At 39.8% G+C, this 57,671-nt stretch carries 46 protein-coding genes (2 of these 46 running past the window's edge); 34 read left to right on the forward strand and 12 right to left on the reverse strand.

Going from position 1 to position 57,671, the window contains the following annotated elements; genetic code table 11:
* From PUND_RS09290 to PUND_RS09340, 11 genes are all read left to right on the forward strand, one after another.
* A protein-coding gene (locus tag PUND_RS09290; RefSeq protein ID WP_010390153.1) for a DUF1302 domain-containing protein crosses the window boundary here: on the forward strand, window positions 1-1,641 show its 3' portion. The gene continues 456 nt to the left of window position 1, outside the view; only the last 1,641 of its 2,097 coding nucleotides appear in the window; its start codon lies off the left edge, out of view; its stop codon occupies window positions 1,639-1,641.
* Between the two features lie 13 nt (window positions 1,642-1,654).
* Window positions 1,655-3,019 (forward strand): DUF1329 domain-containing protein, encoded by a 1,365-nt coding sequence (locus PUND_RS09295; protein WP_010390152.1) that lies wholly within the window; start codon window positions 1,655-1,657, stop codon window positions 3,017-3,019.
* Window positions 3,020-3,143: 124 nt separating this feature from the next.
* Window positions 3,144-4,139, forward strand: coding sequence for a WD40/YVTN/BNR-like repeat-containing protein (locus PUND_RS09300; protein WP_010390151.1), 996 nt, complete (start codon window positions 3,144-3,146; stop codon window positions 4,137-4,139).
* Window positions 4,139-6,460, forward strand: coding sequence for an efflux RND transporter permease subunit (locus PUND_RS09305; RefSeq protein ID WP_010390150.1), 2,322 nt, complete (start codon window positions 4,139-4,141; stop codon window positions 6,458-6,460). The genes PUND_RS09300 and PUND_RS09305 overlap by 1 nt, the downstream gene beginning before the upstream one ends.
* Before the next feature lie 210 nt (window positions 6,461-6,670).
* The gene (locus PUND_RS09310) at window positions 6,671-11,512 is read left to right on the forward strand and encodes an NAD-glutamate dehydrogenase (RefSeq protein WP_010390148.1); all 4,842 of its coding nucleotides are present in this window, start codon (window positions 6,671-6,673) and stop codon (window positions 11,510-11,512) included.
* Between the two features lie 105 nt (window positions 11,513-11,617).
* Window positions 11,618-12,628 (forward strand): quinone-dependent dihydroorotate dehydrogenase, encoded by a 1,011-nt coding sequence (pyrD, locus tag PUND_RS09315; protein ID WP_010390146.1) that lies wholly within the window; start codon window positions 11,618-11,620, stop codon window positions 12,626-12,628.
* A 130-nt stretch (window positions 12,629-12,758) separates the two neighbouring features.
* Window positions 12,759-13,289 carry a cell division protein ZapC gene (locus PUND_RS09320; RefSeq protein WP_010390145.1) on the forward strand — a complete coding sequence of 177 codons (531 nt, stop codon included), beginning with the start codon at window positions 12,759-12,761 and terminating at the stop codon, window positions 13,287-13,289.
* 90 nt (window positions 13,290-13,379) lie between these two features.
* Complete coding sequence (rlmKL, locus tag PUND_RS09325; protein WP_010390144.1) at window positions 13,380-15,497, forward strand: bifunctional 23S rRNA (guanine(2069)-N(7))-methyltransferase RlmK/23S rRNA (guanine(2445)-N(2))-methyltransferase RlmL; 2,118 nt, start codon at window positions 13,380-13,382, stop codon at window positions 15,495-15,497.
* Window positions 15,490-15,729 carry a glutaredoxin family protein gene (locus PUND_RS09330; protein WP_008112065.1) on the forward strand — a complete coding sequence of 80 codons (240 nt, stop codon included), beginning with the start codon at window positions 15,490-15,492 and terminating at the stop codon, window positions 15,727-15,729. The genes rlmKL and PUND_RS09330 overlap by 8 nt, the downstream gene beginning before the upstream one ends.
* 15 nt (window positions 15,730-15,744) lie before the next feature.
* Window positions 15,745-17,658 carry an ATP-binding cassette ATPase Uup gene (gene uup / locus PUND_RS09335; protein WP_010390143.1) on the forward strand — a complete coding sequence of 638 codons (1,914 nt, stop codon included), beginning with the start codon at window positions 15,745-15,747 and terminating at the stop codon, window positions 17,656-17,658.
* Window positions 17,659-17,669: 11 nt separating this feature from the next.
* Entirely contained in the window at window positions 17,670-19,409 is a 1,740-nt protein-coding gene (locus PUND_RS09340; protein WP_010390142.1) for a DUF3466 family protein, read from the forward strand.
* 93 nt (window positions 19,410-19,502) lie between these two features.
* Here PUND_RS09340 and PUND_RS09345 read toward each other — a convergent pair whose 3' ends face one another.
* Window positions 19,503-20,009 carry a DUF2062 domain-containing protein gene (locus PUND_RS09345; protein WP_010390140.1) on the reverse strand — a complete coding sequence of 169 codons (507 nt, stop codon included), beginning with the start codon at window positions 20,007-20,009 and terminating at the stop codon, window positions 19,503-19,505.
* On the opposite strand from PUND_RS09345, the gene PUND_RS09350 reads away from it, so the two are divergent.
* From PUND_RS09350 to tcdA, 7 genes are read left to right on the forward strand one after another with little or no spacing between them, the layout of a single operon-like run.
* Window positions 19,989-22,256 (forward strand): DNA internalization-related competence protein ComEC/Rec2, encoded by a 2,268-nt coding sequence (locus PUND_RS09350; RefSeq protein WP_010390137.1) that lies wholly within the window; start codon window positions 19,989-19,991, stop codon window positions 22,254-22,256. The genes PUND_RS09345 and PUND_RS09350 overlap by 21 nt on opposite strands.
* Before the next feature lie 60 nt (window positions 22,257-22,316).
* A complete protein-coding gene (msbA, locus tag PUND_RS09355) occupies window positions 22,317-24,062 on the forward strand; it encodes a lipid A export permease/ATP-binding protein MsbA (protein ID WP_041709516.1) in 1,746 nt (581 codons plus the stop codon).
* The gene (gene lpxK, locus PUND_RS09360; RefSeq protein ID WP_010390134.1) at window positions 24,059-25,039 is read left to right on the forward strand and encodes a tetraacyldisaccharide 4'-kinase; all 981 of its coding nucleotides are present in this window, start codon (window positions 24,059-24,061) and stop codon (window positions 25,037-25,039) included. Before msbA ends, lpxK begins: the two co-directional genes overlap by 4 nt.
* Window positions 25,029-25,226 carry a Trm112 family protein gene (locus PUND_RS09365; RefSeq protein ID WP_010390133.1) on the forward strand — a complete coding sequence of 66 codons (198 nt, stop codon included), beginning with the start codon at window positions 25,029-25,031 and terminating at the stop codon, window positions 25,224-25,226. The genes lpxK and PUND_RS09365 overlap by 11 nt, the downstream gene beginning before the upstream one ends.
* Window positions 25,214-25,975, forward strand: a complete 762-nt coding sequence (kdsB, locus tag PUND_RS09370) for a 3-deoxy-manno-octulosonate cytidylyltransferase (RefSeq protein WP_010390132.1) — start codon at window positions 25,214-25,216, stop codon at window positions 25,973-25,975. Before PUND_RS09365 ends, kdsB begins: the two co-directional genes overlap by 13 nt.
* A complete protein-coding gene (locus PUND_RS09375; RefSeq protein WP_010390131.1) occupies window positions 25,972-26,652 on the forward strand; it encodes a TIGR01621 family pseudouridine synthase in 681 nt (226 codons plus the stop codon). The genes kdsB and PUND_RS09375 overlap by 4 nt, the downstream gene beginning before the upstream one ends.
* Entirely contained in the window at window positions 26,653-27,450 is a 798-nt protein-coding gene (gene tcdA / locus PUND_RS09380; RefSeq protein ID WP_010390130.1) for a tRNA cyclic N6-threonylcarbamoyladenosine(37) synthase TcdA, read from the forward strand. It abuts the gene before it with no gap.
* Window positions 27,451-27,484: 34 nt separating this feature from the next.
* On the opposite strand, the gene PUND_RS09385 is transcribed toward tcdA, so the two are convergent.
* The 3 genes from PUND_RS09385 to PUND_RS09395 form a co-directional block, all read right to left on the reverse strand.
* Window positions 27,485-27,901, reverse strand: coding sequence for a SufE family protein (locus tag PUND_RS09385; RefSeq protein ID WP_010390129.1), 417 nt, complete (start codon window positions 27,899-27,901; stop codon window positions 27,485-27,487).
* Between the two features lie 12 nt (window positions 27,902-27,913).
* Window positions 27,914-29,140, reverse strand: a complete 1,227-nt coding sequence (locus PUND_RS09390; protein ID WP_041709513.1) for an aminotransferase class V-fold PLP-dependent enzyme — start codon at window positions 29,138-29,140, stop codon at window positions 27,914-27,916.
* A 114-nt stretch (window positions 29,141-29,254) separates the two neighbouring features.
* Window positions 29,255-30,541 carry a citrate synthase gene (locus PUND_RS09395; protein WP_010390127.1) on the reverse strand — a complete coding sequence of 429 codons (1,287 nt, stop codon included), beginning with the start codon at window positions 30,539-30,541 and terminating at the stop codon, window positions 29,255-29,257.
* A 406-nt stretch (window positions 30,542-30,947) separates the two neighbouring features.
* Here PUND_RS09395 and sdhC point away from each other — a divergent pair, with 406 nt between their 5' ends.
* The 8 genes from sdhC to sucD all read left to right on the forward strand — a co-directional run bounded on the left by sdhC (window position 30,948) and on the right by sucD (window position 40,805).
* Entirely contained in the window at window positions 30,948-31,325 is a 378-nt protein-coding gene (gene sdhC, locus PUND_RS09400) for a succinate dehydrogenase, cytochrome b556 subunit (RefSeq protein ID WP_010390126.1), read from the forward strand.
* A complete protein-coding gene (sdhD, locus tag PUND_RS09405) occupies window positions 31,316-31,663 on the forward strand; it encodes a succinate dehydrogenase, hydrophobic membrane anchor protein (RefSeq protein ID WP_010390124.1) in 348 nt (115 codons plus the stop codon). Before sdhC ends, sdhD begins: the two co-directional genes overlap by 10 nt.
* On the forward strand, window positions 31,664-33,436 hold the full coding sequence (sdhA, locus tag PUND_RS09410; RefSeq protein WP_008112088.1) for a succinate dehydrogenase flavoprotein subunit: 1,773 nt from the start codon (window positions 31,664-31,666) through the stop codon (window positions 33,434-33,436).
* A gap of 10 nt (window positions 33,437-33,446) precedes the next feature.
* Window positions 33,447-34,163 (forward strand): succinate dehydrogenase iron-sulfur subunit, encoded by a 717-nt coding sequence (locus PUND_RS09415; protein WP_010390121.1) that lies wholly within the window; start codon window positions 33,447-33,449, stop codon window positions 34,161-34,163.
* Window positions 34,164-34,249: 86 nt separating this feature from the next.
* A complete protein-coding gene (gene sucA, locus PUND_RS09420) occupies window positions 34,250-37,069 on the forward strand; it encodes a 2-oxoglutarate dehydrogenase E1 component (RefSeq protein ID WP_010390120.1) in 2,820 nt (939 codons plus the stop codon).
* A 3-nt stretch (window positions 37,070-37,072) separates the two neighbouring features.
* Complete coding sequence (gene odhB, locus PUND_RS09425) at window positions 37,073-38,590, forward strand: 2-oxoglutarate dehydrogenase complex dihydrolipoyllysine-residue succinyltransferase (RefSeq protein WP_010390119.1); 1,518 nt, start codon at window positions 37,073-37,075, stop codon at window positions 38,588-38,590.
* A gap of 176 nt (window positions 38,591-38,766) precedes the next feature.
* Window positions 38,767-39,933, forward strand: a complete 1,167-nt coding sequence (sucC, locus tag PUND_RS09430; protein ID WP_008464053.1) for an ADP-forming succinate--CoA ligase subunit beta — start codon at window positions 38,767-38,769, stop codon at window positions 39,931-39,933.
* Window positions 39,933-40,805 carry a succinate--CoA ligase subunit alpha gene (sucD, locus tag PUND_RS09435; protein ID WP_010390118.1) on the forward strand — a complete coding sequence of 291 codons (873 nt, stop codon included), beginning with the start codon at window positions 39,933-39,935 and terminating at the stop codon, window positions 40,803-40,805. The genes sucC and sucD overlap by 1 nt, the downstream gene beginning before the upstream one ends.
* A gap of 89 nt (window positions 40,806-40,894) precedes the next feature.
* Here the strand turns inward: sucD and PUND_RS09440 are convergent, their stop codons facing one another.
* Window positions 40,895-41,965: a DUF3083 family protein gene (locus tag PUND_RS09440; RefSeq protein ID WP_010390116.1), complete on the reverse strand. Its 1,071-nt coding sequence runs from the start codon at window positions 41,963-41,965 to the stop codon at window positions 40,895-40,897.
* 216 nt (window positions 41,966-42,181) lie between these two features.
* Between PUND_RS09440 and glnS the strand changes: the two genes are divergently transcribed.
* Complete coding sequence (glnS, locus tag PUND_RS09445; RefSeq protein ID WP_010390115.1) at window positions 42,182-43,846, forward strand: glutamine--tRNA ligase; 1,665 nt, start codon at window positions 42,182-42,184, stop codon at window positions 43,844-43,846.
* 65 nt (window positions 43,847-43,911) lie between these two features.
* Here glnS and fur read toward each other — a convergent pair whose 3' ends face one another.
* The 5 genes from fur to PUND_RS09470 all read right to left on the reverse strand — a co-directional run bounded on the left by fur (window position 43,912) and on the right by PUND_RS09470 (window position 46,443).
* Window positions 43,912-44,355, reverse strand: coding sequence for a ferric iron uptake transcriptional regulator (gene fur, locus PUND_RS09450; RefSeq protein ID WP_010390113.1), 444 nt, complete (start codon window positions 44,353-44,355; stop codon window positions 43,912-43,914).
* A 181-nt stretch (window positions 44,356-44,536) separates the two neighbouring features.
* Window positions 44,537-45,064: a flavodoxin FldA gene (gene fldA, locus PUND_RS09455; RefSeq protein WP_010390112.1), complete on the reverse strand. Its 528-nt coding sequence runs from the start codon at window positions 45,062-45,064 to the stop codon at window positions 44,537-44,539.
* Between the two features lie 13 nt (window positions 45,065-45,077).
* Window positions 45,078-45,356 carry a LexA regulated protein gene (gene ybfE / locus PUND_RS09460; RefSeq protein ID WP_008113775.1) on the reverse strand — a complete coding sequence of 93 codons (279 nt, stop codon included), beginning with the start codon at window positions 45,354-45,356 and terminating at the stop codon, window positions 45,078-45,080.
* A gap of 2 nt (window positions 45,357-45,358) precedes the next feature.
* Window positions 45,359-45,580 carry a DUF2788 domain-containing protein gene (locus PUND_RS09465; protein ID WP_008113777.1) on the reverse strand — a complete coding sequence of 74 codons (222 nt, stop codon included), beginning with the start codon at window positions 45,578-45,580 and terminating at the stop codon, window positions 45,359-45,361.
* Between the two features lie 95 nt (window positions 45,581-45,675).
* Window positions 45,676-46,443 (reverse strand): alpha/beta fold hydrolase, encoded by a 768-nt coding sequence (locus PUND_RS09470; protein ID WP_010390111.1) that lies wholly within the window; start codon window positions 46,441-46,443, stop codon window positions 45,676-45,678.
* Between the two features lie 484 nt (window positions 46,444-46,927).
* Between PUND_RS09470 and seqA the strand changes: the two genes are divergently transcribed.
* The 7 genes from seqA (at window position 46,928) to PUND_RS09505 (ending at window position 54,851) form a co-directional block, all read left to right on the forward strand.
* Window positions 46,928-47,512: a replication initiation negative regulator SeqA gene (gene seqA, locus PUND_RS09475; protein WP_010390110.1), complete on the forward strand. Its 585-nt coding sequence runs from the start codon at window positions 46,928-46,930 to the stop codon at window positions 47,510-47,512.
* A 9-nt stretch (window positions 47,513-47,521) separates the two neighbouring features.
* Window positions 47,522-49,159 (forward strand): phosphoglucomutase (alpha-D-glucose-1,6-bisphosphate-dependent), encoded by a 1,638-nt coding sequence (gene pgm, locus PUND_RS09480; protein ID WP_010390109.1) that lies wholly within the window; start codon window positions 47,522-47,524, stop codon window positions 49,157-49,159.
* 82 nt (window positions 49,160-49,241) lie between these two features.
* On the forward strand, window positions 49,242-50,294 hold the full coding sequence (gene astE / locus PUND_RS09485) for a succinylglutamate desuccinylase (RefSeq protein ID WP_010390108.1): 1,053 nt from the start codon (window positions 49,242-49,244) through the stop codon (window positions 50,292-50,294).
* 265 nt (window positions 50,295-50,559) lie between these two features.
* Window positions 50,560-51,774 carry a thiamine pyrophosphate-dependent dehydrogenase E1 component subunit alpha gene (locus tag PUND_RS09490; RefSeq protein ID WP_008466734.1) on the forward strand — a complete coding sequence of 405 codons (1,215 nt, stop codon included), beginning with the start codon at window positions 50,560-50,562 and terminating at the stop codon, window positions 51,772-51,774.
* On the forward strand, window positions 51,774-52,751 hold the full coding sequence (locus tag PUND_RS09495) for an alpha-ketoacid dehydrogenase subunit beta (RefSeq protein ID WP_010390106.1): 978 nt from the start codon (window positions 51,774-51,776) through the stop codon (window positions 52,749-52,751). The genes PUND_RS09490 and PUND_RS09495 overlap by 1 nt, the downstream gene beginning before the upstream one ends.
* Window positions 52,752-52,759: 8 nt before the next feature.
* Entirely contained in the window at window positions 52,760-54,334 is a 1,575-nt protein-coding gene (locus PUND_RS09500; protein WP_010390105.1) for a dihydrolipoyllysine-residue acetyltransferase, read from the forward strand.
* 157 nt (window positions 54,335-54,491) lie between these two features.
* Window positions 54,492-54,851, forward strand: coding sequence for a DUF805 domain-containing protein (locus PUND_RS09505; RefSeq protein WP_010390103.1), 360 nt, complete (start codon window positions 54,492-54,494; stop codon window positions 54,849-54,851).
* A 57-nt stretch (window positions 54,852-54,908) separates the two neighbouring features.
* Here the strand turns inward: PUND_RS09505 and PUND_RS09510 are convergent, their stop codons facing one another.
* Window positions 54,909-56,081, reverse strand: a complete 1,173-nt coding sequence (locus PUND_RS09510) for a putative manganese transporter (RefSeq protein ID WP_010390102.1) — start codon at window positions 56,079-56,081, stop codon at window positions 54,909-54,911.
* A gap of 88 nt (window positions 56,082-56,169) precedes the next feature.
* Window positions 56,170-57,671, reverse strand: partial view of a M28 family metallopeptidase gene (locus tag PUND_RS09515; protein ID WP_010390101.1) — the 3' portion only. The gene runs 124 nt beyond the window's last position; 1,502 of the gene's 1,626 nt are visible here — the last part of the coding sequence; its start codon lies off the right edge, out of view; its stop codon occupies window positions 56,170-56,172.

Raw genomic sequence — 57,671 nt, forward strand, 5'->3', positions numbered from 1 at the left:
CCAACATCAGGGCAAGGCGTAGATCCTTGTGACGACGATGATACTAAAGAGCAAAGTTGTGCAGACCTTCGTTTACTTGATGCCTACGTATGGGCGAACTTTGATTTAAACGATGGTTATAATCCACTGTCAATTCGCTTGGGTCAACAAGTAGTAAACTGGGGTGAAAGTACGTTAATTTCTCATGGTATTAACGTAAACCCGGTTGATATTGACCGTTTGAAAGCTCCAGGTGCTGAACTAAAAGAAGCGTTTATTCCAGTTGGTATGTTATGGGCATCGCTAGGGCTTACTGAAAATGTTACCTTAGAAGGTTTTTATCAGTATCAATGGCATGAAACCCGCCTACCAGCAGCAGGGACTTATTTTTCTACCAATGATTTTGCTGCAGAAAACGGTTACCAACAAAACGTACAGCTAGGCTTTACCTCAAACCCTGATATCGATTTAGCGTTTTTAACAGATAACTTAAATAACCTGATGGCAACTTATGGCCAAGTGGCTGCGAGCCAAGGTATTGACCCATCAAGCGCAGCTGGCCAACAGTTATTGGCAAATATGTACTTAGCGTACCCGACCAAGGTCGCGCTAAAAGGCAAAGGCTACGATGGCAAAACTGAGCCAGATGATGGGGGCCAATATGGTTTACGCTTAGGCATGTTCTTACCCGAGTGGAACGATACAGAAGTGGCACTTTACCATGTAAATTACCATAGCCGTCGTCCACTTATTTCAGGTCGCGTATCTAACTTCACGCAAGCATCAATTCAACAAGATTTAGCGATGATTGCTACCACAGAAATTACCTCTGATAACGTATCTGATTTAAAAGCATTTGCTAAAGCAACTAACGAGTACCCTGAAGATATTAAACTTTACGGTTTAAGCTTTAACACTTCACTTGGTGAAACAGCGTTTGCTGGTGAGTTTACTTTTCGTGAAGACGAACCGCTACAAATCGATGACGTAGAATTACTTTATGCAGCAATGCCTGAACAGTTAGCTATTGCGGGTTTACGTCCTGAGTTTGCAGGTATTTCGCAAATGAGTAAAGGTGATGCTGCAAGTGTTGTCGGCCCTGGTGAATTAGCCAAAGGTTATATTGAGCGCAATACATCACAATTACAGTTTACGGCAACGCATTTATTTGGCCCGTCATTAGGTGCTGATAGTTGGGCTGTGGTGGGTGAAATTGGTGGTGTTCGTATCAACAATATGCCTGAATACGATGAAATGCGCTTGAATGTGTCTGGTACTGGTCGAAGCGGTATTATGCAAGGCCCTGGTAGTTCAGATTACTCTGCATTACACATGGCGTTATCAAATGGCCCTGAGCAAAAATCGTTTGCTACGGCTTCATCGTGGGGCTATCGCCTAATTGCTAAAGGTGACTACTTTAACCTTTACAACGGTATTAACTTTTCACCACGTTTTGTATTTTCGCATGATGTAAATGGTAATACGCCGGATCCAATGTTCTTATTCATTGAAGATCGTAAGTCGCTAGGTGCTACCATGAGCTTTAATTACCAAAATGCATGGTCTTTGGATGTAAGTTACAACTCATTTTGGGGTGGTGGCGACACCAACACTTTCTCTGACCGAGATTACGTTTCTTTTAACTTAAAATATTCTATCTAGGGGTAACATTATTATGATTAAAAAACCTACCCTCATTGCTACAGCGTTTTGTAGTTTGTTTGCAAGCCACGCAGCGCTGGCTAAAATTAGCCCAGAAGAAGCTGCGCGCCTTGGTAAAGACTTAAGTCCAATTGGTGCGGAAAAAGCAGCGAATGCTGATGGCTCAATCCCAGCATGGAATGGCGGTATTACTGCTGCTCCCGCAGGTTATGAACCGGGTATGCACCACTTGGACCCTTATGCAACCGATAAAGTATTATTCACTATTGATAAAAGTAATATTGATAAATACAAAGAAAACTTAAGCCCAGGACAAATCGCGTTATTTGAAGCGTACCCAGATACGTTTAAAATGCCAGTGTATGAAACCCGTCGTTCTGCGTCTTTTCCACAATTTGTGTACGATGCAACCAAAAAGTTTGCAACGTCTGCTGAATTAGTTGAAGGCGGAAATGGTATTAAAAGTACAGCTATTGGTATTCCATTTCCAATCCCTAAAACGGGTTTAGAAGCAATTTGGAACCATTTACTGCGTTATCGTGGTCAGTCTATTGAGCGTTTTGGTGGTCAGGCAGCACCGACGGCATCGGGTTCATATAACTATGTTGGTTTTGATGAGCAGTTATTAGTTAAGTATTCAGATCCAAGTGCTACTCCGGCTGAACTACAAGATTCTAATATTTTGTTTAAGTTTAAACAGCAAGTGACAGAGCCAGCCCGTTTGGCAGGGACCGCGTTATTGGTGCATGAAACTATGGACCAAATTTTAACGCCGCGCCAAGCGTGGACGTACAATTCAGGTCAACGCCGTGTGCGTCGTGCACCTAATGTAGCATACGATGCACCGGGTACAGCAGCAGATAGCTTACGTACAACTGATGATTTTGATATGTTCAACGGCTCGCCAAATCGTTATAACTGGACGCTAAAAGGTAAGCAAGAGCTTTACATCCCATATAATAGCTACAAGCTTCACAGCGACAAGCTAACTTATGATGATATTTTAAAGCCTGGTCATATCAACCCTGAGCATACTCGTTACGAAAAACACCGTGTATGGGTTGTTGAAGCAAACTTAAAAGATGACACCCGTCATATTTACAAAAAACGTGTTTTCTACATTGACGAAGACAGTTGGCAAGTTCATGTTACCGATATTTACGATAATCGTGACCAACTTTATCGTGTAGCAATGGCTTATGGTCTTAACTACTATGAAGTACCGACACAGTGGAGTACGCTTGAGGTATACCACGATCTTAATTCACGTCGCTACTTAGCCATTGGTCTAGATAACCAAGAAAAGATGTATGACTTTTCTCAGTCATTTAATGACAATGAGTTTACATCGAGCGCTTTACGTCGCGCTGGCAGATAGTATAAAAGCAGGCACCTAGTTTCCTAGGTGCCTTTTTTCTTTCACATCGCGTTTGTCTATTAACGCACAGGTTTTCCTCTTTATAACAGACAAACAAATCCTCAGTTCAAGGCGAATTTAATTTATGAAGTATTTGGTCTATGCCAGCCTGATCCTAAGCGGTGCGAGTTTTGCACAAGACGCACCTCAAAGTGCGATTAGCGCAATTAATGCAGATAAAACACTCCTTACCGATATTACCCAAACTTCAGCAGGGCTTATTGCTGTAGGTAAACATGGTACGGTCATTAAAAGTATTGATGGTAGCGATTGGCAACAAGCAAAATTGGTACCTACACAAGTATTACTAACAGCGGTTGAATTTACTAATGATTCTAATGGCTGGGCATGTGGACATGACGCCACAATTATTAATACCACCGATGGTGGTGAAAACTGGCAGTTACAACAAGCAAAACCAAGCTTAGATAAACCCTGTTTAGATATTTATTTTAAAGATGACTTAAATGGCTATGCGGTTGGCGCTTACGGTATGTTTTATCAAACAAGTAATGGCGGAAAACATTGGCAAAAACGCTTTTTAGATTCGCTGTTATTTAGTGAAGATAGAGATTATTTAAATGATTTAAAACAAACCGATCCTGAGGGTTACGAAATAGAAACCTCGTCTATATTACCTCACTTTAATCGCATTGAACCGACTAGTTCGGGTTTAATGCTGGTCGGTGAGATGGGCTTAATGGCAAAAAGTGATGACGATGGCCAAACATGGCAACGTTTAGATGAAATTTACCCTGGTTCATTTTTTGGATTTGCTTCAGATCCATCGCAACAAATTGTTGCGGGGTTACGTGGTAATATTTTCCTAAATAAAACCGACAGTCAGCACTGGCAGCACTTAGACAATGATAAAACAGCTACTGTAAATAGCATCATTAATTATAACAATAAACAATGGCTATTATTGGCTAATAGCGGTGTTATTTTTCACCTTAAAGATGATGTGTTGTCGTACGAGCAGTTGGCTGATGGTAAAGCGATTCTTGATGGCGTGATTGTTAAAGATAAACTGATCATGGCAACAGAAAACGGCATTAAAGTGAAGGAGTTGACCCCTTAATGCAAGCAATTTTAGATTTTTTAGAAAAAGCGATTTTTAGACACCGCTTAGTGGTGCTCATAAGTTTTGTGTTGATCACCTGTTTATTGGTTTTTAAAGCAACGCAGATTCAGCTTGATGCGTCATTTAATAAAAATATTCCGCTTAACCATGATTATATGAAGGTGTACACCAAACATGAAAAACAGTTTGGTGGCGCTAATAGTATTTTAATTTCAGTATGTGATGACAGTGGTGATATTTTTAACCCTGAATTTTTTACTCAATTAAAAGCTGTGCATGACCAACTTTACTTTATTCCAGGAGTAAATCGTCCCTTAGTAAATTCAATTTTTTCACCTAGTGCTCGCTTTGTTGAAGTCGTTGAAGATGGCTTTGCTGGCGGGCCTATTATACCAGCCAACTTTAAAGCCGATAAGCAAGGCTTAGGAATTGTTAAAGAGAACATTGAAAAGGCCAAAGTAGTGGGTCGTATGATAGCAAGCGATTATTCGTGTGCCATGGTCACCGCCCAACTGTTAGAGACTGATCCGCAAACACAAGAAAAATTAGACACTCTCGCTTTTGCAAAAAAATTAGAAAGCGAAATTCGTGAGCCTCTAAGTACCGAAAAGATCAGTATTCATATTATTGGTTTTGCAAAAATGGCCGGCGATATAGCCGAGGGCGCAAAAGGGGTTGTATTATTTTTTGCCATTGCAATTGCGTTTACTTTTGTCATGGTATGGCTATTTTGTGGCAGCTTAAAACTTACTATCTTACCGATTGTGTGTTCAATTATTGCGGTAATTTGGCAGTTAGGATTGCTTTCTAGCTTAGGCTTCGGTCTTGATCCTATGTCTATCTTAGTGCCATTTTTAGTCTTCGCTATTGGCGTAAGCCACGGTGTGCAGATGATTAATGCCATTGGTAAAAAGGTTGCTGAAGGTAAGTCTACAGCAATATGTTGCCAATCAAGCTTTAGGGCTTTACTTGTGCCTGGCGGGATTGCGTTGTTATCTGATACGGTTGGCTTTTTAACCCTATTAACCATTGATATCGGTATTATTCGTGAACTTGCTATTACTGCGAGTTTAGGTGTGGCAGTGATTATATTTACTAATCTGATTTTGTTGCCAGTGTGGGCGTCGTATATGCGCTTTGAAAACAGCATCCATATTCAATCAGGTGATGCTAATAAACCGAACATACTCGATGCAATGCGCGATTTGTTGGTTAAAGCAACCGACCCAAAAACAGCAAAAATCATTATTGGTTTCACTCTGGTTTTATTTGCACTGGGCTATTGGCAAGCAGACAAAATGCGTATTGGTGATTTACATGCTGGGGCACCATCATTGCACCAAGATGCACGTTACAACCAAGATACTTTCTTAATATCGGACAAATACACTATTTCTTCGGATATTTTAAAAGTCATTGTGGAAGCATATCCTGCTGCGTGTACCGAGCATGACGTCATGGAGCGTATATCGCGCTTTCAGTATAAGGTTGAAAATTTAGCTGGTGTACAATCAGCGGTCAGCCTAAGCTCAGTGGCACAATCAGTTAATGCCGGTTATAACGAGGGTAATTTAAAGTGGCAAAGTTTGCCGCGCAATTCTGCCAGTTTAGTGCAGTCAACCTCTCGCGTTGAAACCAGCACAGGGTTATTAAACGGTGATTGTTCAGTAATGCCCGTGATTATATTTTTAGATGATCACAAAGCACAAACTATTGATAACGTGATTGCAAAGGTAAAACAATTTGCTGTTGAAGAGGGCACAGACAAGCTTGCTTTCAAATTGGCATCAGGCCCTGTAGGTGTGATGGCTGCAACGAATGAATCTGTTTCAGCTGCACAAATCCCTATGATGCTCTATGTTTATGGTGCGGTCATTATTTTATGCTTACTTAGCTTTAAGAGCGTAAAAGCGACTATTGCAGTGGTATTACCCTTGTACATAGTCTCCACTCTTGCGCAAGCACTTATGGTTCAGCTTGAGATTGGTCTAACTGTTTCAACCTTACCAGTAATTGCTTTGGGCGTAGGTATTGGTGTTGATTACGGTATTTATATTTTGTCATCGATGATGGGGCAGTTAAAACAAAACGTGCCATTGAGTATTGCTTATCGTAATGCATTAGTTGAACGTGGTAGTGCGGTGTTATTTACTGGTATTACATTAGCAATTGGTGTTAGTACGTGGATTTTTTCTGATTTGAAGTTCCAAGTTGATATGGGAATTCTGCTTACCTTCATGTTTTTAGTAAATATGTTGGGTGCTGTATTACTTTTACCTGCAATTGGTAGCTTGCTCTGGACTGACCAGAAAAAATAAGGTGAATAAATTTGCTCCAAAATGGCCAGTAATGGCCATTTATATCTATATTTTGTGAATAGATGACCAAATAGCTGAAATGCTTAAAATGTTTTCATCGAAAAGGCTGTTTATTAGTTTTAAAAGGGTTAGAATTTAACTGACTCCACGCTAATAAATGGCTGTACAAATATTCTGCTAAACTAGCAGTGATAGATTAAGGAACATACAATGACACGAAATGAAGGCCAAGCCTCGGTTATTTTAGATAACGTCTGTAAGCTTATCCAGAAAAAAGTTCGCGCTGATAATGTGTTACTCGTTGAGAAATTCGCCAAAGCCTTGTACAGCAATATGTCTAAAGAGGATTTGGCAAATCGCAACGACAGTGACTTATATGGTGCTGCACTCAGCCTTTGGAATTCGCTAGAAAAAAATACATCAGATGACGCAGTTATTCGCGTTTTCAACCCTGAAGTGGCAAAAGATGGCTGGCAGTCATCACATACCATTGTAGAGATCATTGCTAAAGACATGCCGTTTTTAGTTGACTCTGTACGTATGGCCATGACACGAGAAAACATTGCCTCTCACTTACTTCTTCATAGTCCACTGAAAATTCAACGTGATAAAAACGAAAAAATATCTGGGTTATCAAGCTTAAAAGCAGAGCAAGAATCAACATCAACAAAAACTGTATTCTTTATAGAAATTGACCGTCAAACAGATGCAACTGTTATTGAGTCTTTCAAAAAAGAGCTTGAATCAGTACTTGTTGATGTATCGGTTGCGGTTGAAGATTGGCAGCCTATTCGCGAAAAATTAATCGCGGTAAGCAAAAGCTTGCCAAAAAGCCATAAAGATAAAAATGACAATGAAATAAATGAAACCGTTGAGTTTTTAGATTGGCTAGTAAAAGACAACTTTACATTAATGGGTTATCGCCAATATGAACTTTCACCAGTTCAGGGCGACTATCAATTAAAAGGTAAAATGGATACCAGCTTAGGGTTAATGAAAAACTCTGATGCTGAGCATACACGTTTGCTTTCTGAGTTACCTGAAGTGGCTCGCCAAGAAGCACGCAGTAGTAACCTATTAATTTTAACTAAAACTAATTCATTGTCTCGCGTTCATCGCCCAGCTTACATAGATTATGTGGGTGTAAAACGTTTTGATGACAAAGGCAATGTTATTGGTGAAGATCGTTTTATCGGTTTGTTTTCATCAAACTTTTACAACAATAGCGCTGCTGATGTACCGGTTCTTAAAAGTAAAATTAATCGTATTATGGATATGTGTGACTTCGCTAAAGGGACACATGCATACAAAGCCGTATTAAATATATTAGAAACCTACCCACGTGACGAACTGGTACAAGCTCGTGAGAATGAGTTACTAGAAGTTGCCATGGGCGTGTTGCAAATACAAGAACGCGACATGTGTCGTTTATTTGTTCGTAAAGATGCATATGGCCGTTTTTTATCATGCATGGTTTATGTACCACGTGAGCGTTATAACACAGCGCTTCGCCGCGAAACGCAAGCTATTTTAGCTAACGCATTTAATTCTGACGTTAAAGTCGAATTTACTACCTATTTCTCTGAGTCTACACTGGCGCGTACCCATTACACTGTTCGTGTGACCGACAACAATATTGAATATAACGTGAAAGACATAGAAAACAACCTAATAGAAGCCGCTCGTACTTGGGAAGACAAATTACAATCAGCCTTACTTGAATCTGCTGGTGAGGCCCGTGGTAATGAATTAAACCGTAAATATTGCAATGCCTTTGCACGCTCATACAAAGAAGAAGTATTACCTAGCGCTGCAGTGGTCGATATTGAAAAGCTAGAAATGCTAAGCGATGATAACAAGTTAGAAATGTTGTTCTATCGTCCACAAGAAGAAGCAAGCAGCAATATTGTGCGTTTAAGCTTATTCCATAAAGATGAACCAATTCATTTATCTGATGTTATGCCAATGCTTGAAAACTTTGGTCTACGTGTTGTAGGTGAAACGCCATACTCGGTTAAAACTAGTGATGGTGGCGTAAATTGGGTCATGGACTTCTCTATGCTAATTGATAGCAAAGGGATGGCTGATTTTGATAAGATCTCTGCACGTTTTCGTGCTGCATTAACCAGTGTATGGGCAAACCGTTTAGAAAACGATGGCTTTAACCGTCTAGTGTTAATGGGTGGTTTAACGGGTCGTGAATCATCAATTTTACGTGCATACGCAAAATACATGCGCCAAATAGGGGTTACTTTCTCGCAAACGTATATTGAAAGTACCTTTGCAAATTACCCGCATATTGCCGCTAAAATTGTTAACTTATTCTCTAAAAAGTTCTCTGTAAAAAGCCCTGCAAGTGCTAAAACACTTGAAAAACTAGGCTTAGAAATTTATGCAGAGTTAGAAAACGTAGCGAACCTTGATGATGATCGTATTATCCGTTTATACGTTGATATGATTGTTGCTACATTACGTACGAACTACTTCCAAAAAGATGCTGAAGGCAAATTTAAGTCGTACATCTCACTTAAAATTCAGCCAAGTTTAATTCCAGAAGTCCCACTACCTGTGCCAGCGTTTGAGATATTTGTTTATTCTCCACGTGTTGAAGGTGTGCATTTACGTTTTGGTAAAGTTGCCCGTGGTGGATTGCGTTGGTCAGATCGTCGTGAAGATTTCCGTACAGAAGTACTTGGCTTAGTAAAAGCGCAACAAGTTAAAAATACCGTGATTGTACCGGTAGGTTCAAAAGGTGGATTTGTATGTAAACAACTACCTAGTGAACGTGAAGCGTTTATTAAAGAAGGCCAAGAATGTTATAAAATCTTCATTCGTGGTTTATTAGATATCACAGACAATATTGACCGTGGTGAAATTGTACCTGCTGTTGATGTTACACGCCATGATGAAGACGATGCGTACCTAGTAGTAGCAGCGGATAAAGGCACAGCAACATTCTCTGATATTGCCAATGGTATCGCAAACGAATATAACTTCTGGCTAGGTGATGCGTTTGCATCAGGTGGTTCTGTAGGTTATGACCATAAGAAGATGGGTATTACAGCACGTGGCGCTTGGGAGTCTGTAAAACGTCATTTCCGTGAAATGGATATTAACTGTCAAACCACAGACTTTACAGCAGTAGCTATCGGGGACATGGCCGGTGACGTATTTGGTAACGGTATGCTGTTATCAAAGCACATTCGCTTGCAAGTGGCGTTTAATCACTTACATATCTTTGTTGATCCAAACCCAGATGCAGCAGCTTCTTATCCAGAGCGTGAGCGTTTATTTAAATTACCGCGTTCATCATGGGAAGATTACAACAAAGAATTAATCTCAAGCGGTGGTGGTATTTTCTCGCGTGCTGCTAAGTCGATTACGCTGACCCCTGAAATGAAAAAGATGTTAGGCACTAAAAAAGCTAGTATGACGCCGAATGAATTGATCAAAGCATCATTAATGATGGACCATGATTTATTGTGGAATGGTGGTATAGGGACTTACATCAAGCATTCTAAAGAAACGGATGCAGATGTTGGAGATCGTGCTAACGATGCGCTGCGCATTAACGGTAAAGATCTTGGTGCTAAAATATTTGGCGAAGGCGGTAACTTAGGTGCAACCCAATTAGGTCGTATTGAGTTTGCAGCACAAGGCGGTCGTGTAAATACTGACTTCATCGATAACGTAGGTGGTGTTGCGTGTTCAGATAACGAAGTAAATATTAAAATTTTACTTAATGGTTTAGTTGCTGAAGGCGACTTAACGCGTAAGCAACGTGATGAGTTACTTTACTCAATGACCGATGAAGTGTCTGAATTAGTACTTAAAGATTGTTATCGTCAAACGCACACTTTGTCGATCACTCAATCTAAAGGGACCTCAACGCTTAAAGAAAAAATTCGCTTTATTCATGCACTTGAAAAAGACGGTAAGCTAGACCGTGCAATTGAGTTTATTCCTACAGATGAAGAGTTAGCAGAGCGCGCCGCTGCAGGTAAGGATTTAACACGCCCTGAGCTATCTGTATTAGTTTCTTACGCGAAAATGGTGCTAAAAGAGTCTTTGGTAACGGATGAAATTACTGAGAATCCATATTACCGTCAGTTATTAGTTAAATCATTCCCGCGCCCATTACGTGAGAAGTTTAATGATGCTATGGATAATCATCCACTACGCAAAGAGATTATTGCCACTAAGTTAGCAAATAATATTGTTAATGATATGGGCTTAAACTTTATGGTGCGAATGAATGAAGAAACCGGTGCAAACGAAGCTGAAATTGCATTGTGTTATTCAATCGCAAGTGAAATTTTCCAAATGCGTGAAACATGGTTATCTATTAGTGATTTAGATAATAAAATACCATCGAACGTACAAACAGAAATGTTATACCAGTTACGTCGTACAGTTCGTCGCGCTACACGTTGGTTCCTTCGTCATCGCACGAAAGCACAATCAATTGAGCAAGCGATTGAAATTTTCTCACCAACATTTGCCGATTTAAGTGAAAACTTAACTAAATACATCGTTAAAACAGAAAGCGATCGTATTGTAAGTGCCCGTGAAGAACTAACACAAAGCGGTGTACCTACAGATATCGCACAGCGCATTGTGTCGTTATCAAGTTTGTTCTCGGTAATGGATTTAACGCAAATTGCTCAAAACTCTAATCGTAAAATCGATATGGTGTCGCACACTTACTTTAAATTAGGTGCGCAAATGGGACTACATTGGTTCTTAGATCAAATCACTAATCAACCGGTTTCTAACCATTGGCAGGCATTAGCGCGTGCATCATATCGTGAAGAGTTAGATTGGCAGCAACGCACCTTGTCAGAAGTGGTATTAAACAGCTTTGAAGGTGAAAGCAGTGATGTAGATGGTCAAATTGAACAATGGATGGATAGTCAAGATCTGTTACTTCAACGTTGGAAGCAAATGTTGACAGAGTTTAAAACATCGCAAAGTCACGATTTTGCTAAGTTCTCAGTGGCATTAAGAGAGCTCATGTTACTTGGTCACAACTGTGATACATCAGCAAAGTAACAAACTGCTAATGATTAAAACTAATCGTTAAACAGTTTTTGTTATATAATACCTCAGCCTTGTCTGAGGTATTTTTTTGTCTACAATTTTAAGAGGATTATATTCATGTTCTACGATTTAGCTCGCCGTTTTATGTTTACCCGTGATGCGGAGTGGGCCCATGATTTTGCTCTTAATAACTTACGTCGCTTTGCTAACACGCCATTAAGTGCTGCATGGTCACAAAGCGTGGCAAATAAACCAGTGAACTTTTTAGGCCTCGAATTTAAAAACCCAGTAGGGCTTGCTGCAGGCCTTGATAAAAATGCGGAGTGTATTGAGGCATTCGCTCAAATGGGTTTTGGCTTTGTAGAAGTGGGTACAGTAACACCGCGTCCTCAAGCGGGGAACGATAAGCCGCGGATATTCAGGTTGCCGCAGTCAAATGCGATTATTAATCGTATGGGCTTTAATAACAAAGGTGTTGATAATTTAGTTAACAATGTTAAAGCAGCTAAATACGATGGTATTTTAGGTATCAATATTGGTAAAAATAAAGATACACCAAATGAGCAGGGCAAAGATGATTACATTCACTGTATGCGTAAAGTGTTTGAGCATGCATCATACATCACTGTAAACATTTCATCACCCAATACCCCAGGCTTACGAGACCTGCAATATGGCGCAGCATTAGATGACTTATTACAAAGCTTGAAAAACGAACAGCTTGATTTAATTGCCAAGCATAATAAGCATGTGCCTATGTTGGTGAAAATTGCGCCAGACCTAGATCCAATTCAAATTGAACAAGTGAGCGAGTCACTGTTAAATAATAAAATTGATGGTGTTATAGCCACAAATACCACCTTAGAGCGTAGCTTAGTGCAAGGTCAGCAGTATGCTGATGAGGCAGGCGGTTTATCAGGAGCGCCAGTTAGGGAGCGTTCCACCCATGTTGTTTCTGAACTCAAGCGTTTAACAAACAATCAGTTACCTATTATTGGTGTGGGTGGTATTGATGATGCTAAATCAGCAAAAGAAAAATTTAATGCGGGTGCAGATTTAGTTCAAGTTTATACCGGTTTCATATACAAAGGACCGCAATTGGTCAAGTCGATCATTAACGACTTATAAGGATCAGTTATGTAAGCTTTTGATCGTTCGATAAATGTTCTAAAAAGACGTTTTAAAAATGGTCAAAAGCAGCTATACTCTAAGCTTATTGTCTTATTTTATTTTTTAAGTATTAAGTAGGGAGGAGCAAATGTTACAAGCGTCAAAGCAATGGCAGTGGATAGCGTGTGCTGAAAAAAACCGCTTACTGCTTGATTTAAATGACGATATGCAACTTTGTACACCTTATAAGCTTAGACAGCTCACCGATTGTGCTTTTGAAAACCCATACTTCAGCCTTGAAGATGCAGACTTTTATGAGCAAGTTTATTATTACCTTGCGCAGTTTAATTTATGGAATCCTGCCCAGTTATGCCAAATAGCGCTCAATGCAACGGCAGTTAAATTTCAATTAAAACCAGTGTTGGCAAAAAGTTGGTTTTTTAAACCGTATACTGGTAGTACACCTAGTACTGAAGCGGTTATTAATTTAAGCTCAGAATCACAAACTGGCGAGTTTTTAATTATAGAGCATTGTCCAGATGCTTCTGTGTGCATTAATTTAAGTGAAACCTTTGCACTAGATGACAATCTATCACTTGCCCAGTTTGAAGTTATCCGCGTTTTAAACAACCGAGTTCACCCCTTAATTACCTCACAGTACGATAGCCAAACAGCTTAGCCTAATTTAGTCTTTGAGACTTGTTTAAGGCGTATTTGTACGCAAACCTATGTTATAATCCCGCGCAATTAGCTATTAAGGGTTTTTACTTTGCAATTTATCGCACTTACTTCTATCGGAATCGAAAATTTATTGGTTGATGAACTTACAGAACTTGGCGCTACGGTGTCAAAGCAAACTGTGGGTTCTGTTCGCTTTGAGGCTGACTCATTGCTAGCGCAAAAAGTGTGTTTATCTACACGCTTTGCTACGCGTGTACTTATGCTTATTGAAGAAAAAGAAGGCGTAAATGACAAAGACAGCTTGTACAAATTTGCACGCTTACAACCTTGGCAAGAATGGTTTGGCCCAACACAAACTTTTGCTGTTGATTTTAATGGCACAAACGATTCACTTAAAAATACCCAGTTTTCTGGTTTAGTAATTAAAGATGCGATTGTTGATTACTTTAACGATTTATTTGAACAGCGACCAAATGTAGATAAGCAAGATGCCAATGTGCGAGTGGTTGCACGTTTAAATCGTCATGGCGTTTCACTTTATATTGATTACTCAGGGCCGCGTTTATCAGAGCGTGGTTACCGTCAAGGTCAAGGCAAAGCACCCATAAAAGAGCATTTAGCTGCGGCAATAATAAAACGTAGTGGCTGGCTCGAAAATGTCAATCAACCACTATTCGATCCATGTTGTGGTGCCGGCACTATTTTAATAGAAGCGGCTGGAATGGCACGTAATGAAGCGCCTGGATTATTCCGTGAAGGATTTGCGTTTGAGCGTTTACCTAGCTTTAGAGTGGCAAAATTCAAAGAACTTAAAGAGCAACTTTTAGCGAATATTACTGATCCTAAATTATGGTTAATTGGCCATGATTACGATGCACAAGTACTTGATAAAGCGATTGCTAATGCGCAGCGTGCAGAGCTTGATACGGTGATTAAATTTAAGCAAAGCGATGCGACAAAACTGACGAGCGTTGCAAAATTGCCGGGTGTTGTTATTTCTAACTTACCTTATGGTGAGCGTATTGGTTCTATGGCTGAACTTGTAAACTTGCATCGTAGCTTAGGTGTTGGTTTTAAAAAGCACTTTAATCATTGGAAACTCGCTCTACTGGGCATGGATGAAAGCCTGTTTAAATTACTTAAATTAGTGAAGCAAAAACGCTATAAATTTAAAAATGGCCCCCTTGATGTTGAATTAAACCTGTATCAGCTTGATGACAAGCAAGTCAGCCTTACCTCTGATGACAAACCCGCTTTAAACTTCGAAGGCTCGATGGCATTTGCTAATCGCCTGAAAAAGAACAAGCAAGGTTTAAAAAATTGGCTTAAGCAAAATCAAGTCCATGCGTATCGTGTTTACGATGCAGATATTCCTGAATACAACGTTGCGGTTGATATTTATGGTGATTCAGCGGTTATTTTTGAATACGCAGCACCGAAAGAGATTGATGAAAAAACCTCTGAGAAGCGTTTACAAGATGTTATTAGCTTGACAGCACAACAACTTGATATTGCACCTGAAAACATTGCTGTAAAAGTACGTAAAAAGCAAAAAGGTGAAGAGCAATATACACCCATGGCTAAGCAAAATAGAACCATGGTAGTAGAAGAGTTTGGTGCTAAGTTTAAAGTTAATTTATTTGACTACTTAGACACGGGGCTATTTTTAGATCATCGCCTTGCACGTCGTTACATTCAAGAAAACGCAAAAGATAAGCGCTTTTTGAACCTGTTTGCATACACAGGAACCGCCTCAGTTCATGCAGCCATTGGTGGCGCAAAAGCGATTACTACCGTTGATTTATCTAAAACCTACTTAAAGTGGGGTCAAGATAACTTTGCGCTTAACGATATTAGCAATACACGTTATCGTTTTGAGCAAGCAGATTGTTTAAAATGGCTAGAGTATGCACAAGGGCAGTATGACCTGATCTTTTTAGATCCGCCTACTTTTTCAAATTCTAAACGAATGAAAGACGCGTTTGATGTGCAAAACGACCACATTAAGCTGTTAACTTGGGTTAAAAAAATATTGAGCCCATCGGGTACGCTAATATTCTCTAATAATAAACGCGGTTTTGTAATGGATGAAGTTGGCTTGATGGGGTTAGGGTTAAAAGCAGAAAATATTTCTGAAAAAACCTTATCTCCTGACTTTAAACGAAATAAAAAAATTCATAATAGCTGGTTAATTAAACATGGCTAAGTGGATTTTATATCACACCGACGGCTGCCACTTGTGCGAGCAAGCAGAGCAGCTGTTAAAACCGTTACTTTCATCAACCGATGAATTACAACTTATTGATATTATGAGCGATGACGCATTAATTTTAGAGTATCAAATAAGCATTCCGGTTTTAAAAAATCAACAAGGCCAACAATTATTTTGGCCTTTTACTGCACCTCAGGCGCAGCAGTTTTTAGCGCAAGCAGAATAAGAGTAAAGATTAACTATGGATTTAATTAGAATTTCAAAAGCACAATTAGCTTACGGTACACACCCATTACTTGATAATGCAGATGCAGTAATCGAAAGTGGCGAACGTGTGTGTATTGTAGGTCGCAATGGTGCAGGTAAATCAACGCTTTTAAAAGTACTCGACGGTCAAGTAATACTTGATGATGGCGAAATAAACCAAGTTGGTAGTTTAAAAATATCGCGTTTAGAGCAAGATCCACCTAAAGGGGCAAGTGGCACTGTATTTGATTATGTTGCCCAAGGTATGCCCGAAATTGCTAACTTACTTATTGACTTTCATCATGTAAGCACACAATTGCAAACAGATTGCACTGATCAACTATTAAATAAATTAGAGCGTTTATCTAATAAATTAGAGGCGGCAGATGGCTGGCGTTTTGATAGCCGAATTCAGCTTGTACTTACTCAATTAGAGCTAACTCCTGATGCGAAACTTGAGTCGCTTTCTGGTGGTTGGTTACGTAAAGTTGCATTAGCGCGTGCTTTAGTGAGTGAGCCTGATTTATTACTGCTCGATGAGCCTACTAACCACTTGGATATGACAAGTGTAATGTGGTTAGAGCAATTCCTAAAAGAATTTAAAGGCGGCATTGTATTTATATCTCATGACCGTGCATTTATTCGAGCTGTTGCTACACGTATTTTAGATTTAGATCGCGGTAAGCTAATTTCTTATCCTGGTGATTATGCCACTTACTTAGAACAAAAAGCGCATGATTTAAAAGTAGAAGAAACACAAAATGCATTGTTTGATAAACGCTTAGCGGAAGAAGAAGCGTGGATCCGCCAAGGTGTTAAAGCTCGTCGAACCCGTAATGAAGGCCGTGTTCGTGAGCTGAAACAATTACGTAATGAACGTAAACAACGTGTGGAACAAGTAGGTAAAACTGATTTCAATATCGAAACAGCGGATCGTTCAGGTAAACTAGTATTTGAAGCTAAACACTTAAATCATGCATTTAAAGACAAAGTGATAGCTGATGATTTCTCTACCTTAGTGATGCGTGGCGATCGTATTGGTTTGGTGGGGCCTAATGGTATTGGTAAAACAACGCTATTAAAATTATTGTTTGGTGATTTAAAAGCAGACAGTGGTGAAATAAAGCAAGGTGTTAACTTAGAGTTTGCATATTTCGATCAGTACCGTGAGAAGCTTGATGAAGAAGCGACCGTTCAAGATAACGTTGCTGAAGGTAAGCAAGAAGTGATGATGGGCGGACGCTCACGTCACGTGTTAGGCTATTTACAAGACTTTTTATTTCCGCCAGCACGTGCTCGTACACCGGTAAAAGCACTTTCAGGTGGTGAGAAAAACAGGTTGTTATTAGCCAAGTTATTTTTGAAACCTTCAAATATATTAGTGCTCGATGAGCCTACCAATGACTTAGATATAGAAACATTAGAGCTACTTGAAGATATTATTAACCAATATCAAGGTACTGTGCTTATAGTAAGTCACGACCGAGAGTTTATTGATAATACCTGTTCGAGTGTTTGGGCATTTGAAGGTAACGGCAAAGTTACTGATATAGTTGGTGGCTACAGTGATTATGAAGCTTATACCAACTATTTGGCGGAGCAGCACAAAGAGTTGCAAAAGCAGCCAGTCAAAAAAGTTGAAAAAACAGAGCCAACGCCAGTTAAAAGCAATAACAAAGCAAATAAACTCTCTTACAAATTAAAACTTGAACTAGAGCAACTACCTAATAAAATGGAGCAACTTGAAGCTGAACTTGAAAAACAACAAGAACGAGTAAGTCATGAAGATTTTTTCAAGCAAGACAGTGATATAACAGCCAAGGAATTGAACCATTTAGCCCAACTTGAGTCTGACCTTGAAGCCGCTTTTGAGCGTTGGGAAGAACTTGAAGAATTAAAGAATCAGTAGTAAGGAATAAAATGAAATATAAATTACTCGCGGCCAGTGTTTTAGCCACACTGAGTACATCAGCAATAAGTGCAACGTACCAGTTAACCGAATTAGGTGACTTTGAAGCTGCCAAACATACTTATGTTACTGATGTGAGTGAAAACGGCCATGTTATAGGTCAAGCTAACGGATTGTTTAACCTACCTATTGATATTAGTTATATCGACTTTACAGATAATATAATAAAGAGTGCATACGACAACGAAGTTAAAAGGTTTGAAAACATTGATAAAGAAATAACCTTTACCCTCGATGATATAGAAAATAATGATGCTGTTTACACTAATGCTGACGCACATACTTTTATGGTTGGCTTTCTATCTTCTCGGTCTGAAGATTTTGAATATCAAAAAATCAGTTCGCTTATTGCTACAAGCTATAATAACGGTTTAATAACTGAGCAGTCTCTTTTCGATGAATCTTCACTTGATTATGATGGGCTAACTCGATCAGTAAGTAACTTTTATACAGGTGTAGCGCAAGACGGTACTTCGGTTGGTTGGGGAAGTGCACCCTTTGATAAAGTAAGCTTTACACCAGATGGCGAAACTGATGAAGAAACGTGGTTTACTCGTGAGTTTATAGAGCGCGGAATTTTAATCTCTGCTGGTGGTGTTGAAGTGCCGCTTTTACCAGAATTTAATGAGCATGGTGGCAGTAGTAAAGCCACTGATATCATTGCCACAGACACAGGCTATGTGGTTGTAGGTAATGTATCTGTAAGTATTCCGACAGAGAGACAAACCACAATTACAGACAATTGTGATGGCCTTGATGAGCCAGTTATGGCTTGTATCGAGTTAATTAATTCTCGAAATACGCGAGGTGTATTCAATAAAACAGCGGTTAAATGGACTCTAGACAGCACTTATAATGTGACTTCAACAGAGTTGCTAGGTTTAGCGCTTACTCCGGAAGAAGATGAAGACAGAACTCCATTTAATAGTATTGCATTAGCTGTGAATAGTAATGGTATTGCTGTAGGGTCTTCAGATACCCGAGATATTGACAACGATAATAGAATCTACAGTATGCCAACTTATTTTAAAGACGGTGAGGTAGTTGACTTTATAAACCAGCAAGATGATTGGCAAGCAGGTAAAGCATTTGCAATCAATGATAATGACATTATTGCAGGTTATGCTGCTAAACCCATTGAAGGCTCTTTAAGAAACAAACTTTTCTACCATGATATAAATACAAACACGACGGTGTTTCCTGAAGATTATTTTATAAGCTCAAGCTCATATGCAAATGATATTAATAATCAAGGTTATATTGTAGGTGAAGGTGATGTTGGTGATACTGCGAGTACCAGGCGTTCAGAAGCTTTTATTTATAAAATTGGTGATGACAAAATCACTAATCTAAATAGTCTACTACCATGTTTTGACAGTGATGGTGAAACTAGCTTTAGTTATAAAATGGTAGAGGCGAAATCAATCAACGAAAATAATGAAGTATTTGGTGTAGCAACTAAAACGGTTGAAAAATTAGACTCGCTAGGTGAGGTCATAACCGACATTAATGGCAACATTCAATATGAAAGTGTTGCTGTTGCAGTAAAACTTTCACCGATTGCTAATGGCGAAGTTGAAAATTGTAAAGCCCCAGATACAGAGTTTTATGAACGTAGCTCAGCCAGCTTCTCATGGTTTGGTTTGTTACTGCTACCTTTAGTTGGATTAAGACGCGTTTTTCGTTTCTAAGTACTGCTATTCGTTTATAAAAAAAACCAACTTGTTAAGTTGGTTTTTTTTTGTCTATAGTAATATTAACAGAAGTACTTGATGAAGTAGTCGCTAGTTATTTCTAGATATCCAAGCTTTTCTTACTGAGCGACGCCAAATTAAATCAATACCAAAATAGCCAATAACACTGGCAATAGATGCGCAAACAAGCGAACCCACTAAAAAAGCAGGGCCAATGGTAGTAAGGCTTTCTATAAACCACGCCCAACTAGCCTCAAACGCAAAATGCTGCTCAGGTTGATTTAGTACTAATGTACCAACCAAGTATGAGCCGTAAAAAATAGGTGGCATTGTAAGTGGGTTGGTGATCCACACCAAAGCAACAGAAATAGGCAAATTAACTCTTAAGATTATGGCTGCGGCAGCTGCTAGCACCATTTGAAAAGGAACAGGGATGAATGCAAAAAAAAGTCCAACGGCAAAGGCACCGCGTGCTGAGCGTCGATTTAAATGCCAAAGGTTAGCATCATGTAAAAGACGACCAAATATCCTTAGTGATTTGTGATGTCTAATTTTATTTGGATCAGGTAAAAACCGTTGGATCGTTTTTTTAGCCATTTAAAGCAACCATTTACGTCTGTGTGGATGAGTCTTGGGTTTGTTATCGGTGTCGTTATTACCGTATTTTATTATCAAACCCTTGAGTTTACAGTTATCACAATTTCAATCCTTATTGTGAGCACGTATTTTAAGCCGTTTTTAACTGTATTGTTAGGCTTTATTTGCGGTATTTGCTGTGTAGCCGCACATTTTATCTTGTTTTATTCATTTGAGTTACCTGAACAGCACAAAAAATATGCTTATTCTGTCGGTGTGGTGGTCGAAGAGGTTATCTCTGCTACGCCTCCCCAATATATAAAAGCTAAAATAACCCATTTAGAAGATAGTGAATATAGTCACTTTAGGGCACCTTATGCCTTATTAAGTATCAATTTTGCACAACCAATTAAATCTGGTGATACTTTTAATGCCCAAGTGAGACTGAATAATTATAGAACTATTAAAAATTTTACTGTTTTTGATAATCAGCTTTATGCTTTTACACAAAAGATAGCCTTTAAAGGTACAGTGCTCAATAAACAGCTTAATATTAAAAGCCCTCAAAAAAATAATACCGTGTCAGCTTATAGAGCCTATGTAAAAAAGCAGGTAAATAATGCTGAGATTAAATGGCTATATTATACACTTTTAACCGGCGATAAGTCATTGATGACATTCGAGCAAAAGCGGTTAATGCAGAGTCTTGGGTTAAGTCACTTATTAGCCATTTCTGGGTTACATATCTCTTTAGTGTTTGGTTTTTGTTATTTTGTTACACGTTTTTGTCTTAAGTTGGTTAAACCTGAACTAAATCAAGGCATAAATGTTTCTATTGTTTATAGCGCTGTCGGCTTTGTAGTGGCATTCATATATGTTTACTTGAGTGATTTTATCATCTCCGCAACCCGCGCTTTAATTATGTTGGGCTGTTATTTGTTGCTTTATTACTTGGCAAAGCAATCATTGAGATGGCGCAGTATTTTATATGCGTTGGTTATTATTTTAGCGGTTAATCCATTTAGTGTACTAAATCCAGGGCTTTACTTTTCGTTTTTAGCGGTATGTATTATTTTTATGGTTTTAAAGCAGTTTCCGCTTCGGGGTCACTCACTACTGGCCAATATGCGAACATTATTTATTATTCAACTGGGATTATTTATTGGCTTATTACCCCTGTCATTATACTTTTTCAATGGCGTGAGTTTAGTGGGTTTAGTTTTAAATCTTGTGGCTATTCCCATTTTATCTTTTGTATTGATGCCTGCTTTATTTTTAAGCGTGTTGCTGGGGTTATTAACCGATTGGCATGCATTTATTGTGTTATATGATTTTCCACTGACCAACTTGTATCAAATGTTGCAGGCAATACCTCAGCAGATACGTTGGCTTAATGTAGGACAGGTAAGTATAACCACCGTGGTGCTGCTTTATAGTGTTGTACCCTTACTTTATTTTATTGAGCTTCGCTTACTAGCCTGCATTCCGATTTTGACTTTGCTTTTTAACTATTACTTTACGCAAACCAGCCTTTGGCAGTTAAACGTATTTGATGTAGGCCACGGTTTAATGGTACTGATAGAAAAAGATAAACATGCGTTTATTTATGATTTTGGCCCGAGTTATTTTAATCGCTTTAGTCGTGTCACTAGTGTTTTACTACCCTATATTAATGCTCATAACCTAACAGTAACTAACTCGATTGTAAGCCATCAAGATAACGACCATGCAGGAGGCGTTGCGCACTTTAAAAAAGCCGGTTATGCATGGAGCTTTGATTATTTTCATCCAAGTGGTGTATATAAAGACTGCATAGCGACAAAAATAGACTTTCAAGGCTTGAGTATTCAAACCTTTTCAAAAGATGAGTTTAATAACCGTAATGATAATTCCTGTGTTGTTAAAGTCTCAAGTGCAAACCATAGTGTGCTTCTCACTGGTGATATATCAAAGGCGAGGGAGTCTAAATTAATTAATAAAGAAGATGATTTACAAAGTACCGTTTTGTTAAGTCCTCATCACGGCAGTGATAGCTCTTCCAGTGTCGAGTTTATCGAGGCCGTAAACCCAACACTTGTGATTCATTCAAGTGCGTATCAAGGCCAGTGGCAATTTCCAAGTAAAGCGGTAGTTAAGCGTTACAATAAAATAAACGCCAAACAATATAGCACTGGTGATGTAGGACAAATTCGGGTTGATTTTTATGCTAAACACTTAGAGCTGAGTACCGCAAGAGGGGCGGAAAGTTATTGGTTTATCAAAGATTGACGTTTTGTTTTGCTGTTGCTAAGGATACAATAGGGGCTGTTACTGGTTTTAGAGAGTGTTATGGAACAAAGTACTACACAAATATATAAACGGCTTGTTTCTTACGTTGGCGCTTATAAGTCGATTGCCATCGTCGCGATTATAGGAATGATAGGTTATTCAGGTATGGATGCATTATTCATTCAACTGATGAAGCCGTTTATCGATGAAGGTTTAAACGAGCGTAACAGCCAGGTACTTACTTATGCGCCATTTGTGGTTATTGCGCTGGTTATCGGGCGTGGCGTATTTAACTTTATGTCATCTTACTGTTTAAGCTATGTAGGCTCACAAGTCGTGAGGGCGCTGCGCCAAGAATTGTTTGAACACATTTTACATTTACCGGTGTCCTTTCACGATAAAAACTCAACCGGCGATTTGATTTCTAAAATTACCTTTGACACCGAGCAGGTTCAACAAGCAATCACCAAAGCACTGCTTATTGTTGTGCGTGAAGGCGCTTTTGTGGTGTTTTTACTCGCTGTGATGTTTTATACCAGTTGGCAGTTGTCGTTAATCTTTTTAGTTATTATCCCGCTTGTGGCTATAATAGTAGCTGTGGTGTCTAAACGCTTTCGTCATATCTCGAAAAATATTCAGTCAGCGATGGGACAAGTTACCCGTAGTTCAGAGCAAATGCTCAGTGGTCACAAAGTGATCCATGGCTTTGGTGGGCAAACACAAGAAATTGATCAATTTTCTAAAATTAATAATCATAACCGCCAACAACGTATCAAGATGGATGCGACTAAAGCGCTAAGTGTCTCTATTATTCAAATTTTGGCTGCTAGTGCTATGGCTGTTATTTTATGGGTTGTGTCGATGCCCTCTATGATAGACAGCATTAGCTCTGGGGACTTTGTCGTACTCATCTCATCGATGATGATGCTACTGCGCCCATTAAAGCAACTTGCCAATGTAAACAGTGACTTACAGCGAGGTATTTCAGCTGCTCAGAGTGTTTTTTTAGTGTTAGATGAAGAAATTGAAAAAGACACGGGTACCTTTTCGGTTGATAAGGTAAAAGGGCATATTGAGGTGAAAAATGTGACCTTTAAATACCCAACCAAGGATGAAGCCGTGCTTAACGATTTATCACTGAACATAAAAGCCGGTGAGAGTATTGCCCTTGTTGGCCGCTCTGGCTCGGGTAAATCGACTATTTCTAACTTGTTACCCCGATATTATGACTTAGAAGCGCCAAGCGAAATTTTACTCGATGGCATTGCTCTTAATGAATATAAGCTTACTGATCTTCGCCGTCAATTTGCGTTAGTGTCGCAACAAGTGGTGCTATTTAATGACACGATTGCCAATAATATTTGTTATGGTTTACAACGCGAAATCTCTATCGAAGAGCTTCATGACGTTGCAAAACAAGCCCATGTGTGGGAGTTTGTAAAAGACTTACCTGAGCAACTTAACACTATGGTTGGCGAGAATGGGGTAATGCTTTCAGGCGGGCAACGTCAACGTATTGCGATTGCCCGTGCTATTTTAAAAGACGCGCCTATTTTAATTTTAGATGAAGCGACCTCGGCCTTGGATACTGAGTCTGAAAAGCTTATCCAACATGCTCTTGATATATTAATGAAAGATAAAACCTCCATTGTTATCGCTCATAGGCTATCGACTATTGAAAATAGTGACCGTATCTATGTGATTGATAACGGTAAAGTGATAGAAAGTGGTACGCATACTGAATTACTGACTAACGATGGTACCTACTCAGCTCTTTGTAAAATGCAGTTTGGTGAGCAGGGGTGAGTAAAATAGAGCAAAGCTGGTACAAACCTTTTAGCTTAATTACCTTATTGTTATTACCACTGTCCGCTATTTTTGGCTGTGTTGCTCTAGTTCGCAAATACTGCTACGAAGTGGGTGTTTTTAAGCCATTTGTTAGTAATACTCCAGTAATTGTTGTTGGCAATATAAGTGTTGGCGGCAATGGTAAGACTCCATTTGTATTGTGGCTACATGATTACTTAACCGCTCAAGGCTTATCTGTTGGTTTAATTAGTCGCGGCTATGGTGGGCAAGCAGCCCATTACCCATTATTAGTAACTGCCAATACGACGACTTTAGAAGCAGGGGATGAGCCGGTACTTTTATTTAACCGTTTACAATGTCCGTTAGTTGTGGGGCCAAATAGACAGCAGAATATAGAAATGCTCAATCATCAGTTTCAGCTTGATGTAATTATTTCTGATGATGGCATGCAACACTACAAAATGGCACGCAGTATTGAATGTTGTATTGTTGATAGCGAAAGAAAATTTGGTAATGGTTTTTTAATGCCAGCAGGACCACTTCGCGAAACGGTTTCTCGTTTAAACAGTGTTGATTTAGTCATTGAAAATGGTTCTGAACATGAATTTAGCTATCGCTTGCAGCCATCAATTATTAAACGTGTTGCTGATAATACTGAGATAACAACGGCTATAGAAACAGCGCATGCTGTAAGTGCAATCGGTAACCCTCAGCGCTTTGAAGCATCATTAAAAGCACAAGGTATAGCGTTGTTATCAACACATCATTTTCGCGACCATTATGCTTATACCGCCAATGACTTTGCTCAATTTGGTGAGGACTGTGTATTAATGACAGAAAAAGATGCGGTTAAGTGTCGTGACTTTGCCAAGCCAAATTGGTATTACTTGCCGGTTGACGCTCAACCAACTGCAGCAGTAATAAACACATTAAATTTATTATTAAAAGAAAAAGGGATCCACCATGGCCTTTGATACAAAATTACTCGAAATTATTGCTTGCCCTGTGTGTAAAGGTAAGTTGCGCTTTGATAAAGAAAACCAAGAGCTGATCAGCACAGCAGCAAAACTAGCTTACCCGGTACGTGATGATATTCCGGTACTACTTGAAAATGAAGCCCGTGAATTGACTCTTGAAGAGGTAGAAAAGTGGAATTCGTAGTTGTTATCCCTGCGCGTTACGCTTCTACTCGTTTGCCAGGTAAACCACTCGCTGATATTTGTGGCAAACCAATGATACAGCATGTGTATGAAAAAGCCTGTTTGTCAGGAGCCAGCAAGGTGGTTATTGCTACCGACCATCAAAGAGTATTTGATGCTGCTAAACGTTTTACTAGTAATGTTTTGATGACGCGTGAAGATCACCAATCAGGCACAGAGCGCTTAGCCGAAGTAGTGGATTTACTTAATTTAGCCGATGACACTATCGTGGTAAATGTACAAGGTGATGAACCTTTGCTGTCGCCTGATAACGTATCACAAGTGGCAACATTATTAGCGCAATCAAGGGCACCAATGGCAACCTTAAGCGTTGCTATTGAAGAGCGTGATGAAGTGTTTAATCCTAATGCGGTTAAAGTTGTCAGTGATATCAATAAAAATGCTTTGTACTTTTCAAGAGCGAGTATCCCATTTGATAGAAGCGCCATGATGGCTGAGCAGCAACCACTTAATTTAGCGCCTTTTCAACGCCATGTGGGTATTTACGCGTATCGCGCAGGGTTTATAAAGCAATATATTGAATTAAGTGTTTCGCCATTAGAACTTCTTGAGTCGTTAGAGCAGTTACGTGTGCTATACCATGGTTATGCAATTAAAATAGAACAAGCTTTAGTGACCCCTCATGCAGGAGTAGATACACCAGAGGATTTAGCTAAAGTGGTTGCCCATATTCAAAGTAAAAGCGCGTGAATAAACCACAAACGCTTATATTAAAAGTGCAATATACGCATGATGATTTTTACATCATAAATAAACCGCATGGGCTTAATTTTCATTCTGAAGAAGGCCCCGGTTTTGTGGTACTAGCTGAGCAACAGTTAAACGAAAAATTATTTGCGGTACACCGTTTAGATAAAGCCACCTCTGGATTGATTATACTCGCGCGAAGCAAAGCGGCAGCAGCAGAATTTACGCAATTATTTACTCAGCATGCGATTAATAAGTTTTATCTAGCGGTTAGTGATACCAAGCCTAAAAAAAAGCAAGGCTGGGTTAAAGGTGATATGGCTAAGTCTCGCCGCGGCACGTATAAATTATTAAACTCACAGAGTAACCCCGCTATTACACGTTTTTATTCGTTTAGCTTTAAAAGCGGTTTTAGAGCTTACCTATTAAAACCCTATTCGGGAAAAACCCATCAGCTTAGGGTGGCATTAAAGAGTATAGGTGCCGCTATATTAGGCGATGCTAGTTATTCTGGGAGTGCCGCTGATCGCACCTATTTGCATGCATTTGCGCTGGACTTTGAGTGGGCTGGGGAACAAATACAACACACTCTGTTGCCAGAGTGTGGAGTGGAATATGCGCAATTAATAAAACATCAAGATTTTGATTCTTGGCAAACGCCTTGGAAATTGGATTGGTAAATGAGTGAACAAGTAACTGATATCCGCTTTGGTGGTATTAAACGACTATATGGTCAACAGCAATTTGAATGGTTACAACAGGCACATTTCTGTGTTGTTGGTATAGGTGGCGTTGGCAGCTGGACTGCAGAAGCATTAGCGCGCACCGGCGTGGGCAAAATTACTCTAATAGATTTAGATGATATATGCGCAACCAATGTTAATCGTCAAATTCATGCGTTAACAGGCACGATTGGGGAAGCAAAAGTGGATGCCATGAAGGCGCGCTGCGAGCTTATCAATCCTGAGTGTATAGTTAATGTTATTGACGATTTTATAACACTAGAAAATATTCAGCAGCATATTCAAGGTTTTGATTATGTTATTGACTGCATTGATGCGGTAAAAGAAAAAGCGGCGTTAATCGCGCACTGTAAGCGTAATAAAATGCCTATAATTACCACAGGCGGTGCAGGTGGGCAAACCGATCCGAGTCAAATTACATTTGGAGATGTGGCAAAAACGACTCAAGATCCATTGCTTGCAAAGGTGCGCTATATTTTGCGTAAGCAGTATAATTTCAGCTCTAATCCAAAACGTAAATTTAATATTGACTGTGTGTATTCAACAGAGCAGCTTGTTTATCCCGGTAGTGATGGCAGTGTGTGCCATGCGAAACAAAATGCAGATGGTAGTATGAATATGGATTGTAATAATGGCTTTGGTTCGGTGACGATGATCACCGGTAGTTTTGGTTTTTTTGTTGCCGCTAAAGCAGTAAGAAAATATTTAGATAAGCGTACACGCTTGAACATTTAATTACAGATTACACATCATATTGTTAAAAAAGCGCTTAACGCGCTTTTTGTTTAGCTAAAGTTTGTATTTTTTCCACCATAGCTTTTATCCCATTGCCGCGAGAAGCGCTTAAGTGGCTAATTAAGCCGAGCTTTTCAAATTCTTCATAGGCATTAACGCTTAATACCTCTTCAGGTGTCAAACCGTTATACAGCGCTAAAATTAACGCTAATAATCCTTTTACTATTCGCGTATCAGAATCACCAATTACAACCAACGCATTCTCGGTTAGGTCAAATTCAACAAACATCCATACTTTACTTTCACAGCCTTGGACTAGCGCATCATCTGTTTTTAGTATATCGGCTAACGGCGGTAGTGTTTTGCCAAGTAACATAATTTCACGATACTTCTGTTGCCAGCTTGTACTGTGTTCAATTTTTTTACTTACCAGTTGGTATGTGAGTGTCATTATTTATCCAATTTAGTCTAATAAAGCGATGCATTCTTTGAGTGCAGTAATAAAATGGTCTACATCTTTGGTCGTATTATAAAATGCAAAACTTGCTCTTAGTGAGCCATTTAGTTGCAAATGAGTCATTAATGGCTGCGTACAATGATGACCACTTCGCACTGCAACACCATAGCCGTCAAGTAAAGTTGCCAGATCGTACGGATGTTCATTTTTATAATTAAAGCACAATGTACCAATGTTCGATTTTAGGTCGCTATAGATGCAAATACCATCTATTTCCCTCAGTGCGTTTGCTGCATAAATAAACACCTGCTGTTCATATTGCTTTAATGTTTGCTGATCAAGTGCCATTAAATACTCAAGCGCCGCACCAAAGCCTAAAACACCGGCTATATTTGGCGTCCCAGCTTCAAATTTAGCGGGAGCGTCACGATAAGTGCTTTGCGTTAGGGTCACTTTTTCAATCATTTCACCGCCTGTTTGGTAAGGCGATAATGCATTAAGTGCGCTGTAGCGGCCATATAAACCGCCTAATCCAGTTGGCCCCAGCATTTTGTGAGCTGAAAACACGTAGAAATCACAATTAAGCTTGATTAAATTAGGTCTTAAATGAAGGGCGCCTTGTGCGCCGTCGACTAAAGTTAACGCATCTACTGCCTTCGCAGCGCTTATCAGCGGAGTTAAATCGGTAATATTGCCCAGCGCATTAGAGGCGTGAGTAATTGCAAGAAGTGCAGGTTTGGTGTGTTTAATCACGTCACAGCACTGTTTGATATCAAAAGTGGCATTGTCATTAAGTGGCAACGCTTTTAACGTTGCACCAGTGTATGCCGCGAGTTCTTGCCACGGCACAATATTCGCGTGATGCTCGATTGGGCTAATTAAAATGGTGTCGTCTGTTGTTAATGTATTTCTTAGGCCATGTGCAACTAAGTTAATCGCCTCAGTAGCGCCTTTAGTCCAGACAATTTCATTACCGCTTACCTGAAAGTAATCAGCAACGCGTTGACGTACTTGCTCATAAGCCGCTGTAGCTTGCTCACTCAGCGTATGACGACCGCGGTGAACATTTGCATTCTGTGAGGTGTAAAACTGTGTGGTGACGTCAATCACACATTGTGGCTTTTGTGTTGTTGCAGCTGAGTCTAAATAAACCAAAGGATTGCCATTGATTGTCTGATTTAGAGTAGGGAAATCATTACGGATTTTTTTAGGATCAAACGAGGACACAGACATAGGCTCATAAAGTTAATAAATTCGGGCAGGAATTGTAATCTGTTTAAGATAATTCTCAAGTAGCATGTAATAAAAAAGGCCGCAGAAGCGGCCTTTTAAAACTAACTTTAAAGCTTAGCGCTTGTCTGTAGCTTTATAATCACGTGTTGTTTCACCTGTGTAAAGCTGACGTGGACGGCTGATCTTGTGACCAGGCTGAGAAAGCATCTCGTCCCAGTGTGAGATCCAACCTACAGTACGTGCCATTGCAAAAATTACAGTGAACATACTTGTAGGAATACCAATCGCTTTTAAGATAATACCTGAGTAGAAATCTACATTAGGGTAAAGTTTCTTCTCAACAAAGTACGGGTCTTCAAGTGCAATTTGCTCAAGTTTCATTGCAATATCAAGCAATGGATCTTGAATATTAAGCTCTGCTAAAACTTCATGACATGTTTGACGCATTACTGTTGCGCGTGGGTCGAAGTTTTTGTAAACACGGTGACCAAAGCCCATAAGACGGAAAGGGTCCGCTTTATCTTTTGCTTTTGCTACATATTCGTCGATGCGATCAACTGAACCAATTTCTTCTAACATGTTTAAACATGCTTCGTTAGCGCCGCCGTGAGCAGGGCCCCAAAGTGATGCAATACCCGCAGCAATACATGCATAAGGGTTAGCACCAGAAGAACCAGCTAAACGAACAGTTGACGTTGAAGCATTCTGTTCGTGGTCAGCATGAAGCATAAAGATTTTATCCATTGCTTTAGCTGTTACTGGGTTCACTTTGTATTCTTCAGCAGGTACAGAGAACATCATGTGTAAGAAGTTTTCTGCATAGCTTAAATCATTGCGTGGATATACAAACGGTTGACCGATGTTTGTTTTGTATGCCATTGCCGCAATTGTTGGTAATTTAGCAACTAATTTAATAGCGCTTGTCTTACGTTGAACTGCATCAGTGATATCAAGATCTTCATGGTAAAAAGAAGATAATGCACCAACCACACCACATAGCATTGCCATTGGGTGTGCATCAAAACGGAAACCTTGGAAGAAGTTTGCGATTTTTTCATCTAGCATTGTGCTACGAGTGATTTTTGTAGCAAAATCATCGTATTGCTCTTTAGTTGGTAACTCACCGTTTAATAGTAAGTAACATAACTCAACGTAGTTAGAGCTCTCTGCTAACTGCTCGATCGGGTAACCACGGTGTAATAAAACACCTTTACCACCATCGATGTAAGTGATGGTAGATTCACAAGAACCAGTCGACATGAAACCTGGGTCATAAGTAAAGTGACCATGTGAGCCGAGTGTACGTACATCAATTACATCTTGGCCAGCAGTACCTTGATAAATTGGAAGTTCGATTGGATCTAGCCCATCAATATGGACTGTGGCTTTCTTATCTGCCATCTATGTATCTCCTATTAAGATAACTATTCTGATTTTTATATTCTAAAATCTATTCTAAGCACATCTTTACATTTTAACGTGAAAGAGGGGTATAAAGTCAATTTTTATAAGTATTATGCACATATGTATAATAAATATTCGGTATAGATTGAATATTATACCATTGGCTAATTCGCAAACGACTCAAAGTAAACAAGAATTGTAAAAGAGTCTCCGGCTATATATACTAACGGAGGTTTTTAACCGATTTGTATTTGGGTAAACTTTTTTTTACATAATATTTTTCATAAAAAGTGAACTTTATTAGTATTAATACGTTTATTTTGATAGTTCCACCAGAAACATTTGGTGGGTTTTAGAAAAACAAGTAGATGAGCCCCACTGCGGGCAAGATGGGCAAGTAACTGTGAAAAAGCAAAGACCTGTAAATCTAGATCTAACAACTATATCTATGCCGGCAACGGCTAAAGCTTCAATTTTTCACCGCGTCACCGGTGTTGCATTATTTTTTGCTTTAACGTTTGTCATTTGGGCTTGGTCAGAGTCTCTTTCTTCAGCTGAAGGTTTTGAATTCGTCAAGGGTCTGTTTAACGGATTCATTGCCAAATTTATAGCTTGGGGCACCCTTTCTGTATTGGGTTATCACCTTATCGGTGGTATCCGTCACATCATTATGGATATGGGGCATTGGGAAGAACTTGAATCAGGCAACACTAGCGCTAAAATTGCAATGGCACTTGGCGTTGTGTTTGCTGTATTGGCAGGGGTGTGGATATGGTCTTAAATCAAGCAACTCTTAAACGTGATGGCGTACAAGATTTTGTATCTCTACGCACAACGGCATTAATAATCAGTGCATATGCAATTTTTATTATTGGCTATTTTTTAGCAATGCCAGAAGTCACATATGACGCCTGGACAGGCCTATTCTCTAACCTAGCAATGAAAGGGGCGACATTAATCACCCTAGTTTGCATTATGGTTCATACCCGTATCGGCCTTTGGCAGGTTCTAACCGACTATGTAAAGGACGCTAAATTGCGTGCTTTCTTAGGCTTTGTACTAAACCTAATGGCTGTCGCTTACGTAGCTGTAGGTTTAATCGTTTTATGGGGTGTTTAAGTGAAATATTCTGTTCGTGAATTTGACGCCGTAGTAATTGGTGCCGGTGGTGCAGGTATGCGCGCTGCTCTTGCTATTACTGAATCTGGCAAAACATGTGCACTAATCTCTAAAGTTTTTCCGACACGCTCACACACTGTATCTGCTCAAGGTGGTATTACAGTAGCGCTAGGTAATTCGCATGAAGATAACTGGGAATGGCATATGTATGATACCGTTAAAGGTTCCGATTTTATCGGTGACCAAGACGCTATCGAATACATGTGTAATACAGGCCCAGAAGCTATTACTGAATTAGAAAACATGGGCTTACCATTTTCTCGTTTTGAAAATGGCCGTGTTTACCAACGTCCTTTCGGTGGTCAATCGAAAAACTTTGGTGGTGAACAAGCTGCACGTACCGCAGCAGCTGCTGACCGTACTGGTCACGCATTATTACACCTTCTTTATCAACAAAACGTTAAAAATAAAACAAATGTATTTTCTGAATGGTATGCACTTGATTTAGTTAAAAACGATAATGGCGATGTAGTAGGTTGTACAGCGATTGAAATTGAAACAGGTGAAATCACTTTCTTCAAATCAAAAGCAGTTGTGTTAGCTACCGGTGGTGCAGGTCGTATCTTCGCATCAACAACTAATGCTCACATTAACACTGGTGACGGTGTTGGTATGGCGACTCGTGCTGGTATTTCTATGCAAGACATGGAAATGTGGCAATTCCATCCGACAGGTATTGCAGGTGCTGGTACGCTAGTAACTGAAGGTTGTCGTGGTGAAGGTGGTTATCTTTTAAATAAAGATGGCGAACGCTTCATGGAACGCTATGCACCAAACGCTAAAGATTTAGCATCTCGTGACGTTGTTGCCCGTTCAATGATGACAGAGATTCGTGAAGGTCGTGGTTGTGATGGTCCTTGGGGTCCTCACCTTAAGTTGAAACTTGACCACTTAGGCGAAGAAACGCTTAACTTACGTCTTCCAGGTGTATGCGACCTTGCTAAAACATTTGCTCACGTTGATCCTGCAAAAGAACCAATTCCAGTTATCCCAACATGTCACTACATGATGGGTGGTGTGCCAACTAACGTAAATGGTCAAGTACTTAATATCGATGCCGCTGGTAACGAAAAAGTAGTACAAGGTTTATTTGCTGTTGGTGAGATTGCATGTGTATCTGTTCACGGTGCTAACCGCTTAGGTGGTAACTCATTACTTGATTTAGTTGTATTTGGCCGTGCTGCTGGTAATTTCTTAGGTAAATACCTAAATGACGTTGAAATTTCTAAAGCGGCTTCTGAGTCTGATTTAGAAGCGTCTTTAGCTCGCTTTAATCGTTGGGAAAGCTCAACAGTTGGTCAAGGCGAAGACCCAGTACAAATCAAGAAAGACCTACAACAGTGTATGCAGCTTAACTTCTCGGTATTCCGTGAAGGTGACTCAATGGCAACTGGTCTTACTGAGCTTAAAGAAATTCGTGAACGCTTACAGCATGCACGTCTTGATGATAAATCATCAGACTTCAACACCATGCGTATTGAATGTTTAGAATTAGACAACTTAATGGAAACAGCTTACTCAACTGCAGTAGCTGCAAACTTCCGTACTGAAAGCCGTGGTGCACACTCTCGCTTTGACTTCCCAGATCGTGATGACGAAAACTGGTTATGTCACTCAGTATTTAATCCGGTAACGGATGAAATGAGCAAGCGTAAAGTAAACTACGAGCCTAAGCTACGTGAAGCATTCCCACCTAAAGCACGTACCTACTAGGAGCGAGACGATGGCACAAGTACAATTTTCAGTTTATCGTTACAATCCGGATGTTGACAACGCACCTCGTATGCAAGAATACACTTTGCAAACTGAGGAAGGCCAAGACATGATGGTATTGGATGCACTTTTATTATTAAAAGAGCAAGATCCTACATTATCATTCCGTCGTTCATGCCGTGAAGGCGTGTGTGGTTCAGACGGTGTAAACATGAATGGTAAGAACGGCTTAGCATGTATTACTCCTTTATCTACGCTACAAAAAAATGGCAAAGGTAAAATCGTAGTACGTCCATTACCGGGACTTCCTGTTGTTCGTGACCTTGTTATTGACATGAGTCAGTTCTACACTCAATACGAAAAAGTAAAACCGTATCTAATAAATGACGAGCCTGCTGCAGGCGAACGTCTTCAATCTATTGAAGAGCGTGATAAATTAGATGGGCTTTATGAGTGTATTTTATGTGCATGTTGTTCTACATCGTGTCCTTCTTTCTGGTGGAATCCAGATAAGTTTATAGGTCCAGCAGGCCTTCTTCATGCTTACCGTTTCTTAGCTGATAGCCGAGATACTGCAACAGAAGAGCGTTTAGCTGACTTAGACGATGCATTCAGTGTGTTCCGTTGCCACAGTATCATGAACTGTGTTAGCGTTTGTCCTAAGGGTCTTAACCCGACTAAAGCAATTGGGCAAATAAAATCTATGTTATTAAACCGCTCGGTTTAATTTCTAGTAGACGAAAGATGGCTAATATTTATTAGCCATCTTGTTATATAACTATTAATTTCTGCGCTAAAAAAAAGGGCTTATAAATGCACGAAGGTGTGATGAAGGCATGGCTAGAATCTTCACATTTAAACGGCGGTAACGTTGCTTATGTTGAAGAGCTTTATGAAGCGTATTTAGACGATGCGACTTCGGTGCCAGAAGAATGGCGAGAAGTGTTCGAACAATTACCAAAAGTTGATGGTGTGGATGTTGAAGTAAAACATTCAGAAGTTCGTTCACAATTTGCGGCGCTTGCTAAAAACAAGCATAGAGAAGTAGTGGTAGCAGAGGGCAGTGGCGGCGACCTTAAACAGGTTAAAGTTCTGCAACTTATTAATGCTTTCCGTTTTCGTGGACACCAAAATGCAAACCTAGATCCACTAGGTATTTGGCAACGAGAACGTGTACGAGATTTAGAGCTAGAATACCACGACTTATCAAATGCTGACTTTGACCGCGAATTTAACGTAGGATCGTTTGCCGTAGGCCGCGATACTATGCCTTTAGGTGAGTTATACCAAGCACTAAAAACTACTTATTGTGGTTCTATTGGCGCAGAGTATATGCACATCACATCAACAGAAGAAAAACGTTGGTTACAACAGCGTTTAGAGTCTGTTCAGTCTAGGCCAAAATTCGATAAAAATGAAAAGCTACGTATCCTTAAAGGATTGACAGCGGCTGATGGTCTTGAAAAATATTTAGGGGCTAAGTTCCCGGGTGCTAAGCGTTTCTCACTTGAAGGTGGCGATGCGTTAGTTCCTATGCTTAAAGAGCTTATACACCGCGCGGGTGAAAGTGGCCAAAAAGAAGCCGTAATCGGCATGGCTCACCGCGGACGCTTGAACGTACTTGTGAATGTACTTGGTAAAAATCCATCAGAATTATTTGATGAATTTGCTGGTAAACACAAAGATACTTTAAGCTCTGGTGATGTTAAGTATCACATGGGTTACTCTTCAGATTTCGCGACCAAAGGTGGCAATGTGCATATGGCACTTGCGTTTAACCCATCGCACTTAGAAATCGTTAATCCTGTGGTTATGGGGTCTGTGCGCGCACGTCTTGATCGTCTAAACGACAAAACTGGCAGCAAAGCACTTCCTATTACTATTCACGGCGACTCTGCAATCGCAGGTCAGGGTGTAGTACAAGAAACGTTTAACTTATCACAAACTAATGCATTTAGTTGTGGTGGTAGCATTCGTATTGTTGTTAATAACCAAGTTGGTTTTACAACAAGCAAGCAAGACGATGTTCGCTCTACTGATTACTGTACTGATATTGCAAAAATGGTTCAATCACCAATCTTCCACGTAAACTCTGATGATCCTGAAGCGGTTGCGTTTGTTACGCAGTTAGCGCTTGATTTTAGAAACCAGTTTAAACGTGACGTTGTGATTGACCTTGTTTGTTACCGTCGCCATGGTCATAACGAAGCTGATGAGCCTAATGCTACACAGCCTGTTATGTATCAAAAGATTAAAAAACATCCAGTCCCTCGCTTAATTTATGCAGATCAGTTAATTTCGGAAGGTTCTTTCTCAGAAAACGAAGTGAAAGCACTTGCTGATGATTATCGTAATGGCTTAGATGATGGCAACTGTGTAGTTGAAGAAATTCAACCAGAAACGTCACATTCTTCTGATTGGGCTAAATACGTTGGCCATGATTGGAATGTTGACTACGACGCGAGCGTTTCTGTAGAGAAACTTAAAGAGCTTGGTAACATTGTCGCAAGCTACCCTGAAGACCACAAAGCGCAATCTCGTGTTAAGAAAATATACGATGATCGTAAAGCTATGGCTGCCGGTGAAAAAGCACTTGATTGGGGTATGGCAGAGACTTTAGCGTACGCAACTATTGCAGCTGAAGGCACTGACATTCGCCTAACAGGTCAAGACTCTGGCCGTGGTACCTTCTTCCATCGCCATGCTGTTGTTCACGGTCAACAAGACGGTGCAACGTACTTACCACTGCAAAACATTAGTGAAGATCAAGGTACGTTTGAAGTATTTGATTCGGTGCTATCTGAAGAAGCGGTATTAGCGTTTGAATATGGTTATGCAACAGCAGAGCCGACTTCACTTGTTTTATGGGAAGCGCAATTTGGTGATTTCGCCAATGGTGCACAAGTTGTTTTTGACCAATTCTTAAGTTCAGGTGAGCAAAAGTGGGGTCGTTTATGTGGCCTGACATGTTTGCTACCACATGGCTATGAAGGCCAAGGTCCTGAGCATAGCTCTGCACGTCTTGAGCGCTTTTTGCAGCTGTGTGCTGATCATAATATGCAAGTATGTGTACCATCTACACCGGCACAAGTTTATGCAATGCTTCGTCGTCAATCGGTTAGACCTCTTCGTCGCCCATTGATTGTTATGACGCCAAAATCATTGCTTCGTCACCCATTAGCTACATCATCGCTTGAAGAACTATCAGAGGGCGTATTCCACAATGTGATCGATGAAATTGATGATATTGATGCTAAGAAAGTAGAACGTGTTGTATTTTGTAGTGGTAAAGTTTACTACGAATTATTACAAGAGCGTCGTAAACTTGAGCAAGACAACATTGCTATTGTTCGTGTTGAACAGCTATACCCGTTCCCACATGACGAAATGAAGACGATTATTGAACGTTATCAGCATGTTACTGATTTTGTATGGTGTCAGGAAGAGCCGCAAAACCAAGGTGCTTGGTATTGTTCTCAACATCACTTTATTGATGCAATTCCACAAGATGCAAAATTAAAATATGCTGGTCGTAAAGCTTCAGCATCACCTGCATGTGGTTATATGTCAGTACATACTAAAGAACAACAAGCGCTCGTTGCCGACGCGCTTACTATAGAAAAGAAAGGATAAGCAATGAGCACAGAGATTAAAGTTCCTGTTCTTCCTGAGTCGGTTGCAGATGCTTCCGTTGCTACATGGCATGTAAGTGTTGGCGACAAAGTAAGCCGTGACCAAAACTTAGTAGATATTGAAACAGACAAAGTGGTTTTAGAAGTGGTTGCACAAAACGATGGTGTAATCACTGAAATTTCACAAGAAGAAGGTGCTACGGTACTTGGCGACCAAGTGATCGGTTTAATTGGCGATGCAGATGAAGCACCGGCAACTAAAGAGTCAAAAGAAGATGACTCAGCATCAGATAAATCAGAAGACGCGCCTGCGGCGCAATCAGCACCAGCATCAGAAGGTAAAGAAGTGGATATTAAAGTACCTGTACTTCCAGAATCAGTTGCAGATGCAACAATTGCTACTTGGCATGTTCAACCAGGTGACGCGGTAACACGTGACCAAAACTTGGTAGATATTGAAACAGATAAAGTTGTACTTGAAGTTGTTGCCCAAGAAGACGGCGTTATGGGTGAAATAATCCATGACGAAGGCGATACCGTTCTTGGTGAGCAAGTAATTGGTAAGGTAAAAGCAGGCGCTGCACCAGCTAAATCTGAAGCTAAAGCGGATGCACCAGCAGCCAAAGAAGAAAGCTCAAGCGATAGTTCAGATGTGCTAACGCCATCAGTGCGTCGTTTAATTGCTGAGAAAGGCCTTGATGCTTCAAAAATCAAAGGTTCAGGTAAAAATGGCCGTGTGACTAAAGAAGATGTTGATCAATTCTTAAAAGCACCTCCTCCAGCAGCAAAAGCAGAAGCAGCACCAGCAGCACCAATGGGGGATCGTACTCAAAAACGTGTGCCTATGACACGTTTACGTAAAACGATTGCTAATCGTCTTCTTGAAGCGAAAAATTCAACTGCAATGTTAACCACGTTTAACGAAGTTAATATGAAGCCAATTATGGATCTTCGTAAGCAGTACCAAGAAGTATTTGAAAAGCGTCACGGTATCCGTTTAGGTTTCATGTCTTTCTACGTTAAAGCGGTAACTGAAGCGTTAAAGCGTTTCCCAGATGTAAATGCATCAATTGATGGCGATGATATTGTTTATCACAACTATTTCGACATCAGTATTGCTGTTTCTACGCCACGTGGCCTAGTAACGCCAGTACTTAAAGATTGTGACAAATTATCAGTTGCAGAAATCGAAAAAGGTATTCGTGAACTAGCTCTTAAAGGTCGTGATGGCAAGCTAACACTTGACGACATGACTGGCGGTAATTTCACTATTACTAACGGTGGTGTATTCGGCTCATTACTATCAACACCAATCATTAACTTACCGCAGTCTTCAATCTTAGGTATGCACAAAATCCAAGATCGTCCAATGGCTGTTAATGGTAAAGTTGAAATCTTACCTATGATGTATTTAGCGTTATCTTACGATCATCGCCAAATCGATGGTAAAGAATCAGTTGGTTTCTTAGTAACAATTAAAGAGTTACTTGAAGATCCAACACGTTTACTGCTAGATGTTTAATTAAGTAGTATGAAATATAAGCTGTGAGTTAAAATCACAGCTTTTTTTTTGCGCCTAAGGTCATACTGGGGTTTTCATGTAGCGCCATGAGATCTATACTAGGCACGCAATTTGGGATAGTTGTTTATTTGCATAAATATTCAGCTCTTTTAATATAAAAAATTGGATAAAGCATCATGAATTTGCATGAGTATCAGGCAAAACAACTTTTTGCCGAATATGGTTTACCAGTTTCTCAAGGTTTCGCTTGCGATACACCTGAAGAAGCTGCAGCAGCTGCTGAAAAAATTGGCGGCGATATGTGGGTTGTTAAAACTCAGGTTCACGCAGGTGGACGTGGTAAAGCTGGCGGTGTAAAGCTAGTTAAAACTATCGACGAAGTTAAAGCGTTTGCAGCTAACTGGTTAGGTAAAAACCTAGTTACTTACCAAACAGACGAGAAAGGCCAGCCAGTTGCTAAAATTTTAGTAGAAAGCTGTACAGACATCGCTAACGAACTGTACCTAGGTGCTGTTGTTGACCGTGCTTCTCGTAAAGTTGTGTTCATGGCGTCTACTGAAGGCGGCGTTGAAATTGAAACTGTTGCTGAAGAAACACCAGAACTTATCCATAAAGCTGAGATTGATCCTTTAGTAGGTCCTCAAGCTTACCAAGCTCGTGAGCTTGGTTTTAAATTGGGTCTTAACCCTACACAAATGAAGCAGTTCGTTAAGATCTTTATGGGTCTTGGCAACATGTTCAACGATTTCGATTTCGCATTACTTGAAATCAATCCACTAGTAATCACAGATGAAGGTAACCTTCACTGTCTAGATGGTAAAATCGGTATCGATGGTAATGCACTTTACCGTCAACCTAAAATCCGTGAAATGCACGATCCATCTCAAGAAGATGCACGTGAAGCTCACGCAGCAAGCTTCGAGCTTAACTACGTAGCCCTAGATGGTAACGTAGGTTGTATGGTTAACGGTGCAGGCCTAGCAATGGGTACTATGGACATCGTAAACCTACACGGTGGCAAGCCAGCTAACTTCCTAGATGTTGGTGGCGGCGCGACTAAAGAACGTGTTTCTGAAGCATTCAAAATCATCCTTTCAGATGACAACGTTAAAGCTGTTTTAGTTAACATCTTCGGCGGAATCGTTCGTTGTGACATGATTGCTGAAGGCATCATTGGCGCAGTTAAAGAAGTAGGTGTAACAGTTCCAGTAGTTGTACGTTTAGAAGGTACTAATGCTGAATTAGGCCGTGAAGTACTTGCTAAGTCTGATCTTAACATCATCGCTGCTGAATCATTAACAGACGCGGCTGAAAAAGTTGTTGCTGCTGCGGAGGGCAAATAATGTCTGTATTAATCAATAAAGATACAAAAGTTATCTGTCAAGGTTTCACTGGTGGTCAAGGTACTTTCCACTCAGAGCAAGCGCTTGAGTACGGTACACAAATGGTTGGTGGTGTAAGCCCAGGTAAAGGCGGTCAAACTCACCTTGGTCTTCCTGTATTTAACACAGTACGTGACGCTGTAGAAGCAACAGGTGCAACTGCATCTGTGATTTATGTACCAGCACCTTTCTGTAAAGATGCAATCTTAGAAGCTATCGATGCAGGTATCGAGCTTATTGTTTGTATCACTGAAGGTATTCCTACACTTGATATGGTTGACGTTAAAGTTAAACTAGATCAAACAGGTACTCGTATGATCGGTCCTAACTGTCCAGGTGTTATCACTCCTGGTGAGACTAAGATTGGTATCATGCCTGGTCACATCCACAAGCCTGGTAAAGTAGGTATTGTTTCTCGCTCTGGTACTTTAACGTACGAAGCAGTTAAGCAAACTACAGACGCTGGTTTTGGTCAGTCTTCTTGTGTTGGTATTGGTGGTGATCCAATTCCAGGTACTAACTTTATCGACGTTCTAGAATTGTTCGAAAAAGATCCACAAACTGAAGCAATCGTAATGATTGGTGAAATTGGTGGTACTGCAGAAGAAGAAGCTGCAGAGTACATCAAAGCTAACGTAACTAAACCTGTTGTTTCTTACATTGCTGGTGTTACTGCACCAGAAGGTAAGCGTATGGGTCACGCTGGCGCAATCATCGCTGGTGGTAAAGGTACTGCTGATGAGAAATTTGCTGCATTAGAAGCTGCGGGCGTAAAAACTGTACGTTCACTTGCTGATATCGGTAAAGCACTTAAAGAGAAAACAGGCTGGTAATCAGCGTTTATTCTTTAAAAAAGGCTCGCAATTGCGAGCCTTTTTGTTATCTAAAGTTCAGGTACCTAATTAACCACAGTTTAGCTTAATTAATATGGGTAACTTATATGCTGAAAAAAGCGTACTGATAAGTCTTGGCGTTGCTTATTAATTGCTAACTCATCGCATAAGCCATGAATAGTTTTTTCTACTTGGTTCATAAAGCGACCATAGCCAATTTCATGTTTATTATGCTCAGCTGCCACAATGACAAAATGCAGTGTTTCGACTAATTTATCGGCTTCAAAAAATACTTTCATTTGTGGCGCTGAATCTTCTATATCAAAACTAATTTTTTGTAGCTCTTCATTTCCCTCATTTCGATCTACTTGGCTGTTGCGAATTATTGGCATTGCGCCATTTGCAACCATCGCAGCGTGGGTGAGTTTATTATCTTCACATAGCTGGGTAAATAGTTTTGAAAAGTGAGAGTAGAATGGCTGGTAAGTTTGGCTGTTAATTTCACTTTGAAACTGCGTTTTAATATTACGTGTTATCGGTACCGAAAACGTAACATAGGTCATTTCTGCGTGTGTGCTTGGTATCTCGCATTGTCTTGATTGATAACGAGGATATAAACTTCTTAATTTATAACCGTAACTTTCTTTATTGCCTTTTTCTTTAGCGAATAAATCATAGGTCAAATGCTGATGATCACGTAATTTAAAGCTTGGTTGCTCTACAAATAATTGCTGTTGTAAAAGATCCAAAACTTTTTGTACATTATTATGGAATTGGGCGGAGTGAGCGCGAATATCATCCCCAGTGGCTAAAAACAGTAAGCGAATCTTTTTGCTTTGCTGATCTTCGGTGTAATGAAGTTTATGCGCTTCATGGTAACGAGGATTATAGAAAAACAACATTTGCTTATCGGTTTCAAGTTGATAAGACTCATCATGAAATCGCACGACCGGCAGTTTATCATTGGCGAGTAAATGCACATTGTGAAGTTCATATTCATCACAAGCAGCAAATAGTTGGCGAGCAATACGCTGATAACACGCATTAATATTACTAAAGCTCTTATAAAACTCATCGTTTGGCGTGATTTCAGCTAATAAATAATGGTTTGCTCTAGCATTGCTTGGGATATAAACACGGTGTTGATTTAATGAAGCCATCTTTCGTTCCTGTAAGTTGGGTTTATTTTTATACTATAGAATGCTTTGATGACTTAAATATTGCGCTAAAACAAATTTTGTTCATAAACTATCCCTTATTAAACAAACTTTGTTAATTACCAACATAAACCCGTATCTATTACTGTATGTTACGCTTGGTTTTTGTAATAATGCATTAGTTTTGTTATCACGCAATATACAGAGGTTTATACTCCTATGGCGGAAATCGAGAATCGCCCAAGTAACTTTATTAGAACCCGAATTGATGAAGATTTAGCAAGTGGAAAACATGCCACAACGCATACCCGTTTTCCACCAGAACCAAATGGCTTTTTACATATTGGCCATGCAAAATCAATTTGCCTAAATTTTGGTATCGCCAAAGACTATAACGGTTTATGTAACCTTCGTTTTGACGATACAAACCCAGAAAAAGAAGATATTAACTACGTTAATTCAATTAAAGAAGACGTACAGTGGTTAGGGTTTAATTGGGATGGTGAGATTAAATATTCGTCAAACTATTTTGATGTGCTTTACGGCTATGCAGTAGAGCTAATTGAAAAAGGTTTAGCGTATGTGTGTTTTTTAACAGCCGATCAAGCACGTGAATACCGTGGCACATTAAAAGAGCCAGGTAAGAATAGCCCTTATCGCGATACCTCGGTTGAAGAAAACCTCGCATTATTTGAAAAGATGCGCAATGGTGAATTCAAAGAGGGCGAATGTGTACTGCGCGCAAAAATTGATATGGCAAGCTCATTTATGGTGCTACGCGATCCAATTATTTACCGTGTTCGTTTTGCTAATCATCACCAAACTGCGGATAAGTGGTGCATTTACCCAATGTACGACTTCACGCATTGTATTTCTGATGCGCTAGAAGGTATAACACATTCATTATGTACCTTAGAATTCCAAGATAACCGTCGTCTTTACGACTGGGTTCTTGATAATATCAGCCTTGAGTGCCACCCACAGCAAATTGAATTTTCACGGTTAAACCTTGAATACACAATTATGTCAAAGCGTAAGCTTAATGACTTAGTGGTAAATAACAAGGTAGAAGGGTGGGATGACCCGCGTATGCCAACGATTGCGGGTCTTCGTCGACGAGGTTATACACCGGCTTCAATTCGTGAGTTTTGTTTACGTATTGGTATTACTAAACAAGAAAATATGGTTGAAATGGGTATGCTTGAAGCGTGTATCCGTGATGATTTAAACGAAAATGCCCCGCGTGCTATGGCTGTACTTGATCCGGTTAAAATCGTGATTGAGAATTTTGAAGCCGACACTGTTGAAACATTGTCTGTTGCTAATCACCCAAATAAAGAAGAAATGGGTCGTCGTGATGTGCCTTTTACCCGTGAAATTTTTATTGAACGTGAAGATTTCCGCGAAGAAGCAAACAATAAGTTCAAACGTTTAGTACTTGATAAAGAAGTACGCTTACGTGGCGCTTATGTAATTAAAGCAGAGCGTGTTGAAAAAGACGATAACGGTGAAATTACCACTATTTACTGTACTTACGATCCTGAAACATTGGGTAAAAACCCAAGCGATGGGCGTAAGGTAAAAGGGGTGATTCATTGGGTGTCAGCACCTGAGTCAGTGACGGCGGAAGTACGTTTATATGACCGTTTATTCAGTGTTCCTAATCCTGCAGCAGCAGAAGATTTTGAAAGCACATTAAACCCAGAGTCGTTAGTTGTTATTAATAATGCAAAACTAGAACCTTCACTGGCAAATTCACAGCCTGCGCAAGGTTTCCAGTTTGAGCGTACTGGTTACTTCTCTCGTGATAGTAAATCTGAGAACGTGGTATTTAACCAAACTGTGGGTCTGCGCGACTCATGGGCTAAAATAGATCAGAAGTAATTCTGTTCTATTTTAGACACAAAAAAACCTGCTTTTAGCAGGTTTTTTTATGCAATTAATAAAAATTAACTGTTGTTTTGTGCAAACGCCTTACATGCGTCTTTATCTTCACACTCACCGTATAGGTAAAGAGAGTGGTTAGTTAGCTTAATACCGTTTTCTTCAGCAATCTCGAGTTGACGACGTTCAATTAAGTCATCTTCAAACTCAACAACCTTGCCACACTTTAAACACACTAAGTGGTCATGGTGAGTGCTGCCAGAAAGTTCAAATACAGACTTGCCACCTTCAAAATGATGACGGCTAACAATACCCGCATCATCAAATTGATTTAAAACACGGTAAACAGTCGCAAGACCAATTTCTTCGCCTAGATCTAATAAAACCTTGTAAACATCTTCAGCGCTTATGTGTTGGTTATCTGGAGATTGAAGAATCTCTAAAATTTTAATACGCGGTAAAGTTACCTTTAGCCCGGCTTTTTTAAGTTCCAAGTTATGATCAGTCATTAAATCTGTCTCAATTTTATTTAGTTATACTAGACATCTTGCAAGATGTACTCGTCACAATAACAGTTAGGATAACGTGCCTTTGCAGGAAGTGCAAAGAACAATTGATCTATATCAATATTAACGTGGAAAATGCTAACTGTTTGATAATATTTTAAACAGTTAGCATAAAAAGGGAGGGTTAATCTGCTAACTCACTCAAGCACATTTCATCATATACCTGAGCGCACCATTGTTTAACGCGTTGCTCAGTCAATTCAGGCTGGCGGTCTTCATCAATACCTAAGCCAACGAAATGCTTGTCATCCGCCATACCTTTTGATGCTTCAAAATCATAGCTGTCAGTTGGCCAATGACCAACAACAATAGCACCACGCTCTGTTACGATATCGTTGATCATACCCATTGCATCTAAGAAGTATTCTGCATAGTCTTCTTGGTCGCCACAGCCAAAAATAGCCACTAGCTTACCTTCAAAGCTTACTTCTTCAAGCTCAGGAAAAAAGTCATCCCAATCACACTGCGCTTCGCCATAGTACCAAGTTGGAATGCCGAATAAGATCAGATCAAATTCAGCTATCTCTTCTTTAGAGTTTTTTGCAATGTCATGCACAGCAACGAGCTTTTTACCCAATTCTTTTTGGATCATTTTAGCTACGTGTTCTGTGTTACCTGTATCACTTCCGAAAAAAATGCCTACACTTGCCATGGATTTAAACCTTTTATCTATCAATAGCCAATCTTTCTTGTAAAATTGTTTCGATCAACGCACTACGGCTAATATTTTGTGCATCTGCCATATCACTCAAAGCCTGATACAGCTGTGACGAAACTTTAAATTCAACACGCTTTAAGCCACGTGCTTTATCTCTTTTTATTTGATTACGTTTATTGACCTTTAACTGCATATCCCGTGGAAGGGGATTGGTTTTCGGCCTACCTGGACGTTTCTCGTATTCAAATAAATCAAGCGTTGTTCTATCTGTTTCTGACTTGGCCATGCTTAACCTACACCCGCACCTTGCCAAAATACCTGAATAAGTCCTTTGGCAATAAAGCCAGAACAACCTAAAAAAAGTACCAGCCACACAATATAACGACCAAATTTAGGCACATTGCCGCTTTTCAGTACGTCTTTAATTGCCAAGCCGATAAAAATAAAAATACCTGCTAAGCCAAAATACAACCCTAAGGTATCAAATTCGTTAATAAACTGACTGACCATCGACGTATAACCTTTAAATTAAACGGCGCGTACTATAGCACATAAATCTTTAATTATTTAGTGTGATAAATCAAAAACACGCCACAAAAATAACATTAAACTGCAGTTAAAAAATCATTGATTGCTTTGTTTACAGCCTGTGGTTTTTGGGCATGCAACCAATGACCCGCACCATGGATGATTTTTGCACTTACATTTTTAAACAGCGAATTAATTGCTTCACGGTGCTCAGCTAATATGTAGTCAGAGTCATTACCTTTAATAAACAGAGTTTCGCATAAACAAGAATTATTTGCATTAATGTTGTCGGTAATTGTTGAATATTTATTATCAAGCACTGATAAATTGAATCGCCATACAAATTTCCCTGCATCATTTTTATATAAACTCTTCAATAAAAACTGACGTACTCCTAACTCTTCTATATACGGTTGCATTACTAAATCAGCTTGCTTTCTATCACTAATATCGGCATTTTTTACTGCATTTAATGCCTCAATGATTTGGGTATGACGAGCCGGGTAGCTAACTGGGGCGATATCAAGTACCACTAATTTATTGACCAATTCGCTATGGGTTAATGCAACTTGCATTGCCACTTTACCGCCCATGGAATGCCCTACAAGGTGGGCTTTTTGTATTTTCAATTTCGCCATTAATTCCACAATGTCATTGGCCATGGCTAGGTAATCCATTTCATCACTGTGTGGGGAAAGGCCATGGTTACGTAAATCGACATTGGTTACGCAAAAGTGTTCACTTAATGGTTTTGCAATCACATTAAGGTTTTCTAAAGAGCCAAACAGTCCATGGATCAAAACAACATCAGGACCTTGACCAATTTGTTTGTAATTTAATTGCATAAACGTCTCCCATAATTTTGCCCATAGTTTGCCGAGCATTAACTAAAAAAGCAAAAAATACAGATATTATTTAAACGCTGGATGCAAAATACCTAGCTCTCTGATTATTTGGTCATTATTAATTATATGTTTAGGGTAGCGTGGGTTGTAACTCGCATTTCTAACTGGATTGGGTATATACCCAAACCATCACAAGATACAGAATTCAGCGTTTCACCGGGGCTTAATATCAAGGCGTTAGTTTGCAACAATGGTGATCCCTTTTAAAAATTAACAACGATGAGAGTAAGTTCCTGTGAAACGCCCAGAGGGTTGGTTTAAAAGCGATTTATACTGCGTTATTGGTTTTAGCAATAGAACGACTATTGTTTGCAATCAATGCCTTGCCTAAATCGCTTTTAATTCCAACTGAAACTCGCATCTTGAGGTGATTTGGGTATAATCATATCGAAAGAAAAATGTGACCCGTAATGACAGGAAGAACATGAAACAAATCGACATAGACGACGAGTTATATCAGTACATTGCTAGCAATACCCAGAGTATTGGTGAAAGTGCATCGACTATTTTACGTCGTTTATTAAATCTCAGCGGCGAAAAAATTCACACTACAAAATCAGACACTGATCATAAAAATGAAACTGTTAGTGTGTCTAATCCATCTGAAGAACAACAAGTTGCTGCCGTTGAACAGCCAGCCTCTGTGGCGAAACCGCCGGTAAATAAAAAGAATGCGAACGTATTTAATATTTTAAATAAAGAAGAGCTGGCAATGCAAAAAGGTGTTGTTGGTCGTTTCTTATTTATATTAAGTGCATTTTACCGAACGCACAAAACTGACTTTTCAGCAGTGCTTGATATCAAAGGCCGCGATCGTGTTTATTTTGCGACCAGTAAAGAAGACTTAGTGAATAGCGGTAGTAGTATGAACCCTAAAAACATCACCGATAGTGAATATTGGGTGATGACTAATTCAAATACTACACGTAAAAAAATGATGCTGCATGAAGTTGCACTTAGCTTGGGCTATAGCAATGAGCAAGCTGAAAAAATTCGTGATTATCTTTAAGGAAATACCATGGCAATTCATTCCGGCGCAGGGAAAACTGCACCACAATCGGTTTTAGTGAATGTACCAAAGTTAGTGTCTGCGTATTATTTAAATGAGCCTGATCTAGAGCAAAACCCTGAGCATTGTGTTGCCTTTGGCACCTCAGGGCACCGTGGTTGTGCGTATGATGTGAAATTTAATGAATCCCACATATTATCAATCACCCAAGCTATTTGTGATTACAGAAAACAAAACGATATATTCGGCCCATTATTTTTGGGTAAAGACACCCACGCATTAAGCGAAGCGGCCTTTAACTCAGCGATAGAAGTGCTGGTTGCTAACGAAGTGCAAGTGATCACCCAAGAAAATGGCGACTTCACACCAACACCAGTAATTAGCCACGCTATTGTTAGTTATAATAAAAATCACCCAAATGAATTGGCCGATGGCATTGTCGTTACTCCGTCTCATAATCCTCCTGAAGATGGCGGGTTCAAATATAACCCACCTAATGGCGGTCCTGCAGATACAGATGTAACAAAATGGATTGAAGATAGAGCCAATCAGCTTTTAATGGAAGACTTAGTTGAAGTAGAACTGTTTCCATTTGCTAAAGCGTCGCGTTCTGGTTTTATCCGCTATGAAGATTTAATGACACCGTACATCAATGATCTTGAAAACATTGTTAATTTAAAAGCGATTAGTGATGCTGGTATTAAAGTAGGTATCGATCCATTAGGTGGTTCAGGCATTAACTTTTGGCCAGTGATTGCGAAAAAATATAATCTGGATTTAACCGTTGTAAATGACAGTGTTGATCCGCGTTTTGCATTTATGCCACTTGATAAAGATGGCAAAATTCGTATGGATTGCTCATCACCTTATTCAATGGCGAATTTAATTGCCCTTAAAGATGATTTTGATCTATCGATAGGCAATGATCCTGATTATGACCGTCATGGCATAGTAACACCTGATGGATTAATGAATCCAAATCACTTTTTAGCAGTAGCCATTGATTATTTACTAACGCATCGTGACTGGGAAGCCAGCGTCGAAATTGGTAAAACCCTCGTTTCTAGCTCAATGATTGATAAAGTCACTGAGCGTAATAAGCGTAAAGTAAAAGAAGTACCCGTTGGTTTTAAATGGTTTGTTGAGGGGCTAAATAAAGGCAAATTGGCTTTTGGTGGTGAAGAAAGCGCAGGGGCAGCTTTTTTACGTTTTGATGGCACCGTATGGTGTACAGACAAAGATGGCTTTATCATGGGGCTACTTGCTGCTGAAATTCTTGCAGTTACAGGTAAAACACCGTCTACGTTATATAAAGAACTAGAGCAAGAATTTGGTGCACCAATTTATAAACGTTTAGATGCGCCAGCGACGCCTGAGCAAAAATCACGTTTAAAAGCGCTCAGTGCTGACGATGTTAAAGCCGATACCTTAGCCGGTGAGCCAATTATGCAAAAGCTTACTCATGCGCCAGGTAATAATGCAGCAATTGGTGGATTAAAAGTAGTAACTGAAAGTGGCTGGTTTGCAGCGCGTCCGTCAGGTACTGAAGATATATATAAAATATATCTAGAATCATTTAAAGGCGAAGAGCATTTAGCCTTATTAGAAAAAGAAGCTAAAAAACTGGTTGATTCAGTAATTAGCTAATCTGCAATTAAAATTAAAAACGGCTGATTTATTCAGCCGTTTTTGTATCTACAATTTATAAAACAAAAAGGGCTTTATAGTGATGTCAGCCACTTCAGAATATATTAATCAATTAAAACAAGATGGTGATTTTTTAACGCTTTCTCGAAACCATGAATGGCATTTGGATGCAGGCCAATTTACTCTTAATAATAATACGCAAGTAACCGTGCATGATACCGGTGTAATTGAATTTGAGCCTGATTGTATAACGTCAAAGAATGTGGTGCTTTCAAGTGCAATTCATGGCAATGAGACAGCCCCTATAGAAATTTGCGATGAACTGATTAAACACATTATTAGTGGAAAACTTGAATTACAACAACGGGTTTTATTTATTTTTGGTAACCCTCAGTCAATTAATATTGGTAAACGCTTTGTAGAAGAGAACTTAAATCGCTTATTTAATGGGCACCACACTGTTGATGGCATCGCGATGAACGACGAACGTATTCGTGCTGCAAAACTTGAACAGTACGTTAGCGATTTTTATGCACGCTCAGAGCAGGACACGTATCGCTGTCATTATGATTTACATACCGCTATTCGTGGTTCTAAAAATGAGAAGTTTGCTGTTTACCCATTTTTACATGGCAAGCCTTGGAAAAAGTCGCAACTGCAGTTTTTATTGAGTTGCGGAGTTAATACGGTATTAATGATGAAATCACCCGCTACCACGTTTAGCTACTATTCATCGTTTGTGCATGGGGCTGATTCGTTTACCGTTGAGCTTGGCCAAGTAAAACCCTTTGGTGAAAACGACATGTCGCGCTTTGCAAAAACCAAGCAAACATTAACTGCATTAATTAGTCAAAAAGAAGTGGAATACCCTAAATTTAATGCAAGTGACTTTGAGTTGTTTTCTGTTCATCGCACAATTAACCGCACAGAGCAAAACTTTAGCTTCCCGTTTTCTGATGATGCCGAGAACTTTACAGGCTTTGCAAAGGGTGAGCTTTTAGCAACTGATGGTGATAATGCAATTTATGCGGACGTAGAAGGGGAAGCGATTATTTTTCCTAACGCACAAGTTGCTATTGGACAACGTGCACTATTAACGGTTGTGCCTATGCAGGTGGATAGTCGTTTTAGCTAATTCAACACATCAGACCACTTGTTATGAAAGTTTAACCAACTGATTAATAAGTGGTTAATTATATGTATAGTTAACTTGCCAGTTATTTGCTCAATATTTACTTTTGTTTGGTCACAGTTTTGTTGAATAACACTTTACGTTAACGTAAAGTGTTGGCAGCTTTAATTAAATACAGTGCAGATGTTGCAAAGTTTATTCAGCAACAATCACCCATAATAATAATTTAAAGGGGCACTGTGATACCGACAACAAGAGAAGGTAGGTTATGAGTAATCCCAATAACGTATCGCTGAATATTAACCATGAGCTTGAGTTTATCGACGGTCACGCGCTTAATATTCCAACCCTTAGTATTTTAACTGAGGACGGCGACATTCATCCTAGTGCTCCTGCACCTGACATTTCTAAACAAACCGCTATTAAATTATACGAAACCATGCGTTTTATTCGTTTATTGGATGAACGTATGCAGGGTGCTCAACGCCAAGGCCGTGTTAGCTTTTACATGCAGTGTTTAGGTGAAGAAGCGGCGGTAACAGCCTCTGCGGCAGCCCTTGATCAAGATGATATGATTATGGCGCAATACCGTGAGCAAGCGGCGTTGCACTACCGTGGTTTTACGCTTGACCAATTTATGAATCAGATGTTTTCTAACGAACTAGATCTTGGTAAAGGCCGTCAAATGCCGATCCATTACGGTTCTAAAGCACTTAACTACATGACAATTTCATCGCCATTAGGAACTCAAATCCCACAGGCCACCGGTTATGCTTACGGTCAAAAAGTAAAACATATCGATGCTAAAACAGGTGAACTAGCAAGCACTATTGATAACGTCACCATTTGTTACTTTGGTGAAGGTGCCGCTTCAGAAGGTGATTTTCACGCAGGTCTTAACATGGCTGCAGTGCACAAGGCACCGGTTATCTTTTTTGCACGTAACAATGGTTATGCTATTTCTACCCCAGCTGATGAACAATTTAAAGGTGATGGTATTGCATCGCGTGGCGTAGGGTATGGTATTAAAACCATACGTGTTGATGGCAGCGATGCACTCGCTGTTTATGCAGCAACTAAAAAAGCCCGAGAAATTGCAGCAACCCAAGGTGAACCTGTACTTATTGAATCGATAGCTTATCGTTTAGGCGCGCACTCAACGTCAGATGATCCTAGTGGCTACCGTTCAAAAGATGAAGAAGCAAACTATAAAGCGTGCCCAATAGAGCGCTTTAGAAAATGGCTAGTAAAACAAAACTGGTTAGATGACGCAGAAGATATAAAAGCGAAAGAAACAATTCGTGATGATATTTTGGCGGCACTTAAACGCGCTGAAGTAATTGATAAACCAGCCTTAGAAGAGCTGATTTCTGATGTGTACGATACACCAATTCCATCTTTACAACGCCAATATGATGAGCTTAAAACACATATAAAAGCCCATCCTGATGCCTACCCAACAACAGCAGGGAGAATTAAGTAATGGCTAAAATGAACATGCTACATGCAATTAATTCTGCTTTAGATATCACTATGAATGAGCACCCTCAAGCGTGTATTTTTGGTGAAGACGTTGGTTATTTTGGCGGTGTTTTTAGAGCAACATCAGGTTTACAAGAAAAATACGGTAAGCACCGAGTATTCAACACGCCGCTTACAGAGCAAGGCATTTTAGGTTTTGCTAACGGATTGGCCGCATTTGGTGCACCAGCGCTTGCTGAGATTCAATTTGCTGATTACATCTTTCCTGCGTTTGACCAAATAGTGAATGAATCTGCTAAGTTTCGCTACCGTAGCGGTAATGAATTTAACGTAGGTAATCTAACAATACGAACACCTTACGGCGGCGGTATTGCTGGTGGTTTGTATCACTCGCAATCGCCAGAAGCATATTTTGCTCATACGCCAGGGTTAAAAATTGTCGTGCCGCGTAATCCTTATCAAGCTAAAGGCTTACTTCGCGCATGTATTAAAGACGATAATCCAGTGCTATTTTTTGAGCCAAAACGTTTATATCGTGCATCTACGGGTGAAGTGCCAGAAGAAGATTACAGCATTGAACTAGGTAAAGCTGAGGTAGTTCAAGAGGGCACTGACGTTACTTTATTGGCGTGGGGCGCACAAATGGAAATCGTAGAAGCAGCCGCTAAACAAGCCAGTGAGCAAGGTATTAGCTGTGAGGTGATTGACCTTCGCAGTATTCTACCGTGGGATGTTGAAACGATTGCTAAGTCAGTGACAAAAACAGGTCGGCTTATTGTTAGTCATGAAGCGCCTATTACCAATGGTTTTGGCGCTGAAATTGCGGCAACTATCGCTCAAGAGTGTTTCTTACATTTAGAGTCGCCTATTTTACGTGTCTGTGGTTTAGATACACCATATCCGCTGGCGCTAGAAAAAGAATATGTTCCAGATGCATTGAAAGTAATGGCCGCAATTAAACAATCAGTGAACTTTTAGAGGTTTCCATGGCTAAAGATTTTATATTACCTGACATTGGTGAAGGCATTGTTGAATGCGAAGTAGTCGAATGGCTGGTACAAGAAGGCGATACAGTAAAAGAAGATCAGCCTATTTGTGATGTGATGACAGACAAAGCCTTAGTACAAATTCCTGCTGTACACGATGGAGTGATCACTAAGCTGCATTGCAAAAAAGGCGATATTGCTAAAGTGCATGCGCCGTTATTTGCGATGGATGTTGCCGGGGAAGCACCCAGTGAAGAGGCTGAAACACCATCTGCACCAACATCTACTCGTGAACATTTAGAAGATTTTATCTTACCCGATATTGGTGAAGGTATCGTTGAGTGTGAAATTGTTGAGTGGTTAGTGGCAGAAGGTGATGAGATTGAAGAAGATCAAGCTGTTTGTGATGTGATGACCGATAAAGCGTTAGTACAAATACCGGCTAAATATACCGGTACCGTACAAAAGCTATATTATAAAAAAGGTGAAATTGCCAAGGTACACAGCCCGTTATTTCAAATGACCATAGCAGGTCAAGCTGCAAAGGAAGATGTTGATGTTAATAATGCGGTTGTTAAAGCACAAAGTAATGCAACTTCCGATACGCCCGATAAACAAACGCAACCACAAACTGCAGTAATTAACCAAAAAGCAGTTGCATCGCCTGCGGTTAGACGCAAAGCGCGTGAGCTTGATGTTGACTTAACCTGTGTGCCAGGCAGTGGTAAAAATGGCCGTATTTATAAACAAGACATTGAAGCATTTATAAAAAATGAAGTGCCATCTGGTATGGATACTTCTGAGCTTAATAAACCACAAGCTTCTGAGAGTAAAAAAACCAGCAGTACTGAACATACAGCGAGCACAGGTGGAACGCGAACAGAAGCGATTAAAGGCATTAAAGCGGCCATGGCAAAACAAATGGTAGCGTCGGTTTCAACTATTCCACATTTTACCTACAGTGATGAAATTGACTTAACTGATTTAATTGCACTTCGAACTGATCTGAAAGAGCAATATAAAGCTCAGGGCGTTAAGTTAACTATGATGCCGTTTTTTATTAAGGCGTTATCGTTGGCAATGAGCCAATTTCCAGTACTTAACTCAAAAGTAAATGATGATTGTAGCGAAATTACTTACTATGACGATCATAATATTGGGGTTGCGGTAGATTCTAAAGTGGGCTTATTAGTGCCTAATATTAAAGCTTGTCAAACTAAAAGCATTGTAGAGGTTGCTAACAGTTTAACTCAGCTTACTGATTCTGCTCGCGAAGGGCGAGTTGCACCTGATGATTTAAAAGGTGGCACTATTAGCATTTCTAACATTGGTGCAATTGGCGGCACTATTGCAACGCCAATCATAAATAAGCCAGAAGTCGCGATTGTTGCACTTGGAAAATTACAGCACCTTCCACGCTTTGATCAGCAAGGGCAGGTGGTTTCACGTGCAATTATGCAAGTAAGCTGGTCAGGTGATCATCGTGTAATTGATGGCGGCACGATAGCGCGCTTTAATAATTTATGGAAAGAATACTTAGAGCAGCCAGCTAAAATGATGATGGCAATGCGCTAATTCTTTTTGATGATTTATTAAAAAACTATTTAAAACCAGCATAAAGCTGGTTTTTTTCTTTAATAAATTTATATTATTAATTAAGATACAAATGTAACCAAATAGGTAACACTGTACGCCCTTTAGGGAATATAAAAAATAACATTAAGGAAATTTTATGGAACATTATATGAATGCACTGCGTAGCTACGCAGATTTTTCAGGACGTAATCGCCGCAAAGCATTTTGGATGTTTATGTTAATTAATTTGATTTTTTCGCTTTTAACAAGTGTTATAGATGGTATTACAAACACAATGTTTGTAAGCACAATATATAGCTTGGCTTTATTGATTCCTCAACTAAGTGCGGGTGCTCGCCGTCTTCACGATACTAATCGTTCAGGTTGGTGGCAATTACTGTGGCTAGTGCCAGTGATTGGCTGGATCATTTTGATTATCTTCCTAGCGCAAGACTCGCAAGAAGGTGAAAACGATCACGGTGCTAACCCTAAAGAAGTTGAACTACACACTGCTTAATTAGGAACTTGTAAACATTTTAAGCTCAGCCATTGCTGAGCTTTTTTATGTAAGAAATTAAGTTACAAAGTAATACAGTCCATAACCAACCATCAATGCCGGTATGGCGGTATAAATTGTAGCAATAATGGCCGCTCTGGGTGCCATAGCAATGGCAGGGAAAAGCGCATCGCCATCGTTGGAGATGGCGTTCGCTGCTAAAGCACTAAACGGTATCACACCTTGAATGTATAAAGTGGTGACAATGATTTGCGGTCCACAACCGGGTAAGAAGCCAATTAATACCGCAATTAACGGCGCTAAATAGGCATAATTTACAAACCATGTTTTTAAATCAAGACCAAACACGCTCACCAGTAGTTCAAATAATATAAAGGAGGCAACCACCCATGCGGTTACAAAATGAGTATCTTGCAGTACTTTCGTTATTTTTGAAGGCGGGCTGCATACATCGTCTTCTGAGGTCACTTCCTTATAGCTTTCACCTTTTGATGATAGCGCCCACATAAACACCACAAACAATGCCATTAATGCGCCAAAAAAACTGACCGCATTTACTACATGATTGCCAAATTGGCTTAAATCAATATTAAACGCCAGTATAAAAGCAATCAGTAACCCAGGAATAATAGCCATTAACCAAATAGGCTTGCTCAATTTTATTATTTTGGTTGGCAATACAGTCACTGGCTGTGTTTGCTTTTGATTGGTAGGGCATAAATAACCCGTTTTATGTAGTTTATTAACCAGTAAGCCTGTTAACGTTCCAACGACTAAGCCTATTGCCATTATCGATAACCCGTCAGTAGGGCGGGTAGCTAACAATAAAAATGCGGCATCACCCATTGTAGCCGTTAATACCGCAACAATAGCCCCAAAGCTTGCTTGTCCCTTGGTAAATTGGGTAACCACAATGATTGCACCACCACAGCCTGGCAGCATACCTAAAAAAGCAGCAAAGCTGACCTCTAATACAGGAGACTTAGCATTTAGATAACGAAGCTCTAGTTGGGGTAAATGATCAATCGCGTAGTAGTAAATAAATAGGGTCGCAGCAACAAACACACTGACTTGAAAAAAAGCATCACTAAGTGCAGTGATTGTTATAGTGCGTAAGCTGGGCAGGGCTAAACAAACTAAAATTAACAGTGGTAAAATTAGGCGTTTATTTTGATGAAAAACACGTTTTGCAGCTGGCGAAATAACTCCCAAATGTTCTGTTAAAAACATACAGTACGACCTAATTAATAAACTAGATCGCACTGTACTATTTTATTAAATGATAATCAATATCATTTAGGTGTTTACTTGAAAACGTTTATTTACGTTGAAACTCTGAGTTTTCATTCCAAGTAGGCCATTGAGTTTGCTGTGAAATATCAAAACCTACTTTATAAAATAGTTGTAAATCTTGAACCGCACCTGATAAATCCCACTCATCACGATATCTATCACAAGGCTGGTGGTAACAACCGCGCAATACTAAACTCATACGCTTGCGATAATTAGCCGTTTCTTCGTCAAATGCTTCTGAACCACCACCGGCGTACATAGCAGGTACACCCATATTGGCAAAGGCAAAGTGATCAGAGCGGTAGTAACCACCTGATGATGGTTTAGGGTCGCCCGATACTGTTCTGCCTTGCTCTTTTGCAGCAGTTGCTAATAGTTCATCCATTTGCGATTTCCCAATACCCACCACACTAATATCTTTTACTTTTCCTAATAGGTTTAAGCTATCCATATTAATATTAGCAACGGTTTTATTTGCCGGAATAACCGGGTTAGCGGCGTAATATTTTGAGCCAAGCAAGCCTTGTTCTTCAGCGGTTACCGCTAAAAAGGTCATTGAGCGGTCAGGGCGTTTACCTAGTTTAGTAAAGGCTTCAGCCACTTCGATCATACCGGCTGTACCTGTCGCATTATCGTGGGCACCATTATAAATTTGATCACCTTTACGATTTTTATCCGTTCCTAAATGATCCCAATGCGCAGAGTAAATAACATGCTCATCTGGCGTTTTACTACCGGGAAGAGTGGCAATAAAGTTATAAGATACCGATTTTTTGATGGTATTTTTTACATTCACAGTGGCAGTTAAATCGCCCATATCTACATGGTAAGCGCCTTTAGCTGCTTCTGCTTTAGCAGTATCAAAATCAAGGCCTGCTTTAGTAAATAGCTCTTTTGCTACATCAACAGTAACCCAACCTTCAACAGCAACACGATCCATGTTGTTATTATCTTTTACAAAACCAAACTGCTCGCCACTCCACGAGTTCTCAACCACTGACCAAGGGTAAGAAGCAGGAGCCGTTTCATGAATGATAATAGCGCCCGCTGCACCTTGACGGCTTGCTTCTTCGTATTTATAAGTCCAGCGCCCATAGTAGGTCATGGCATCACCGGTAAATAAGTTTGGATCTTTAGTTGCAAAACCAGGATCATTTACCAGCATCACGACGGTTTTACCCTTAACATCTAGGCCTTCGTAATCATTCCAGTTATATTCAGGTGCGTTAACACCGTAGCCGACAAATACCAGCTCTGAATTTTCAATCCCTTCTTGCGCACTTATACGGCTACTACCCATTACCATGTCTTTTTTGTATTGGTAGTCTTTACCGCCAATATTAAGCAGCATGTCAGAGTCTGCTTCTAATGATACAAGCGGGACTTCTTGGAAAAAACTATCACCGTTACCCGGTTCAAAGCCCAATGCAGTAAATTCTTTTGTTAAGTAGTCAAGCGTAAGCTTTTCACCTTCAGATGAAGGAGCACGACCACCAAATTCATCAGAAGCTAACACTTTTACATGCT

Origin of the sequence: Pseudoalteromonas undina (genome assembly GCF_000238275.3) — a bacterium.
Classification (GTDB): domain Bacteria; phylum Pseudomonadota; class Gammaproteobacteria; order Enterobacterales; family Alteromonadaceae; genus Pseudoalteromonas; species Pseudoalteromonas undina.

Excerpts from the sequence above, each read along its gene's own strand:
- PUND_RS09295 (WP_010390152.1), top strand. The coding sequence starts at position 1,655 with ATGATTAAAAAACCTACCCTCATTGCTACAGCGTTTTGTAGTTTGTTT.
- PUND_RS09300 (WP_010390151.1), top strand. The coding sequence starts at position 3,144 with ATGAAGTATTTGGTCTATGCCAGCCTGATCCTAAGCGGTGCGAGTTTT.
- PUND_RS09305 (WP_010390150.1), top strand. The coding sequence starts at position 4,139 with ATGCAAGCAATTTTAGATTTTTTAGAAAAAGCGATTTTTAGACACCGC.
- PUND_RS09310 (WP_010390148.1), top strand. The coding sequence starts at position 6,671 with ATGACACGAAATGAAGGCCAAGCCTCGGTTATTTTAGATAACGTCTGT.
- pyrD (WP_010390146.1), top strand. The coding sequence starts at position 11,618 with ATGTTCTACGATTTAGCTCGCCGTTTTATGTTTACCCGTGATGCGGAG.
- PUND_RS09320 (WP_010390145.1), top strand. The coding sequence starts at position 12,759 with ATGTTACAAGCGTCAAAGCAATGGCAGTGGATAGCGTGTGCTGAAAAA.
- PUND_RS09330 (WP_008112065.1), top strand. The coding sequence starts at position 15,490 with ATGGCTAAGTGGATTTTATATCACACCGACGGCTGCCACTTGTGCGAG.
- uup (WP_010390143.1), top strand. The coding sequence starts at position 15,745 with ATGGATTTAATTAGAATTTCAAAAGCACAATTAGCTTACGGTACACAC.
- PUND_RS09340 (WP_010390142.1), top strand. The coding sequence starts at position 17,670 with ATGAAATATAAATTACTCGCGGCCAGTGTTTTAGCCACACTGAGTACA.
- PUND_RS09345 (WP_010390140.1), bottom strand. The coding sequence starts at position 20,009 with ATGGCTAAAAAAACGATCCAACGGTTTTTACCTGATCCAAATAAAATT.
- msbA (WP_041709516.1), top strand. The coding sequence starts at position 22,317 with ATGGAACAAAGTACTACACAAATATATAAACGGCTTGTTTCTTACGTT.
- PUND_RS09365 (WP_010390133.1), top strand. The coding sequence starts at position 25,029 with ATGGCCTTTGATACAAAATTACTCGAAATTATTGCTTGCCCTGTGTGT.
- tcdA (WP_010390130.1), top strand. The coding sequence starts at position 26,653 with ATGAGTGAACAAGTAACTGATATCCGCTTTGGTGGTATTAAACGACTA.
- PUND_RS09385 (WP_010390129.1), bottom strand. The coding sequence starts at position 27,901 with ATGACACTCACATACCAACTGGTAAGTAAAAAAATTGAACACAGTACA.
- PUND_RS09390 (WP_041709513.1), bottom strand. The coding sequence starts at position 29,140 with ATGTCTGTGTCCTCGTTTGATCCTAAAAAAATCCGTAATGATTTCCCT.
- PUND_RS09395 (WP_010390127.1), bottom strand. The coding sequence starts at position 30,541 with ATGGCAGATAAGAAAGCCACAGTCCATATTGATGGGCTAGATCCAATC.
- sdhD (WP_010390124.1), top strand. The coding sequence starts at position 31,316 with ATGGTCTTAAATCAAGCAACTCTTAAACGTGATGGCGTACAAGATTTT.
- PUND_RS09415 (WP_010390121.1), top strand. The coding sequence starts at position 33,447 with ATGGCACAAGTACAATTTTCAGTTTATCGTTACAATCCGGATGTTGAC.
- sucA (WP_010390120.1), top strand. The coding sequence starts at position 34,250 with ATGCACGAAGGTGTGATGAAGGCATGGCTAGAATCTTCACATTTAAAC.
- odhB (WP_010390119.1), top strand. The coding sequence starts at position 37,073 with ATGAGCACAGAGATTAAAGTTCCTGTTCTTCCTGAGTCGGTTGCAGAT.
- sucC (WP_008464053.1), top strand. The coding sequence starts at position 38,767 with ATGAATTTGCATGAGTATCAGGCAAAACAACTTTTTGCCGAATATGGT.
- sucD (WP_010390118.1), top strand. The coding sequence starts at position 39,933 with ATGTCTGTATTAATCAATAAAGATACAAAAGTTATCTGTCAAGGTTTC.
- PUND_RS09440 (WP_010390116.1), bottom strand. The coding sequence starts at position 41,965 with ATGGCTTCATTAAATCAACACCGTGTTTATATCCCAAGCAATGCTAGA.
- glnS (WP_010390115.1), top strand. The coding sequence starts at position 42,182 with ATGGCGGAAATCGAGAATCGCCCAAGTAACTTTATTAGAACCCGAATT.
- fur (WP_010390113.1), bottom strand. The coding sequence starts at position 44,355 with ATGACTGATCATAACTTGGAACTTAAAAAAGCCGGGCTAAAGGTAACT.
- fldA (WP_010390112.1), bottom strand. The coding sequence starts at position 45,064 with ATGGCAAGTGTAGGCATTTTTTTCGGAAGTGATACAGGTAACACAGAA.
- ybfE (WP_008113775.1), bottom strand. The coding sequence starts at position 45,356 with ATGGCCAAGTCAGAAACAGATAGAACAACGCTTGATTTATTTGAATAC.
- PUND_RS09465 (WP_008113777.1), bottom strand. The coding sequence starts at position 45,580 with ATGGTCAGTCAGTTTATTAACGAATTTGATACCTTAGGGTTGTATTTT.
- PUND_RS09470 (WP_010390111.1), bottom strand. The coding sequence starts at position 46,443 with ATGCAATTAAATTACAAACAAATTGGTCAAGGTCCTGATGTTGTTTTG.
- seqA (WP_010390110.1), top strand. The coding sequence starts at position 46,928 with ATGAAACAAATCGACATAGACGACGAGTTATATCAGTACATTGCTAGC.
- pgm (WP_010390109.1), top strand. The coding sequence starts at position 47,522 with ATGGCAATTCATTCCGGCGCAGGGAAAACTGCACCACAATCGGTTTTA.
- astE (WP_010390108.1), top strand. The coding sequence starts at position 49,242 with ATGTCAGCCACTTCAGAATATATTAATCAATTAAAACAAGATGGTGAT.
- PUND_RS09490 (WP_008466734.1), top strand. The coding sequence starts at position 50,560 with ATGAGTAATCCCAATAACGTATCGCTGAATATTAACCATGAGCTTGAG.
- PUND_RS09495 (WP_010390106.1), top strand. The coding sequence starts at position 51,774 with ATGGCTAAAATGAACATGCTACATGCAATTAATTCTGCTTTAGATATC.
- PUND_RS09500 (WP_010390105.1), top strand. The coding sequence starts at position 52,760 with ATGGCTAAAGATTTTATATTACCTGACATTGGTGAAGGCATTGTTGAA.
- PUND_RS09505 (WP_010390103.1), top strand. The coding sequence starts at position 54,492 with ATGGAACATTATATGAATGCACTGCGTAGCTACGCAGATTTTTCAGGA.
- PUND_RS09510 (WP_010390102.1), bottom strand. The coding sequence starts at position 56,081 with ATGTTTTTAACAGAACATTTGGGAGTTATTTCGCCAGCTGCAAAACGT.